The sequence below is a fragment of the Pseudomonas sp. 8 R 14 genome, assembly GCF_900005955.1.
Taxonomy (GTDB): Bacteria; Pseudomonadota; Gammaproteobacteria; order Pseudomonadales; family Pseudomonadaceae; genus Aquipseudomonas; species Aquipseudomonas marginalis.
The window spans coordinates 1-55,276 of record NZ_CVTH01000034.1; the positions used below are offsets into that span (position 1 = coordinate 1).

The 55,276-nt window shown below is 60.1% G+C and carries 55 protein-coding genes; 27 read left to right on the plus strand and 28 right to left on the minus strand.

Annotated elements, in window-relative coordinates:
- From BFQ01_RS04850 to BFQ01_RS04860, 3 genes are all read right to left on the minus strand, one after another.
- Positions 1-2,074: RHS repeat domain-containing protein (locus BFQ01_RS04850; protein ID WP_176718735.1), on the minus strand; the 2,074-nt coding region annotated here is incomplete at its 3' end.
- A 198-nt stretch (positions 2,075-2,272) separates the two neighbouring features.
- Entirely contained in the window at positions 2,273-3,754 is a 1,482-nt protein-coding gene (locus BFQ01_RS04855) for a methyl-accepting chemotaxis protein (RefSeq protein ID WP_065924420.1), read from the minus strand.
- A gap of 96 nt (positions 3,755-3,850) precedes the next feature.
- Entirely contained in the window at positions 3,851-4,657 is an 807-nt protein-coding gene (locus BFQ01_RS04860; RefSeq protein WP_065924421.1) for a TatD family hydrolase, read from the minus strand.
- Positions 4,658-4,893: 236 nt separating this feature from the next.
- On the opposite strand from BFQ01_RS04860, the gene BFQ01_RS04865 reads away from it, so the two are divergent.
- The 3 genes from BFQ01_RS04865 (at position 4,894) to BFQ01_RS04875 (ending at position 7,424) form a co-directional block, all read left to right on the plus strand.
- Entirely contained in the window at positions 4,894-6,312 is a 1,419-nt protein-coding gene (locus BFQ01_RS04865; RefSeq protein ID WP_065924422.1) for a transglycosylase SLT domain-containing protein, read from the plus strand.
- 104 nt (positions 6,313-6,416) lie between these two features.
- Positions 6,417-6,851 carry a DoxX family protein gene (locus tag BFQ01_RS04870; protein WP_027606966.1) on the plus strand — a complete coding sequence of 145 codons (435 nt, stop codon included), beginning with the start codon at positions 6,417-6,419 and terminating at the stop codon, positions 6,849-6,851.
- A gap of 264 nt (positions 6,852-7,115) precedes the next feature.
- Positions 7,116-7,424: a hypothetical protein gene (locus BFQ01_RS04875; protein WP_065924423.1), complete on the plus strand. Its 309-nt coding sequence runs from the start codon at positions 7,116-7,118 to the stop codon at positions 7,422-7,424.
- Between the two features lie 2 nt (positions 7,425-7,426).
- On the opposite strand, the gene BFQ01_RS04880 is transcribed toward BFQ01_RS04875, so the two are convergent.
- The 3 genes from BFQ01_RS04880 to BFQ01_RS04890 are packed head-to-tail and all read right to left on the minus strand — an operon-like array spanning position 7,427 to position 10,836.
- Entirely contained in the window at positions 7,427-9,172 is a 1,746-nt protein-coding gene (locus BFQ01_RS04880; protein ID WP_065924424.1) for a Gldg family protein, read from the minus strand.
- A gap of 15 nt (positions 9,173-9,187) precedes the next feature.
- On the minus strand, positions 9,188-9,913 hold the full coding sequence (locus BFQ01_RS04885) for an ABC transporter permease (RefSeq protein WP_065924425.1): 726 nt from the start codon (positions 9,911-9,913) through the stop codon (positions 9,188-9,190).
- Positions 9,910-10,836 carry an ABC transporter ATP-binding protein gene (locus tag BFQ01_RS04890; protein ID WP_065924426.1) on the minus strand — a complete coding sequence of 309 codons (927 nt, stop codon included), beginning with the start codon at positions 10,834-10,836 and terminating at the stop codon, positions 9,910-9,912. Before BFQ01_RS04890 ends, BFQ01_RS04885 begins: the two co-directional genes overlap by 4 nt.
- Positions 10,837-11,046: 210 nt before the next feature.
- Here BFQ01_RS04890 and BFQ01_RS04895 point away from each other — a divergent pair, with 210 nt between their 5' ends.
- Together BFQ01_RS04895 and greB are read left to right on the plus strand one after the other, a co-directional pair.
- Positions 11,047-12,030, plus strand: a complete 984-nt coding sequence (locus BFQ01_RS04895) for a hypothetical protein (RefSeq protein ID WP_027606971.1) — start codon at positions 11,047-11,049, stop codon at positions 12,028-12,030.
- A 113-nt stretch (positions 12,031-12,143) separates the two neighbouring features.
- Positions 12,144-12,617, plus strand: a complete 474-nt coding sequence (gene greB, locus BFQ01_RS04900; RefSeq protein ID WP_027606972.1) for a transcription elongation factor GreB — start codon at positions 12,144-12,146, stop codon at positions 12,615-12,617.
- A gap of 45 nt (positions 12,618-12,662) precedes the next feature.
- Here the strand turns inward: greB and BFQ01_RS04905 are convergent, their stop codons facing one another.
- A complete protein-coding gene (locus tag BFQ01_RS04905; RefSeq protein WP_065924427.1) occupies positions 12,663-15,173 on the minus strand; it encodes an ABC transporter permease in 2,511 nt (836 codons plus the stop codon).
- Positions 15,173-15,856 carry an ABC transporter ATP-binding protein gene (locus tag BFQ01_RS04910; RefSeq protein WP_005786391.1) on the minus strand — a complete coding sequence of 228 codons (684 nt, stop codon included), beginning with the start codon at positions 15,854-15,856 and terminating at the stop codon, positions 15,173-15,175. Before BFQ01_RS04910 ends, BFQ01_RS04905 begins: the two co-directional genes overlap by 1 nt.
- A 10-nt stretch (positions 15,857-15,866) precedes the next feature.
- Between BFQ01_RS04910 and BFQ01_RS04915 the strand changes: the two genes are divergently transcribed.
- The 3 genes from BFQ01_RS04915 to BFQ01_RS04925 all read left to right on the plus strand — a co-directional run bounded on the left by BFQ01_RS04915 (position 15,867) and on the right by BFQ01_RS04925 (position 17,866).
- Entirely contained in the window at positions 15,867-16,472 is a 606-nt protein-coding gene (locus BFQ01_RS04915; RefSeq protein WP_027606974.1) for an arylesterase, read from the plus strand.
- Positions 16,473-16,530: 58 nt separating this feature from the next.
- Positions 16,531-16,824, plus strand: a complete 294-nt coding sequence (locus tag BFQ01_RS04920) for a hypothetical protein (protein ID WP_003172705.1) — start codon at positions 16,531-16,533, stop codon at positions 16,822-16,824.
- 73 nt (positions 16,825-16,897) lie between these two features.
- The gene (locus tag BFQ01_RS04925; protein ID WP_065924428.1) at positions 16,898-17,866 is read left to right on the plus strand and encodes a L,D-transpeptidase family protein; all 969 of its coding nucleotides are present in this window, start codon (positions 16,898-16,900) and stop codon (positions 17,864-17,866) included.
- Between the two features lie 137 nt (positions 17,867-18,003).
- Here BFQ01_RS04925 and oprI read toward each other — a convergent pair whose 3' ends face one another.
- On the minus strand, positions 18,004-18,255 hold the full coding sequence (gene oprI, locus BFQ01_RS04930) for an outer membrane lipoprotei OprI (protein WP_003172710.1): 252 nt from the start codon (positions 18,253-18,255) through the stop codon (positions 18,004-18,006).
- Between the two features lie 611 nt (positions 18,256-18,866).
- On the opposite strand from oprI, the gene BFQ01_RS04935 reads away from it, so the two are divergent.
- On the plus strand, positions 18,867-19,148 hold the full coding sequence (locus BFQ01_RS04935; protein ID WP_027606976.1) for a GNAT family N-acetyltransferase: 282 nt from the start codon (positions 18,867-18,869) through the stop codon (positions 19,146-19,148).
- 77 nt (positions 19,149-19,225) lie between these two features.
- On the opposite strand, the gene BFQ01_RS04940 is transcribed toward BFQ01_RS04935, so the two are convergent.
- A complete protein-coding gene (locus tag BFQ01_RS04940) occupies positions 19,226-20,302 on the minus strand; it encodes a 3-deoxy-7-phosphoheptulonate synthase (protein ID WP_027606977.1) in 1,077 nt (358 codons plus the stop codon).
- Between the two features lie 130 nt (positions 20,303-20,432).
- Positions 20,433-20,867 (minus strand): PilZ domain-containing protein, encoded by a 435-nt coding sequence (locus tag BFQ01_RS04945; protein WP_065924429.1) that lies wholly within the window; start codon positions 20,865-20,867, stop codon positions 20,433-20,435.
- Here BFQ01_RS04945 and BFQ01_RS04950 point away from each other — a divergent pair.
- From BFQ01_RS04950 to cysB, 5 genes are all read left to right on the plus strand, one after another.
- The gene (locus BFQ01_RS04950) at positions 20,866-21,252 is read left to right on the plus strand and encodes a thioredoxin family protein (RefSeq protein WP_027606979.1); all 387 of its coding nucleotides are present in this window, start codon (positions 20,866-20,868) and stop codon (positions 21,250-21,252) included. The two genes, BFQ01_RS04945 and BFQ01_RS04950, sit on opposite strands and share 2 nt — an antisense overlap.
- Complete coding sequence (locus BFQ01_RS04955; RefSeq protein WP_065924430.1) at positions 21,249-22,202, plus strand: putative 2-dehydropantoate 2-reductase; 954 nt, start codon at positions 21,249-21,251, stop codon at positions 22,200-22,202. Before BFQ01_RS04950 ends, BFQ01_RS04955 begins: the two co-directional genes overlap by 4 nt.
- Positions 22,203-22,217: 15 nt before the next feature.
- Entirely contained in the window at positions 22,218-23,135 is a 918-nt protein-coding gene (locus tag BFQ01_RS04960) for a 5'-nucleotidase (RefSeq protein WP_027606981.1), read from the plus strand.
- A 53-nt stretch (positions 23,136-23,188) separates the two neighbouring features.
- Positions 23,189-23,689 carry a universal stress protein gene (locus tag BFQ01_RS04965; RefSeq protein ID WP_065924431.1) on the plus strand — a complete coding sequence of 167 codons (501 nt, stop codon included), beginning with the start codon at positions 23,189-23,191 and terminating at the stop codon, positions 23,687-23,689.
- Positions 23,690-23,793: 104 nt separating this feature from the next.
- Positions 23,794-24,768 (plus strand): HTH-type transcriptional regulator CysB, encoded by a 975-nt coding sequence (gene cysB, locus BFQ01_RS04970; protein WP_003189876.1) that lies wholly within the window; start codon positions 23,794-23,796, stop codon positions 24,766-24,768.
- A 5-nt stretch (positions 24,769-24,773) separates the two neighbouring features.
- On the opposite strand, the gene BFQ01_RS04975 is transcribed toward cysB, so the two are convergent.
- Both BFQ01_RS04975 and BFQ01_RS04980 read right to left on the minus strand, forming a co-directional pair.
- Positions 24,774-25,256, minus strand: a complete 483-nt coding sequence (locus tag BFQ01_RS04975) for a GreA/GreB family elongation factor (RefSeq protein WP_065924547.1) — start codon at positions 25,254-25,256, stop codon at positions 24,774-24,776.
- 5 nt (positions 25,257-25,261) lie between these two features.
- A complete protein-coding gene (locus BFQ01_RS04980) occupies positions 25,262-25,633 on the minus strand; it encodes a hypothetical protein (protein ID WP_065924432.1) in 372 nt (123 codons plus the stop codon).
- Positions 25,634-25,801: 168 nt separating this feature from the next.
- Here BFQ01_RS04980 and earP point away from each other — a divergent pair, with 168 nt between their 5' ends.
- Both earP and BFQ01_RS04990 read left to right on the plus strand, forming a co-directional pair.
- Positions 25,802-26,935 carry an elongation factor P maturation arginine rhamnosyltransferase EarP gene (gene earP, locus BFQ01_RS04985; protein WP_065924433.1) on the plus strand — a complete coding sequence of 378 codons (1,134 nt, stop codon included), beginning with the start codon at positions 25,802-25,804 and terminating at the stop codon, positions 26,933-26,935.
- A 48-nt stretch (positions 26,936-26,983) separates the two neighbouring features.
- Positions 26,984-27,556 carry an elongation factor P gene (locus BFQ01_RS04990; protein WP_003172723.1) on the plus strand — a complete coding sequence of 191 codons (573 nt, stop codon included), beginning with the start codon at positions 26,984-26,986 and terminating at the stop codon, positions 27,554-27,556.
- Between the two features lie 65 nt (positions 27,557-27,621).
- On the opposite strand, the gene BFQ01_RS04995 is transcribed toward BFQ01_RS04990, so the two are convergent.
- The 4 genes from BFQ01_RS04995 to BFQ01_RS05010 form a co-directional block, all read right to left on the minus strand.
- Positions 27,622-28,638: an alpha/beta hydrolase gene (locus BFQ01_RS04995; protein ID WP_065924434.1), complete on the minus strand. Its 1,017-nt coding sequence runs from the start codon at positions 28,636-28,638 to the stop codon at positions 27,622-27,624.
- 27 nt (positions 28,639-28,665) lie between these two features.
- Positions 28,666-29,085, minus strand: coding sequence for an organic hydroperoxide resistance protein (locus BFQ01_RS05000; protein WP_027606987.1), 420 nt, complete (start codon positions 29,083-29,085; stop codon positions 28,666-28,668).
- Positions 29,086-29,321: 236 nt separating this feature from the next.
- Entirely contained in the window at positions 29,322-29,774 is a 453-nt protein-coding gene (locus tag BFQ01_RS05005; RefSeq protein WP_065924435.1) for a MarR family winged helix-turn-helix transcriptional regulator, read from the minus strand.
- Between the two features lie 79 nt (positions 29,775-29,853).
- On the minus strand, positions 29,854-30,804 hold the full coding sequence (locus BFQ01_RS05010; RefSeq protein WP_065924436.1) for a LysR family transcriptional regulator: 951 nt from the start codon (positions 30,802-30,804) through the stop codon (positions 29,854-29,856).
- 108 nt (positions 30,805-30,912) lie between these two features.
- Here BFQ01_RS05010 and BFQ01_RS05015 point away from each other — a divergent pair, with 108 nt between their 5' ends.
- Positions 30,913-31,662 (plus strand): sulfite exporter TauE/SafE family protein, encoded by a 750-nt coding sequence (locus tag BFQ01_RS05015; RefSeq protein WP_065924437.1) that lies wholly within the window; start codon positions 30,913-30,915, stop codon positions 31,660-31,662.
- Here BFQ01_RS05015 and BFQ01_RS05020 read toward each other — a convergent pair.
- Positions 31,652-32,533 carry a LysR family transcriptional regulator gene (locus BFQ01_RS05020; protein WP_065924438.1) on the minus strand — a complete coding sequence of 294 codons (882 nt, stop codon included), beginning with the start codon at positions 32,531-32,533 and terminating at the stop codon, positions 31,652-31,654. The genes BFQ01_RS05015 and BFQ01_RS05020 overlap by 11 nt on opposite strands.
- Positions 32,534-32,603: 70 nt before the next feature.
- Between BFQ01_RS05020 and BFQ01_RS05025 the strand changes: the two genes are divergently transcribed.
- Both BFQ01_RS05025 and BFQ01_RS05030 read left to right on the plus strand, forming a co-directional pair.
- A complete protein-coding gene (locus BFQ01_RS05025; RefSeq protein ID WP_065924439.1) occupies positions 32,604-32,810 on the plus strand; it encodes a DUF1127 domain-containing protein in 207 nt (68 codons plus the stop codon).
- Between the two features lie 45 nt (positions 32,811-32,855).
- Complete coding sequence (locus BFQ01_RS05030; protein ID WP_065924440.1) at positions 32,856-34,076, plus strand: winged helix-turn-helix domain-containing protein; 1,221 nt, start codon at positions 32,856-32,858, stop codon at positions 34,074-34,076.
- Here BFQ01_RS05030 and BFQ01_RS05035 read toward each other — a convergent pair.
- Complete coding sequence (locus BFQ01_RS05035) at positions 34,066-35,412, minus strand: class II 3-deoxy-7-phosphoheptulonate synthase (RefSeq protein ID WP_027606994.1); 1,347 nt, start codon at positions 35,410-35,412, stop codon at positions 34,066-34,068. The two genes, BFQ01_RS05030 and BFQ01_RS05035, sit on opposite strands and share 11 nt — an antisense overlap.
- Positions 35,413-35,536: 124 nt before the next feature.
- Between BFQ01_RS05035 and BFQ01_RS05040 the strand changes: the two genes are divergently transcribed.
- The gene (locus tag BFQ01_RS05040) at positions 35,537-36,292 is read left to right on the plus strand and encodes a spermidine synthase (protein WP_065924441.1); all 756 of its coding nucleotides are present in this window, start codon (positions 35,537-35,539) and stop codon (positions 36,290-36,292) included.
- A 1-nt stretch (position 36,293) separates the two neighbouring features.
- Here the strand turns inward: BFQ01_RS05040 and BFQ01_RS05045 are convergent, their stop codons facing one another.
- Entirely contained in the window at positions 36,294-37,085 is a 792-nt protein-coding gene (locus tag BFQ01_RS05045) for a crotonase/enoyl-CoA hydratase family protein (protein ID WP_065924442.1), read from the minus strand.
- A 422-nt stretch (positions 37,086-37,507) separates the two neighbouring features.
- Here BFQ01_RS05045 and BFQ01_RS05050 point away from each other — a divergent pair, with 422 nt between their 5' ends.
- Positions 37,508-39,181, plus strand: coding sequence for a DEAD/DEAH box helicase (locus BFQ01_RS05050; RefSeq protein WP_027606997.1), 1,674 nt, complete (start codon positions 37,508-37,510; stop codon positions 39,179-39,181).
- Positions 39,182-39,250: 69 nt separating this feature from the next.
- Here BFQ01_RS05050 and BFQ01_RS05055 read toward each other — a convergent pair whose 3' ends face one another.
- Positions 39,251-40,018 carry a DODA-type extradiol aromatic ring-opening family dioxygenase gene (locus BFQ01_RS05055; RefSeq protein WP_065924443.1) on the minus strand — a complete coding sequence of 256 codons (768 nt, stop codon included), beginning with the start codon at positions 40,016-40,018 and terminating at the stop codon, positions 39,251-39,253.
- Positions 40,019-40,123: 105 nt separating this feature from the next.
- On the opposite strand from BFQ01_RS05055, the gene BFQ01_RS05060 reads away from it, so the two are divergent.
- Positions 40,124-40,780: a thiopurine S-methyltransferase gene (locus tag BFQ01_RS05060; RefSeq protein WP_065924444.1), complete on the plus strand. Its 657-nt coding sequence runs from the start codon at positions 40,124-40,126 to the stop codon at positions 40,778-40,780.
- A 53-nt stretch (positions 40,781-40,833) separates the two neighbouring features.
- On the opposite strand, the gene htpX is transcribed toward BFQ01_RS05060, so the two are convergent.
- Together htpX and BFQ01_RS05070 are read right to left on the minus strand one after the other, a co-directional pair.
- Positions 40,834-41,721 (minus strand): protease HtpX, encoded by an 888-nt coding sequence (gene htpX / locus BFQ01_RS05065; RefSeq protein WP_027607000.1) that lies wholly within the window; start codon positions 41,719-41,721, stop codon positions 40,834-40,836.
- A 303-nt stretch (positions 41,722-42,024) separates the two neighbouring features.
- Positions 42,025-43,236 (minus strand): pyridoxal phosphate-dependent aminotransferase, encoded by a 1,212-nt coding sequence (locus BFQ01_RS05070; protein ID WP_065924445.1) that lies wholly within the window; start codon positions 43,234-43,236, stop codon positions 42,025-42,027.
- Between the two features lie 202 nt (positions 43,237-43,438).
- Here BFQ01_RS05070 and msrB point away from each other — a divergent pair, with 202 nt between their 5' ends.
- The 3 genes from msrB to BFQ01_RS05085 all read left to right on the plus strand — a co-directional run bounded on the left by msrB (position 43,439) and on the right by BFQ01_RS05085 (position 45,023).
- Positions 43,439-43,831, plus strand: coding sequence for a peptide-methionine (R)-S-oxide reductase MsrB (msrB, locus tag BFQ01_RS05075; protein ID WP_065924446.1), 393 nt, complete (start codon positions 43,439-43,441; stop codon positions 43,829-43,831).
- A gap of 218 nt (positions 43,832-44,049) precedes the next feature.
- Positions 44,050-44,535: a glutathione peroxidase gene (locus BFQ01_RS05080; RefSeq protein WP_027607003.1), complete on the plus strand. Its 486-nt coding sequence runs from the start codon at positions 44,050-44,052 to the stop codon at positions 44,533-44,535.
- Positions 44,532-45,023 carry a MarR family winged helix-turn-helix transcriptional regulator gene (locus BFQ01_RS05085; protein ID WP_065924447.1) on the plus strand — a complete coding sequence of 164 codons (492 nt, stop codon included), beginning with the start codon at positions 44,532-44,534 and terminating at the stop codon, positions 45,021-45,023. Before BFQ01_RS05080 ends, BFQ01_RS05085 begins: the two co-directional genes overlap by 4 nt.
- Here BFQ01_RS05085 and BFQ01_RS05090 read toward each other — a convergent pair.
- Positions 44,977-47,286 (minus strand): hybrid sensor histidine kinase/response regulator, encoded by a 2,310-nt coding sequence (locus BFQ01_RS05090; RefSeq protein ID WP_065924448.1) that lies wholly within the window; start codon positions 47,284-47,286, stop codon positions 44,977-44,979. The two genes, BFQ01_RS05085 and BFQ01_RS05090, sit on opposite strands and share 47 nt — an antisense overlap.
- Before the next feature lie 162 nt (positions 47,287-47,448).
- Here BFQ01_RS05090 and BFQ01_RS05095 point away from each other — a divergent pair, with 162 nt between their 5' ends.
- Together BFQ01_RS05095 and BFQ01_RS05100 are read left to right on the plus strand one after the other, a co-directional pair.
- Positions 47,449-48,339, plus strand: coding sequence for an ATP-binding protein (locus BFQ01_RS05095; protein ID WP_027607006.1), 891 nt, complete (start codon positions 47,449-47,451; stop codon positions 48,337-48,339).
- A complete protein-coding gene (locus BFQ01_RS05100) occupies positions 48,336-48,818 on the plus strand; it encodes a GAF domain-containing protein (RefSeq protein ID WP_065924449.1) in 483 nt (160 codons plus the stop codon). The genes BFQ01_RS05095 and BFQ01_RS05100 overlap by 4 nt, the downstream gene beginning before the upstream one ends.
- A 26-nt stretch (positions 48,819-48,844) precedes the next feature.
- Here BFQ01_RS05100 and BFQ01_RS05105 read toward each other — a convergent pair whose 3' ends face one another.
- The 4 genes from BFQ01_RS05105 to BFQ01_RS05120 all read right to left on the minus strand — a co-directional run bounded on the left by BFQ01_RS05105 (position 48,845) and on the right by BFQ01_RS05120 (position 55,264).
- Entirely contained in the window at positions 48,845-52,480 is a 3,636-nt protein-coding gene (locus BFQ01_RS05105) for a transporter substrate-binding domain-containing protein (protein WP_074844672.1), read from the minus strand.
- Positions 52,481-52,488: 8 nt separating this feature from the next.
- Positions 52,489-53,109, minus strand: a complete 621-nt coding sequence (locus BFQ01_RS05110) for a response regulator transcription factor (protein WP_065924451.1) — start codon at positions 53,107-53,109, stop codon at positions 52,489-52,491.
- Positions 53,110-53,365: 256 nt separating this feature from the next.
- Positions 53,366-53,761 carry a response regulator gene (locus tag BFQ01_RS05115; RefSeq protein ID WP_065924452.1) on the minus strand — a complete coding sequence of 132 codons (396 nt, stop codon included), beginning with the start codon at positions 53,759-53,761 and terminating at the stop codon, positions 53,366-53,368.
- Positions 53,762-53,932: 171 nt separating this feature from the next.
- Positions 53,933-55,264, minus strand: a complete 1,332-nt coding sequence (locus BFQ01_RS05120; RefSeq protein ID WP_065924453.1) for a deoxyguanosinetriphosphate triphosphohydrolase — start codon at positions 55,262-55,264, stop codon at positions 53,933-53,935.
- Positions 55,265-55,276: the final 12 nt, after the last annotated feature.

Sequence of the window (55,276 nt, forward strand, 5' to 3'; positions counted from 1 at the left end):
CATCGGCGTTGTGCAGCGTGACACGGCCGTCGTTCCCCCAGGCATACCGCGTATCCATCTGGGAAAAACTGGCCCAATGCCGAACACATCGCGCAGCCTTGCCCGCCCGTTCCCATTCCCAAAAGAAACTCGCCCCACCGGCCAGTCCACGCTCAAGAATCACGTGCTGATCGTCGTAGCGATAAACCTCGCTTTCACCTACCGCATTGGTCGCCGAGACCAGTCGGCCAGCGTCGTCATAGGCGTAGGAAACGACGGTCTGCTCAGTAATCCAGACATACGGACCACGGTCTTCGGCCCGCTGCACCTGGTAGTCCACCGCGACGATGCGGCCCGACGCATAGCTCAGGAACAGCGCACCCCCCGCACCGTTATCCAGCCGCTCAATCCGCCCCAGAAAATCCCGAGCAATCCGCAACCGGTTGTCGTACGCATCACTGATCGAGACCAGCACACCGTCGCGAAAGTGATAAAACCGCGACGCCTGGGACAGCACCAGTTCGTCCGGCGATGCGCCCAAATAGATCGCTGCTTCGGCCAAGCTGTTGGTGATTGCAGGCCGAGCAACGGTCGGCATCGGAAACGAAGTACTGCGATTCTCATGGTCCGTCCACACCACCGAATCGCCTGAAACAGAAAGCCGATGCGCCAGCGAATGACTCCAGCCAAACCCCAACCCGACATCCACTTCCACCGCACTGGTGCGATATAACCGTGTCCACTCGAACGGCAAGATTCCATCCAACGTGCCGTCGGTGAGGGTGAGCAATTCCTCCCCGGTAACCATCGACACCGGGCAGCCGTTGGTGACGGTCTTATCCGAAGATGCCGTCGCATCCCCGTTCGGATTCTTCCCTGAAACCGGAACATCATCGACAGGCTCCTGCCTGACCAACACCGTCTGCTGAGTCTTCCCGCGAACCGCCGGCACCGGGTTCGAAACCACATGCTCCCCCGCCTTCAACGGCGCAACCGGTACAGTCTTGATCGCTGTCGCGGGGCCACCGAGCAGCAAAGGCTTCACCGCCTCGACATGCGCGTCCAACGTCGGCCCCACCAACTGATCAGCCAGCCTCTCCAGCCACTTGTGCGCTCGTCCGGATTTGATATGTCCCAGCACCTGAGCGCCCAGGCGAATCTGCACGCCCATGCCACGGGTCGCCCAGATCAGAAATAGATTGATCAGTACCTCACCGGTGATCTCGCCCAGCACTTCATACATCTCGGGCGGCGGTAGCAGGCGTAGCCAACTGACCATGGCCGACAGGTAGATAAACAGCAGCGGCTCATCGCTGAGCACCAACAGCCCCTTTGCGATGGCGTCGTTGCCCAGCCTCAGCAGTTCATCGAGTTCAGTCTGGGGGATGTAGGCCAACAACTTCTGGCTGTTGGCCTTGAGGTCCGCCAGCAAGTCATACAGCTGCGTAACGTTGTCCCACAGGTTGTAGAGCGCCTTGGCCATCCCGCTTGAAAACGCCAAACCTTGCATCGCGCTACGTTCGGGCGGCGTGGCGTTGGCGAAGTCGTTCCATTGGGGCTGGAAGGTCTTGGTCCATTCGTCACGCAGGCGACTTTCCAACCCCGCGATCACCGATTGATAAGACGCATACAGCGCCTTGACGTGATCCCTGGAAACGTTGGGGTAGAAACTGATTCGGTACGGCTGGTTGCGATCACACTCGGTGATTTCGAGGATGCCGCTGGGACCGATGGTCCGATGGAGTGGTGCGCCGAGCGGGCTGCCGTCCTGGGCAATGGCTTGCAGCATCACCGGCGTATTGCCGATCGGTACAAACCGAGTGCTTTCGAACATATGCACCAGGGTCAGCGATCCCTGGGCATCGCACCTGGCGACGGTGTTACTGGGGGTTTTGGAGGAAGCCGGCGCCACCAGCGCCACCTCTTCCCCAACTTTGAACACCTGATCCACTTCCAGTGCCGAAGCGCTCAAGAACCCCTCGGCCCACTCATCAAAGGTATTCAGGCAACCGCGAAAGTCACGAAAGACGCGCTCAACGTCCGGCGCCTTGGCATCCATGGGGGCCAGGACAAAGCTGGCAATGACGGGAATCAAGAGGCAGCCCCGACAACCAGGGCATTAACGGGTAGGTGCATCGGCGGTCCCTCGCACTGAATGATCAGGCGAGAGACTTTGGAGAGGTTCGTCAGGTAAAGAAGTCGGCGCTATTCGCCAGGACGGCTAGGAGGGTTCGCCAAGACTTCGGGTAAACGCAGAGTCGATCGTAGGAGTCGGATTACAGGTGGAGAAGCCCTACAGCTTCAGTTGCCCAATCGCCTTTCTCAACTCACCAGCCAACGTTGCCAGCTCATTGCTGGTGGTCGCCGAATCCACAGTCTGTTGCACGGTGTTCTCGGTCACATCACGAATGCTCACCACTGCGCGGTTCATCTCTTCGGCCACGTGGCTTTGCTGTTCGGCGGCGACGGCGATCTGGGTGTTGCTTTCACGCATTTGCGCCACGGCGGTGGTGATTTCGGCGAGCGCTGTGCCGGCTTCCAGGGCTTGTTGTACGCAGTCGTCGGCCTTGAACGAGCTTTCCTGCATGAAGTCCACCGCGTCGCGGGTGCCGGCCTGCAGAGCCGAGACCATGCGGGTGATTTCGTCGGTGGAGCTTTGCACGCGCTTGGCCAGGTTGCGCACTTCGTCGGCGACCACGGCAAACCCACGGCCCATTTCCCCGGCGCGAGCCGCTTCGATGGCGGCGTTGAGGGCGAGCAGGTTGGTCTGTTCGGCGATGCTGTGGATCACACTGACCACGCTGTTGATTTTCTGGCTGTCCTCGGCCAGTTTCTGGATCATTTCGGCGGTCTGTTGCACGCCGGAAGACAGGCCGGCGATTGAGTGCTGTACGCGGGTGACCACGTCCTGACCGCTGCCAGCGAGGGTGTCGGCGGCCTGGGACAAGTCGCGGGTGGCACCGGCATGTTGAGCGATATGGTAGACGGTGGCGGTCATTTCGTTGATGGCGGTGGCGGCCTGGTCGGTCTCGCTTTGCTGGCCAAGCATGCCGTGTTGTACCTCGTTCATGCTGCTGGCCAATCGAGCGGCACCCTCGTCCAGAAGCTTGGCGGTGCGCGCCACGGTGCTGACCACGCGCTGATAACCGGCTTGCATGGCATTGAAGGCGCTGGCCATCTGGCCGACTTCATCCTTGCAGGCCAACGGCACGCGGGCCGACAGGTCGCCGGTTTTCTCCACGTGCAGCATCACGTCCTTGAGGGTGTTGAGTTGGCTGAGCAGGAAGCGGATCAGCAATTGCGAGGCGCAGAGCATCGCCAGCATCAGGATCAGCACCGCCACGGCATAGTTGGCGAAGCGTTCACTGAATACCTGGCTCAGGCTGGGGGCGTGGGCGAGCACGGCGATGTATTGCCCATCAGGGCGGGCGATCACTTCGGCGCCCATCAGCGTGTTTTCGCCGAACAGCGGCATGGGGTTGAGTTCGACCCAACCCGTGTTGCTGCTCAGGGCTGACAGATCCTGATCGGCCAGCTGTGGGACTTGGCCGCGGGCAAACGTCAGCCAGTGCTCGCTATTGGGCAGGGCCTTGTCGGCCGGCCAGGCACCGAGCAATTGCGCCTGGGCCTGTGCCGAAGCCTGGGACGCATGGCTGCGCGATTGCTGTTCGAGATGCACGGCGTACAGCACCAGGAGCAGGGTCGTGATAAAGGCGACCGCGTTGACGGCCCAGAATTTGTATTTCAGCGAGATATTGCTAAGCCAGGCACCCATGGAAGGTTTTCTCTGATAGCGGAAACAGCATTGGCAAGGTGCCATTATTGTGCCGCTACTCAGCAAAGCGGTTTTGACATGGGTCAATGCACCGCATCAATCCACGGCAGGCAGCCCAAAAAACGCGCGGGCACAGGCGGTGCTGTGCTGAGCCAGGTCCTCGGCCGTTTCGTTGCGATGCAGGGCGACTTCGCGCAGCACTTCCGGTAGGTAGGCGGGTTCGTTACGGCCGTTTTTCGGCTTTGGACGCAGGGTGCGCGGCAGCAGGTAGGGCGCATCGCTCTCCAGCATCAGACGACCACGGGGAATTTCCCTGACCAACGGATGCAGGTGCGTCCCACGGCGTTCATCACAGATCCAGCCGGTAATGCCAATGTGCAAATCGAGATCGAGGTAGCTGAACAGCGCCGGTTGTTCGCCGGTGAAGCAATGCACCACGGCGGCGCTCAGGTGGTCGCGGTAGTCCTTGAGGATCTCCAGCAGGCGCTGGTTGGCGTCGCGCTCGTGGAGAAACACCGGCAGTTTGAGCTCAACCGCCAGAGCCAAGTGCTCTTCGAGGACTTTTTCCTGTTGCGGGCGCGGAGAGAAATCCCGATTGAAATCCAGCCCGCATTCGCCCACCGCACGTACGCGGCTTTCGCTGAGTAAACCGCGCAGGCGCCTGGTGCTATCGCCGTTCCAATCGCTGGCGGAGTGGGGGTGGATGCCGGCCGTGCTGAACAGGCGTTGGCCGCTGTCATCGAGGTTGACGCACAGTTCCAAGGCCTGTTCGCTGCCGTCGACGCTGGTGCCGGTGAGCACCAATTGTTGCACCCCGGTGGCATAGGCGCGGTCGAGAACGGCCTGGTGCTTCTCGTCGAAACTGGGGTTGGTCAGGTTGACGCCGATATCAATGAGTTGCATGGTGCTATCTCCGCCTGCGGCCGGAAAGCATATCAGAGCTGTAGATTTATAAGAAAAACGAAGAACTACAACGAGTTATAGCTGTCTTTGAACGTCGCAAGTGACATCGTGGTTGGCTGCACGCCTTGCACTGTGCCACCGTTGCGCGTCTTGCCAGCGCTTAAAGCGCTCTGTATCTGACCCCCAACGCCTCGTTTTTCGCGAGGGTGTTGGCCAGTATTCTTTCCGGAGAGCGGATGATCCGACCCTCGGCGTTGCTTATGTTGTGCCTGACGCTGCTGCTGCCCGCGGCGGCGCTCGCACGTCTGGACGGGCCGCTGGAAGTGACCAGGCCCGGCAAGGTGCGCGATCTGGCGGAGATTCGCTCGAGTCGCACCCTGCGTGTATTGGTCAACCAGAGCCGTAACAGTTCCGGCGAGGTCCAGGGCCAGGCCATCGGTGTCGAATACCATCGCCTGCGTGCGTTCGAGCAATACCTCAATGGCCACGCCCGTGATGGCCAGGAAATCAACCTCAAGATCATTCCCAAGGCCAAGGACCAACTGCTCGGCGCACTCGCCCGTGGCGAAGGTGACCTGGTGGCCCCCGGTGAATTGCTGGATGTGAAGGCCGCACACAAGATCAGCACCAGCGATCCGATCGCCAGCGGTGTGCCGTTATGGCTGGTGGGGGTGAAGGGTGAGCGGCGGTTTACCAAGCTGGAGCAGCTATCCGGGCGCACCCTGGCGCTGACCACCGGCAGCGCGGCGGCGGATGCCATCAGCCAGGTCAACCAGAAACTGGCCTTGCACAAACAGCCGCCGGTCAAGGTGGAATGGGTGGACCCGACCCTGGCGGTGGAGGATGTGCTGGAGATGGTCCAGGCGGGTATTTTTCACCTGACTATTGTCGAGAAGCCGATTGCTGAGCGCTGGTCGAAGATCCTGCCCAAGTTGCGCTTCGACAAGCAGGTGGCAATCAGCGAACCGGGCGATGAGTACTGGTTTGTGCGCCAGGACGCCTCGATGCTGCGGGCCAGTATTGATCGATTTCTCAAGACCTATCGCACGCCGTCCGACCAGGATGTGGCATTCCAACGCATCTATCGGCGCCTCTACCAGGTGCGCAACCCACTGGCCCGTGTCGACCGCCAGCGCTTGGAAAAACTGCGCCCGGTATTGCAAAAGCACGCCCGTGAGCAAGGCATGGACTGGCTGAACCTCGCGGCGCTGGCGTTCAAGGAGTCGGCTTTTGACCCGGGTGCGCGCAACAGCGGCGGCCCTACGGGCCTGATGCAGATCACCCCTTCGGCAGCGCAGCGGGTGGGCGTCAACAACATCGAAAGTCTCGACAGCAATGTGCAGGCCGGCGCGCGTTACCTGGCGTTGATCCGTCGTAAATTCTTCGCCAGCCCCAAGCTCAACGAGCGCGAGCGCATGGCCTTCGTATTGGCTGCATACAACATGGGGCCGGAGCGGGTGCAGGGCATGCGCACCGAGGCCAGGCGCCGGGGCCTGAATCCAAACCAATGGTTCTTCCAGGTGGAACGCATCGCCATGGAGCAGGTGGGGATGGGGGGCGTCAGCTATGTTAATAGCGTCAACAAGTACTACTTGGCGTTTGATCGGGAGCGAGAGTCCCTGGAACCGCCGGCGCCGAAAATCGCCTCGAAATAATCTATTTTTTCGATGTTAATCAGGCATTTTTTCGGCTTTTATCATTACTTAAACTGATTAATATAGCGGCCAACCAACCCCTACTTCGAAAAGGATCCACCCCCATGAGCCCAATGATCAAAAGCGTACTGTCCACTCGTGCCGGCTACGGCCTGACCATCCTGCGCATCGTCGTCGGCATCATCTTTGCCGCCCATGGTTCGCAAAAACTCTTCGGTTGGTTTGGCGGCTATGGCCTGGCGGGCACCGCCCAGTGGATGGAAAGCATTGGCCTGGCGCCGGGTACCCTGATGGCGCTGCTGTCGGGCGGAACCGAGTTCTTTGCCGGCCTGGCACTGATCATCGGTTTGCTGGTACGCCCGGCGGCATTGGGCCTGACCATTCTGTCGCTGGTGGCGATCTTCTCGGTGCATATCCATAACGGCTTGTTCATGGCCAACAACGGTTATGAGTTCGCACTGGCCCTGCTGGGCGGCTCCCTGGCGGTGCTGCTGGAAGGTGCTGGCAAACTGTCTGCCGACCGCGCCATCGCCAACTGACACCGGCACAAAACTCTGAAAAGGCCCACCACTGTGTGGGCCTTTTCGTTGCTCGGGATTCTTGACACCGCCCCACCGGCTTCTCTAGGATGCTGCCCATGCGCCGATTTAAACAGCTAATTGCGGGGCGCCACTGGGTCTCATCAATAGGGCCCGACAGAAGCCTGTTCTCCCCTGGGGAGGCAACTTCGAAATACCGCTAAAGCGCTGGTTCGGTGTTGCCTCTCACCTGCCCGCAGACTTTTGAGGCAGAGACACGACACGATGAATGCACTACGCCCCCTGATACGCCTGGCCCCGATCACCGCGGACCTCACCCAACGCAATCCAAAAATCCTCCTGGGCGGCAAGCATCAGCCTACGCTCTTACGTTATCTGGACGGGTGGCCACGTCGCAGCGGGCGGCCATCGGCATTCTTGATTCAGTTTGTGGAAGATGGCGATTCTCTTGCCCGGTTTGCGAATAACAGCTTCGATCTTGCGGTTATCCAGGCCCCCAGCGCGAGCGACGCGCAGGAAGTCATCCGACAATTGACCCGCATTGCCCGGCAGGGGCTGATTGCCAGGCGTTGAACTCAGTAGAGCGCGACGCCCGCCTGTAGTCGACGCCGTCGATTGCACAGGAAAACCACCCAGGCAACCAGGCATAACATCAGGGGTATCGCCAGTGCCACGAGCATTTTTATGGCGAACTCCAGGCGACGTACTTGCGCGTATGCCTCGGCTTTCAAGGCATGTAATTCCATTGGCAAGCGCAGTCGCTCTTTGTTGAGTGCAACCAATTGGGTGGTGGTGTCCACGGTCTGGGAGCCGAGCTGCACCTCCGTTGGGCGCAGCATTTGCCATTCATATTCTGTCCGTAGCAGGCGTTGTTCCAATTCAGTCGCCTTCTGCGTGTAGGCGTGTACGGCGCTGTCGCGCATCCGTTCCAGCCTGTTTGGCGATCTTTGCGCCGACGCGTGCGGGCGAATATTGGTCAGTACATCACCGGCGGACAAGTTATCCAGCGTATTCAAGATAAACAATGTGTTGCTGTCGGGCGCTGGGCTATTGACTTGATCCGTGAGCAAATCAGTGTCGGCGACTACCACCACATGGATCTGCGCCGCTTTTTGCACAGCTGCCGGCTGTCCTTCCACGCCATCGAGGAATGCTGAATAGGCAGGCCCCTCTATACGGGCTGCAATCACATGGCGTTGTGTTTGGCTGGAGGCCTCATCGGCCGTTGAATCAAGCTCGGTTGCTGAGGCAAGCCGGTCGGTTTCCTGCAACTCGGATTGCAGGGAGCTTTGCAGGAGAGGGGTCAGGGTCGTGCGGCCTTTCTGGCGGCGAAACAGCACGCCGCTGCTTGATACCGTCACGTTATTCAATTTCCAGGTGCTCGGATCGCCTGTGTTCATTGCCTGCCGGGGCAGGATCAACCTGCCCGGATGCTGCACTGTGAACTTCCCTTTCACTGGTGTGTGCGACGCCGCGTAGCGGTGATCGAGCAGAAACTTGTTCGCCGGCATCTGTATTCCCCAAGCGGCAAGCAAATCAGTCAGTCGGGTATTGGCGGATGGGGTGTTCGAGCTTTGCTCGCTAAACGGGTCGATAAATGCCATCAATTTACCGCCCTTTAAGACAAATTGTTCAACCGCATATAACGATTGCTCAGGCAGCGCCTGTGGATGCACGACCATGAGCGTCTTGACCTGTTCCGGCACGCGCTCGGTGGTTGCTCCCAGATTGACCAGATTGAAATGTCGCTGCAGTGCCTTCAACAATCGGTCCGCGGATTCTCCCATCGCCAGCCCTGACAGCAGTCCGATAGCGGGGCGCTCCGGATGCTGCAACTTGTAGATCAAATGACTGATTTCATATTCGAGCAATGGCTCACGATCCAGGCTGAATGATTCGATGCGTTGCGCTCCATAGCCGGCTCGGGTGCCGATCAGGCCCATGAATCCCGCATTGTCGTCGAGGCCAAACAATCTGGCTTTGTAGGCGTCCTCTGAAAAAGGTATGGGATCAATAAGGTGCAGGTTGATCATGCCTTTTGCTGCTTTTTCGTACTCCATCAACCGGTCTTCGATGCGCTTGCCATAGCGTTTCAAGGTGTAGCTTCGTCCAGGGCTGTCATGGGCATTGAAATAATACAAATCCACAGGGTTTTCCAATGACGCGAGTAACTGTCGTACTTGAGGCGATAGGGTATGCGTTTTTCCTTGTGAGAAGTCCCATCGGATATTTGGAATTTTTCCTACCCAAACTAAGTTAAACGCCAGGAATAGTAACAGGATAACAGTGAGTGTCATGCCGGTGCGCAGAGTAGGTCGCATGGAGGGCTTTCCTTCTCAGCTGTGTCTATAGTTGAGAGTGACGGTCGTCGCTGCGAGAAAGGCCAAGATCATGCTGATGAAGTAAAGCATGTCACGAAGCGTGAACTTTCCATTGTCGATAGCGCTGTACCTCGAAAAAGGGCTGAGGGAGACCAGACTGTCCACCGCCCAGGTGGGGGCTTGATGTTCAAGTGCATCGAGTAAATAAGAGAATGCGCTGACGATAAGCATAAAGCCCACAGTCAGTATGAAAAGGGCAGTGCGTTGCCGCACCAGTGTGAAAATAAAACAGCCGACGGCTAGATAACTGCCCGCCAGCAGCCAGCTCGATATAAATTGCGAGGCAATAACGCTGTTGTCCGCCACTCCCAGGTAGTTGGCAATGATCACGAGAGGGAAGGTCAATATCAGGGCTGTGGCCGCCACGACCCAGGCTGCTAGAAATTTGCCGATAACCCATTCAAACGTGGTGATGGGTAATGTTTTCATCAGGTCGAGAAAACCGGCATTGGACTCGTCCGACCAGAGTTGTGCCGCCAGTACTGGAATCAGCAATAAATAGAGCCAGGGGTGTAGCTGGAAGAAAACCTGCAAGTGACTGCTGTCCTGTTCTGGCCAGGCGCTCATTTGCAACCCCAATGCCACGGACAGTACTGAAAAAATGGCAATGCTCAGATAGGTGCCGGGTGTACCGGCATAGTGGACGAGTTGACGCTTGAATATGACGGGCAGCAGTTTCAAAGGGGGGTCTCTCGGCTCAGATAATGAACTACGTCGCTGAGGCGACCAGGCTCCAGGCTCAGTGAGTTGATTTTCCAGCGACGATTGGCAATGAGCGTATTGATATGGGGGTAGATGGTGTGCCCCGGCATGGCCAGGACGGTCACCGTGCCGGGTGCATGCCGATGTTCTTCGATGCCTGCCACCCCCGGCAGTACGGCGAGAGCCAGCAGGTCCAAGGGGGCATCTGCGGCGAGGGTGACCGCCTGGAAATGGCGAGAGTCGCGTTGCAGATCTGGCATGGGGGTATCGGCCACCAGGCGATCACCTGCGATAACCAGGGCGCGCGTACAGAGTTCGGATAATTCATCGCAGTGTCGGGAAGCGACGATCACGGTCATTTCTTGCGTCAATGACTGGATGAGGCTCCTGAATTTGTATTTCTGATCAGGTGCCAGCCCCTCGGTCGGTTCATCCAGTAATAGCAAGGCAGGGGTGTGCAGGATGGCCTGGGCAATGGTGACTTTGCGCTTCAAACCGATGGAGAGAGCCTCGAGGGGAGCGTTGAGCACCGGCAACAACTCCAGTTGCGTAGCGGCATAGTCCACCTGTGCGCGTTTTTCGGTGCCGCGCAGTCCGCGAATGGCCGCGATGTAGTCAAGGAATTCTTTAACCGACATCGTAGGATGACTGACGCATCTGTGAAGTTGGTAGCCGATAAGTTTTTTTGCTCTTAATGGATGGGCTTTAGTATTGAAGCCTTGGATTTTTATATGCCCGCTGGAAGGCGTGGTCGAGCCCGATATTACGTCGAGAAGGGCCGTTTTAACTGTAGGATTTTCTCCGAATAGTCCCAGGCATTCCTGTTTGTTTGCGCTGAATGAAAAATCGCTGATTATTTTCTTATTGTTTAAATGTTTTGTCAGGTTGATGATTTCGATCATTTAGCGTGGTGTGGTCGTGGAGGGAGAGTTTGAAAAGGGTACGAGCAATATCTGTTTTTGGGAACGCCGCTCAGCATTAATAGGAAAAGTCCTACGTGCGCGCTAGGCACGTCGCTGAAACAATTGTTTTGTGTTTTTAACCTTTAATTATTGAGTGATGGTCTGAAGGTTATAGAGACTTTTCGAATTTTGTAATGAGGCCCGATCACCATGATGCTTCTACGTACCCTTGTTCTTGAACGCGATGGTCAAGATGCTCCGGTTAACGGTGCATTGCTCTGTGGGTTTGCTGTAGGCCAGATTGCCTCCAACTTTCTTGTTTATAGCTTGGATGAAGAGGTTGAGCCGGCGAGTTCCAGGGTGTATGTCGCCGCCTTGCGCAAAAAACTTGATCGGTATTTTCTGGGGGGAGTGGAGTCCAAGGAGGACCTGCATGTGGCAATGCATGTTTTCAAGCAAATTCTCACCTCGGCGGCGGCAGGCACTAAAGCGGGTGTTACCGAAACTCAGGTGCCTTATCATTTTATCGATTTAAAAGGCTGCAAGCTGCCGCCTGCGAGGCCCGAAGAGCATCATTCGGTGATCATCAAGAAGGCCCTGGTGATGAAAGTGATCTCCCTGGGAATGTCTGCGCCGGTGCTGCCGGCAATCGAAAGTGCTTCATTAATTGTGCCTTCCATTCGTTTCTCATCGAAAATGAGTTCATCTGTCAGGGGGGCGAATCCACCCGAGCCTACTCCGCTTCCCGTACCTGAACCTGTCGTAGAAGAGCCCCGGCAGATGTTGGTCGACGCGCCTGTGGCCATTGTCCAGGATGTACCTGTTGTCCTGAATGAGCCAAGCGCCCCGGCGCAGCCGAAGCTTTCGGCGCCCGCGGACGACGACCACTTGTTTGAAGTAGGCAGTACGCTGACCAACCTGGCTCGTGTTGCTCAGGAGCTGGCCCAACAGAAACTCGCTGCGTCGGAGAGGGAAACCGCGCTTGATCAATGGCAGGCCCGCTTGCAGCAGGAGCAAACCCAGTTGGATGAAAGGGTCCGGGATCTGGAGCAGCGCACCGCTCAACTGCATGACCAGTCCCTGGCAGTCAGTCAGCGGACCGAAGCCCTGAAGGTGATGACCTCGCAAGTCTCGAGTTTACGCCAGAGCTTGCGGGGCGTGCTGCTTGAACTGGATCAGACGTTGGATAGCTAGACAGGCCTGGCTACTTTCCTGGGTTCATTTATCATCAGCGCCAGCGAACCGACGCCTGGATGTGATTTCCTGCCTTATCGGTACCTATGGACATTGCCTGGGGATGCATGCGTTTGAGTACCAAGCTGATAACCAAAGAAGGTCATGAAGCGCTGAAGAAAGAGTTGGATTACCTGTGGCGCGAAAAGCGCCCGGATACCACGCGCAAGGTGACATGGGCTGCTTCCCTGGGGGATCGCAGCGAGAACGCCGACTACCAGTACAACAAGAAGCTGCTGCGCGAAATCGACCGGCGGGTGCGTTACTTGCGCAAGCGCCTGGAAGACATGCGTGTGGTGGAGTACATGCCCGAGCAGGAAGGGAAGGTGTTTTTCGGCGCCTGGGTCGAGATTGAAAACGAACAGGGCGAGACCAAGCGTTTTCGTATCGTCGGCTATGACGAGATTTATGATCGGATGGACTATATTTCCATCGATTCACCAATGGCCCGTGCGCTGCTGCGCAAGGAAGTCGACGATGAGGCCATTGTGCAGACCCCGGGAGGTGAGGTGTGCTGGTGGATCACCGCTATCGAGTACGTGAAGTAAGCGACATTGACCCGCCCCCCGTGAGGCAGGCGGGTCATGGACCGCTCAGCCCTCGCGCAAAACCGTCAGCGGGCTGGCATTCAGCGCACGGCGCGTGCCGAACACCCCGGCACCGCCGATCAATGCGGCGCCGATCACAGGCAGCAGCAACAGCCAGGGGTGCGGTTGCCAGGCCAGGTCGAAGGCATAGCGGTACAGCACCCACGTCACCAACTCGGTACCCAGTGCCGCCAGCAAGCCGCTGACTGCGCCCAGCAAGCCAAACTCGATGCGCCGCGCCTTGACCAGCAGCTTGCGCTCCGCGCCCAGTGCCCGGAGCAGTGCACCTTGGCGAATACGCTCATCCAAGGTGGCTTGCAGGCCGGAGAACAGCACCGCCATCCCAGCGGCCAGCACAAACAACAACACGTACTCCACCGCCAGTGTCACTTGGGCGAGGATGCTGCGCAGTTGCTCCAGCAGCGCCTCGACCTGCAGGATGGTCACCGCCGGGAAGGCGCGGGACAGATCAACGATCTGCTGATCATGCCCTGGCGCGAGGTAGAAGCTGGTCAGGTAGGTGGCCGGCAGGTCCGTCAAGGTTCCCGGTTGGAAAATCATGAAGAAGTTCGGCTGGAAGTTATCCCAGTTGATGGTTCGCAGGCTGGCAACCCGCGCCTCACGGTTTTCCCCGGCGATGGTGAACACCAGGTGATCGTTCAACTTGAGCTTGAGGCTCTGCGCGACCTTGGCTTCTACCGAGACTCCGGGCATTCCATCGGGGGGTTGTTGCGACCACCATGAGCCTTCGGTCAGGGTATTGCCCGGCGGCAGGTCGGCGGCCCAGGTCAGGCTCAAGTCGCGTTGTACGGCGCGGTCACCGCTGGAGTCCTTGCTGACTATTTCCTGTACCGGCTCGCCATTGATACTGATCAACCGACCTGGCACGACCGGGTACAGCGGCGCGGATTGCGCCTGCACTTCCAGCAGGCGGGCACCAAAGGCGTCCTTATCGGCCGGCAGGATATTCAGGGCGAAATAGTTGGGGGCGTCCTTGGGCAGCTGGTTTTGCCAGGTGTCCAGCAATTCGCCACGCAGCAGGGCGATCAAGCCCATGGACAACAGGATCAGGCCGAACGCCAGGGACTGGCCCGCCGCCGCCAGCGGGTGGCGCAGCAATTGGCCCAGGCCCAGGCGCCACGGCAGGGACGCCCGGGCCAACAGGCGTCGCAGGCTCTGCAACAGCAGCAGAAGCAAGCCCCCCAGAACCAGCGCGGCGACCACGCCGCCGCCCAGCAGGGCGAAGGTCAGCACCAGGTCGAGGCTCAGGCGCCACATGATCAGGCCCAGGGCGAACAACGCGGCGCCGTAGACCATCCAGGTGCTGGACGGGATAGGCAGCAGGTCGCGCCTCAGCACTCGCAGCGGCGGTACGCGACCGAGGGCGGCCAACGGTGGCAGCGCGAATCCCGCGAGAGCAACCAGCCCGGTGCCGATCCCGGCAATGGCCGGCAACAGTCCACCAGGCGGAACATCCGCCGGCAACAGGTCGTGCAGGAAATAGAACAGGCCAAACTGTGCCAGCCAACCGAGCAGGGCGCCGGCCAGGCTCGCCAGCAACCCCAGTACGCTCAATTGCAGGCTGAACAGCAACATGGCCTCGAGTCGCGATAACCCAAGGCAACGTAGCAACGCACTGGCGTCGAAACGGCGGGTGGCAAAGCGGTTGGCCGACAGGGCCACGGCGACGCCGGCCAACAGCACGGCCACCAGGCTGGCCATGTTCAGGTAGCGCTCGGCTTTGCCCAGGGCGCCGCCGATCTGCTGGTTGCCGTCCCGTGAATCCTGAAGACGCTGGTTGGCAGCGAGCCCCGGCTTGATCAGGTCACGATAGGTTTGCAGCGCGGTGCTGGCCTGCGGGCCACGCCACAACTCGCGGTAGCTGACGCGACTGCCTGGCTGGACTACGCCGGTGGCGTCCAGGTCCGCCAGGTTGATCATCACCCTGGGCGTCAGGCTATAGAAGTTGCCGGCGCGATCCGGCTCGTAGGTCAGTACGCGTGCCAGGCGCAAGGTCTTCATACCCACATCGATAGTGTCGCCGACGTTCAGGTCCAGTGCCGTCAGCAGCCGCGACTCGACCCAGGCTTCACCGGGTTTCGGCCCGCCGCCCGGGGTTTCGTCCCCAAAGGGGGCTGCTGCGCTCTTGAGTTGACCGCGTAGCGGATACTGCTCGTTGACCGCCTTGATGCTGGAGAGCTGGATACCATTATCGGTGGCAATGACGCTGGAAAACTCAACCACACGGGCGTGATCCAGGCCCAGTTCGGTCCCGGATCTGATTTGTTCGGGGCGGGCCGGTGAGCTGCCTTCGAGTACCAGGTCGGCGCCGAGGAACTCCGTGGCGCGCAACAGCATGGCGCCGTTGAGGCGGGCGCCGAAATAACCGATGGCGGTGCTGGCGGCCACGGCCACCAACAGGGCGAAGAACAACACACGCAATTCGCCGGCGCGGGCATCACGCAGTAATTGGCGCAGGGCAAGGCTGAACAGGCGCAACAGCGGCAAACGTGCCATCAAGGCTCCAGGGGGGCGACCATCAGGCCGGCTTCAAGGCGGATCAGGCGTCGGCAACGATGAGCCAGGCGCTCGTCATGGGTAACCAGCACCAGGGTCGTGCCGCTTTCTTTATTGAGCTCGAACAGCAGGTCGCTGATGCGCTCGCCGGTGTGGCTGTCGAGGTTGCCGGTGGGCTCATCGGCAAACAGCACGTCCGGTTCGGCGGCAAAGGCGCGGGCAATCGCTACCCGTTGCTGTTCGCCCCCGGAAAGCTGGCGTGGGGAGTGGGTCAGGCGCTGGCCGAGGCCCACGCGCTCCAGCAGGTGTCTGGCGCGTTCGCGGGCGTCCTTGCGGCCATCCAGCTCCAGCGGCAGCATGACGTTCTCCAGCGCATTGAGGCTGTCGAGCAGTTGGAACGACTGGAACACAAAGCCCACGTGTTCGGCACGGATGCGCGCGCGCTGGTCTTCGTCGAGGGTGCTGAGCGCCTGGCCGGCGAGGGTGACTTCACCGCTGCTGGGCAGGTCGAGGCCGGCGAGCAGACCGAGGAGGGTGGATTTACCGGAACCGGAGCTGCCGACGATAGCCAGGCTATCGCCCTTGTTCAGTTCCAGGCTCAGTTCGTGCAGGATAGTCAGTTCACCTTCCGCGCTGGGAACCACTTTGCTGAGGTTCCGCGCGGTGAGAATGCTTGCGCCCATGGAGAATCCGATGCGAATGTGGTTTTTGAGTGCTGGCCTGGCCTTGATGTGCATGGCCCAGAACGCAGCGGCGGGTACAGTCCTGATCGTTGGCGATAGTATCAGTGCCGGTTTCGGCCTGGATACCAGCAAAGGGTGGGTCGCATTGCTGCAGCAACGGCTCAAGAAGGAAGGTTTCGACGATAAAGTGGTCAATGCCTCCATCAGCGGCGACACCAGTGCCGGAGGCCTCGCGCGCCTGCCGGCGGCGCTCGCAGCGCATAAGCCGGACGTGGTGGTGATCGAATTGGGTGGTAACGACGGCTTGCGCGGGCAGCCGCCGGCGCAATTGCAACAAAATCTTGCGTCGATGATCGAGCAGTCCCAGGCCAGCGGTGCGAAGGTACTGTTGCTGGGCATGCAGATTCCGCCCAATTACGGGAAGCGCTATGTCGATGCATTCGCCAAGGTATTCAATGACGTCGCAACGGCTAAAAAGGTGCCGTTGGTGCCATTTTTCCTGGAGGGTATCGGTGGCAACCCGGCGTTGATGCAGGCTGATGGACTGCACCCGGCTGTCGGCGCCCAGGGCAAATTGCTGGAAAATGTCTGGCCGACGCTAAAACCGCTGCTATGACGCTTTTCTACCGGCAGGCTTTCGGCTAAGGTGGCGCCCCCCCGATCTGGAGCCCCCGATGTCGCGTCCTGCCTGGTCCCTGTTTAACTACCAACTGATCGAGCCGGACGAGCAGCTGGATCTGTTCGCCTGCCAGGAAGTGCGGGTGCATCTGGTGACGCGTCAATTGGAACTGGGCGGCTCCATCGATCGCACCCTGTGCGGTACGTTATTGCCGGCGCAGCCGCGTTGGTCCCTGGTCGACCGTTCGATTTTCCAGGACCAGCGCCTGTGCCCTTTGTGCCGGGCGATCCTGGAGTCGCAGAAGCGTGGCACGCCGCCAATCTGGCCCGAGTTGCGTTTCGAGTTGTAGGGGGCAGCTAGAAGTCCGCTTCACGTATACAATCGATTTTTACCTACCCGTCGTTCTGCGAAGGATTTTCCGGATGTTGTCGCGCCTTTCCGTCGTCACCTGCTGCCTGTCTCTTGCTGCCTTGTGTGCGGCCGGTCCTGCCGCCGCCTTGCAGTTGCCCCTGCCGCCACCCGGCGAAGACATCGTCGGGCAGGTCCAGGTGATCAAGGCCAAGTACGAAGACACCTTTGCCGACCTGGGTACCACCTACGACCTGGGCTATTCGGAAATGGTCGCGGCCAATCCGGGCGTCGATGCCTGGTTGCCGGGGGCGGGGACCGAGATCGTCCTGCCGACACGCTTCATCCTGCCGCCGGGCCCCCGTGAGGGCATCGTGATCAACCTGGCGGAATACCGGCTCTACTACTTCCCCAAGGGGCAGGATGTGGTCTACACCTTCCCGCTTGGGATTGGCCGTGAAGGCTGGGGCTCGCCCATTGCGCACACCAGCATCATCGCCAAGACGCCGAATCCGACCTGGACGCCGCCGGCCTCGATCAAGGCCGAGCACGCCGCCAACGGCGACCCGTTGCCCAATGTGGTGCCGGCCGGCCCGGACAATCCCCTGGGGCCGTTCAAGTTCACCCTGGGGACGCCGGGTTACCTCATCCACGGTTCCAACATGAAGTTCGGCATCGGTACCCGTACCAGCCACGGTTGCTTCCGCATGTTCAACAACAACGTACTGGAAATGGCCGGCATGGTCCCGGTGGGGACGTCGGTGCGCATCATCAACGATGCCTACAAGTTCGGCAGCAGCGGCGGCAAGGTCTATCTCGAGGCGCATACGCCCTTGAACGACGATGGCACGCCGTCGGTGGTCGATAAGCACACAGCGGTGATCAATGCCTTGCTCAAGCGTGAAGACCTGGCCAATAACCTGCGGGTGAACTGGGATCAGGTGCGTGATGTCGTCGCGGCCGAAGATGGCCTGCCCACCGAGATCGGTGTGCCAGGTGGTGCACCGATAGCTTCCAGCGCGCCGATCGACCTGCAGCAATAAGCGTCCGGTCCGCTGCTGAGCCCGCCACGGCCTTGCGCTGCGGCGGGCTTTTTATTGCGCGGGGTTCTGGGCTGAATCGCAGGCAATAAAAAGCCGATCCAAGAATGGATCGGCTTGATAACAATCCCGAGGGATTATTACTTGCGGCTAGCTTTCTCAAGCATACGCAGAGCGCGCTCGTTAGCTTCGTCAGCAGTCTGTTGTGCTTTTTGGGCAGCAGCCAGAGCTTCATCAGCTTTACGGTAGGCTTCGTCTGCACGGGCCTGGGAGCGAGCTGCTGCGTCTTCAGTTGCAGTCAGACGAGCTTCGGTTTCTTTGGAGACGCTGCTGCAACCGGTAGCCAGAACTGCGGCCAGAGCCAGAGCAGAGAATTTCAGAACGTTGTTCATCGTGTTCCCCTTCAAGGACTTTCTATTAAATGGCTACTTTCTCAGAGTGAGCTAATAGCCGGCGTACATACTACCCATTACTTGTAGTAAGTAAACTGACGTAGCGCAAGAAGCAAAAAAAATTCTTGTGCCGAATCTATTTTGGCTAATCTTTTGGACATTCGTATAAAAACCGTACAGTTTTTTGCAGTCTGATGGAGATTGGATCCAGGCTGAGAAGGCCGGCCCGCATGTGTTAAGCCTTGTAAATAGATGAAATTTTATATATCGAGGCTGACACTTTCGTTTGGCTGGCCTTTACCACGCCCCGCATCTTTTGTGCATGTAGAGGTGACTTTAAGAGCGTCTGTTCGTCTCAAGGTTCAACTGCCGGCAATGTTCAGGCCTTCGATCACCGGTTGATCGAGGCCCTTTCTATATCCGCCAGCGGCAGGGATGACGGGCGCGCCTTGAGCAATTACAGGATTGGTGCCTACTATTCCCTACGTGCTGGTTGTGAGCGCTCAAGGTTTTCTCGTTGTCGAAACCGGCACGGGGTGGCGTAGATGTTCCTTCGCCGGAAAAACATCGGTAAGGTAGGGGTCAGAATCCAAGACCCGCGAGGAGTAGTGATGAGCGAGGCGTTGTCCATCCACCATGACCAGGCTGGTCATCAGTTCGAGACCAATGTGGACGGTCATCGTGCCTATCTGACCTATATGGACCTCGGGAAGCAGACCCTGGACATCTATCGGACCTTCGTGCCCAACGCACTGCGCGGCCGTGGCATTGCAGCTGCGTTGACCGAGGAAGCGTTGAAGTTTGCCGAAGAGCAAGGCTACACGGTGATCCCGTCATGCTCCTATGTCGAACGCTACATGGAGCGCCACCAGCGCCATGCCGCGAAGCTATAACGCACAACATAAAACGCAGCATGAAAAACGCCGGGCTCAGCCCGGCGTTTTTGTGTGCGCATCTTTCAAATACAGGTTCAGCTGCGTTTGCGTTTCGGCAATACGTCCTTGAGCTTGGCGTGCATGCTGCGCAGGGTGTTCTCGGTGGCGGACCAGTCGATGCAGGCATCGGTGATCGACACGCCGTACTGCAAGTCGGCCAGGTCCTTTGGAATCGCCTGGCAGCCCCAGTTCAGGTGGCTCTCGACCATCAGGCCGATAATCGACTGGTTGCCTTCGAGGATCTGGTTGGCGACGTTTTCCATCACCAGCGGCTGCAGCGCCGGGTCCTTGTTGGAGTTGGCGTGGCTGCAGTCGACCATGATGTTCGGCTTGATCCTGGCCTTGTTCAGCGCCTGCTCGCAGAGCGCAACGCTGACCGAGTCATAGTTGGGCTTGCCATTGCCGCCGCGCAACACCACGTGACCGTAGGCATTGCCCTTGGTGGTGACGATGGAGACGCCGCCTTCCTGGTTGATACCCAGGAAACGGTGAGGACTGGAGACCGATTGCAGCGCGTTGATCGCCACGGTCAGGCCGCCGTCGGTGCCGTTCTTGAAGCCTACGGCCGAAGACAGGCCGGATGCCATTTCGCGGTGGGTCTGCGACTCGGTGGTGCGCGCGCCGATGGCCGACCAGCTGATCAGGTCCTGCAGGTACTGCGGGGAGATCGGGTCGAGGGCTTCGGTGGCGGTGGGCAGGCCCATTTCGGCCAGGTCCAGCAGCAATTTACGACCGATGTGCAAACCGTCCTGGATCTTGAACGAGTCGTCCAGGTACGGGTCGTTGATCAAGCCTTTCCAGCCCACGGTGGTACGCGGCTTCTCGAAATACACGCGCATCACCAGGTACAAGGTGTCGGACACTTCTGCCGCCAGCACTTTGAGGCGCTCGGCGTATTCGTGGGCAGCCTTGAGGTCGTGGATCGAGCAAGGCCCGATCACGACGAAGAGGCGGTGGTCGGTGCCATCGAGAATGTCACGGATGACTTCGCGGCCTTTGGTGACGGTCTGCAGGGCAGCGTCGCTCAGAGGGATTTCGCGCTTGAGCTGATCGGGTGTGATCAGGGTCTCGTTGGATTCGACGTTTAGGTCATTGATCGGTAAATCAGCCATCGTGTTACTCGCCAGGGTCACGGGTGCCGGCCGCCAGCCATCCCCGTGCGGCGGGCACAGCATGATTTGAATGCAGGGGGGAGGAACCTTAGCGCGTAACACGGGCCCGCGACAATGGGCAAAGCCCGCTTTAATCCAGCGCTGGCCGCACAAACGTCTCATGGGCGAACTCGCCGGCATGGCGCGCCACCCACTCACGGGCCAGGGCTTCGAGTTGCTGCGGGGTCGGCTCGGCATCTTCGTGCTGGCGGCAGTAGCGCTCTATCCGGCATGCTTGCTCACCCATTCGCGCACCGAACAACGCATGTTCATCGGTAAACGAAATGCCCACGCGGTAGCCGTTTTCCACCTTGCGACACCACGCCACATACCCCGGATATCGGGCCGTGGCGCCCAGGGAGGGAATGTGCAGGTCAACGGCCGTGCCCTGGCGCCATGCGCGGGGCCAATTGCAGGCAACGCCGCCCAGGCCGATAGTGTGCAGGCGTTGGCGGGGGATGGCGGGAGAGGGGCGTTGGATTAACTCGACAGCGACATCATCAGGGTGAGGTAAAAAACGACCCATGTACACGGACTCCGAGCACCGTCCAGTTGACGGCGGTGGCAGCAGTATAGTGAAGGAACTGGAATTGACCGACCTGGATATTGACCAGCAATTGCTGGGATTGCCAGGTATTTCGCTGGTGGTGTTCACCAGCGTGGGGTGTTCCAGTTGCCGTTGGGCACGCCAGCAGTTGCCGGGCTGGCGTTTGCCGGTGGACCGCGTGTGCTGGGTGGATGCCGGGCACAATGGCGGTGCGGTCGAACGCTACCAGATCTTTCATTTGCCGGCGTTGTTCGTGGTGTGCGAGGGTCAGTTCCTCGGGCAAATACAGACACGTCTTACGCTTTCTGACCTGACCGAAACCATTGACCAAGCACTTAGCCGCACTCCGGAGGAACTGCCATGACAGTACAGTCGCCACGTATCGGTATTATCGGCACCGGCGCCATCGGTGGCTTCTATGGCGTGATGCTGGCACGCGCGGGCTTCGACGTGCACTTCCTGCTGCGCAGCGAATACGCGGCGGTCAGCGAGCACGGCCTGCGCGTCAATAGCAGTGTGCATGGCAACCTGCAACTGCGCCCGGTGCAGGCCTACGCCCATGCCGCGGACATGCCGCCGTGCGATTGGTTGCTGGTGGGCACCAAGTCCACCGGCAATGTCGAGCTGGCCCCGACCCTCGCCCAGGTCGCGGCGCCGGACGCCAAGGTGGTGTTGCTGCAAAACGGCCTGGATGTCGAAGACAGTCTGCGTGAACACCTGCCGCCATCCCTGCATCTACTGGGCGGGCTGTGCTACATCGGCGTACACCGCTCCGCGCCTGGCGTCGTCGAGCATCAGGCGTTGGGCCGGGTCAACCTGGGCTACCACAGCGGCACGGCCGCCAACGATGAGGCCCGCCAGAAGGCTATTGTCGAAGCCGGTGCCGCGTTGTTTCATAAGGCCGGCATCGAGTCCCAGGCCATGGCCAATGTGCATCAGGCCCGCTGGCACAAGCTGGTGTGGAACGTGCCTTACAATGGCCTCTCCGTACTGTTGGGAACGGGTACCACGGCAATGATGGCGGACGAATCCAGCCGCGAGCTGATCCAGGCGCTGATGGCCGAAGTGGTGCAGGGCGCCCATGCCTGCGGCCATGAAATCCCCGCCAGTTACGCCGAGCAGATGTTCGCCATGACGGAAACCATGGACGATTACCTGCCCAGCATGTACCACGACCATATACACAAACGCCCGCTGGAACTGGCGGCGATCTATGGGCGACCGCTTGCTGCCGCCAAGGCCGCGGGTTGCGAATTGCCACGAATGCAGGCGCTGTACCAGGCCTTGAGCTTTATTGATCGGCATAGCCGCTGATTCGGGGGACGTACCATGGCAAAGGGATTGGGCGACAAACTGGTGCTGGCGATTTCCTCGCGGGCACTGTTCGACCTGAGCGACAGCCACAAGGTCTACCTGGCCCAAGGGGTGGAGGCCTACCGTAAATACCAGATCGAACACGAGGAAGAGATCCTCGAGCCCGGTGACGCCTTTCCGCTGGTCAAGAAGCTGCTGAGCCTCAATGCCAGCCTGGGCCGTGCTCGGGTCGAGGTGGTACTGGTATCGCGCAACAGTGCCGACACCGGCTTGCGCGTGTTCAACTCCATCCAGCATTACGGCCTGGATATTTCCCGCGCAGCCTTTGTCGGTGGGCGTAGTCCTTATCCCTATTTGGCGGCGTTTGGCTGTCACCTGTTTCTTTCCACCCATGCTGAAGATGTACGCAGTGCCCTCGATGCCGGCTTTGCCGCCGCGACGATTCTGTCGGGCGGTCCGCGCCGGGCGTCCAGCGAAGAGCTGCGGATTGCCTTTGACGGTGACGCGGTGCTGTTCTCCGATGAATCGGAGCGCGTGTACCAGGCCGGCGGGCTGGAGGCGTTCCAGGCCAGCGAGCGCGAGTCGGCACGCCAGCCTTTGCACGGTGGCCCCTTCAAGGGTTTCCTGGCGGCACTCAACTTGTTGCAGCGTGAGTTTCCAGACGAGGCCTGCCCGATCCGCACAGCCTTGGTCACCGCCCGTTCGGCGCCTTCCCACGAGCGGGTGATCCGGACCTTGCGTGAGTGGGACATCCGCCTGGATGAGTCACTGTTTCTCGGCGGCCTGGAAAAGTCCGCATTCCTGGAGGCGTTTGCCGCGGATGTGTTTTTCGATGACCAGGCCGGTCACTGCGAGAAAGCCAGGGAGGTGGTGGCCACCGGGCATGTGCCCCATGGCATCAGTAACGAGGTGAGGATTCAGGCCGAGACTTAGGGGCGCTGCTAAGCTCATTCAATCTCCTCCATCCTGGCCGTCCGGGAGGTTTTATGATTCGTTCGATGCTGTACGCCACGGACCTTGGTCTGTACGCGCCGTATGTGATGCAACATGCACTGGCGCTGGCGCGGACGTTCAAGGCTGACCTGGATGTGATTCATGTGGTCGAGCCCATCGGGTTGTTCGCCGAATCGGTGTTGCAGAGCTACCTTGATGAGAAGGCCTTGAGTGAATGGCAGAGCCAGGGGCTGAGCACTGTCATGGCGACCATCGAGCAGCGGGTGCTGGACAGTTTTCGCGAAGAGTTGGGGGACGGGGGGCAAGACCTGGAACTGATTCGCTCGGTACGGGTGATCCAGGGCGACCCGTGCGAAGTGATACTCGAGCAGTTGCGCAAACTGTCCGTAGACCTGTTGGTCGTCGGCAGCCACAGCCATGCCACGGCGGCCGCCACACCGCTTGGGCGTACCGCCGCACGGGTGCTGCAGTTGTCTAGCGTGCCGGTTTACCTGGTGCCTGCGTTACAGCGTCGACGCAGTGATGACGTGTGATGGGTAAAAAACGATAAAAAGTTCTAGATTTATCCGTCAAACCTTTAATATAGTTATATACCGTCGCTGATACCCGTGGCGTCTATCTGCTTTGAGGGACACATATGAAGCTTCAACAACTGCGCTACATCTGGGAAGTGGCGCACCACGACCTCAACGTTTCCGCTACCGCTCAAAGCCTTTACACCTCCCAACCCGGTATCAGCAAGCAGATCCGCCTGCTCGAAGACGAGCTGGGCGTCGAAGTGTTCGCGCGCAGCGGCAAGCACCTCACCCGTGTCACCCCGGCCGGTGAACGCATCATCACTACCGCCGGCGAGATCCTGCGCAAAGTCGAGAGCATCAAGCAGATCGCCCAGGAATTCTCCAACGAGAAGAAAGGCACCTTGTCGATTGCCACGACCCACACCCAGGCGCGTTACGCATTGCCGCCGGTGATCCGCGATTTCATCAAGCAATACCCGGACGTGGCGCTGCACATGCATCAAGGCTCGCCGATGCAGATCGCCGAGATGGCCGCCGATGGCACCGTCGACTTTGCCATCGCCACCGAAGCCCTGGAGCTGTTCGGTGACCTGGTGATGATGCCGTGCTACCGCTGGAACCGTTGCGTCGTCGTGCCCCAGGGCCACCCATTGGCCAAGTTGCCGAAGCTGACCCTGGAAGCCCTGGCCGAATACCCGATCGTCACCTACGTCTTCGGTTTCACCGGCCGCTCCAAGCTCGACGAAGCCTTCAGCCATCGTGGCCTCACGCCGAAAGTGGTGTTCACCGCCGCCGACGCCGACGTCATCAAGACCTATGTGCGCCTGGGCCTGGGCGTGGGCATCGTCGCCAAGATGGCCGTCGATACCAACCTCGATAAAGACCTGGTGGTGCTGGATGCCAGCGAGCTGTTTGAGTCCAGTGTGACCAAGATCGGCTTCCGCCGTGGCACCTTCCTGCGGGGCTTCATGTGCGACTTTATCGAGAAGTTCGCCCCGCACCTGACCCGCGAAGTCATGGCCAAGGCGATCCAGTGCCACAACAAGCAGGAACTGGAAGAGCTGTTCGACGGCGTGGAATTGCCCGTCCATTAAGGGGGTTATTTGGCCTCGGTAACCGTAAAGTGTTGCCGGGCGCCTGCCACCAGAATCTCCACCTCATCACCTTCGTACTTGCCCAGCAGGCTTTTGCCCAAGGGTGAACGCGGGGTGATGACGGTCACCGGTTGCCCGACCACGTCCACCTTCAAACCCGCCGCATCCGGTGCCAGGAACAGCCACTGCTGGCGGCCGTTCTCGTCTTCCAGGCCCAGCAATGTGCCGACTTCTATGCCACGTTGATCATCGTACGCACGCAGTGGCAGGTTCTGGCACAGCGCCAGCGCCTGCTTGATTTCCTCGACGCGCCTGGCTTGCCCGGCTGCCAGGTAAGACGCCTCCAGCCCGAGGGTGTCGTATTTGTTTTCGGCGATATTTTCTTCGTGGGTCGCGGTTTCGTAGGCGGTCTGCGCGGCGCGCTGGGCGATGTCGAGGTCGACCGTGAGTTTTTCCAGGATCAGCTGGTGAACGGCGTGTTTATTCATGGTCATCAATCGCAGAATTGCAGGACATTGGCCCGGGTCTTTTCATTCGGTGCGTTCTGGTCCTGCTGCAGCCAGAACTGGCATTTTGGGTTGGACAGGTTGCGTGCGTTATTGCGGGCCTGGTCCAGGGCCTGCTGTTGTTCCTGCTTCTGCAGGTTCTGTTGGTACTGCTCGAACATACGGTTCGGCGGCTCCGGCGCAACCGCTGCAGGTTTGCCCAGTTGCTGAACGGCCTGGGCTACAGGCGCCAGGCTCTGCGGGAACAGATAGCGCGACGCCAGCCAACTGGTCAGCACAATGGCGATAAATCCCAGCCACAGCCCCAAGGCAATGGCGAGCGTGAGCTTGGGCAGCGACATAGGCGCGCTAGAGGACATGATGAGCTCCTTGAAGGACAACGTAGGTACCGTCTTATCCACCCCCACGCAAATCCGGGGGTGTTGATGGCGATTGTCGCACAGCCACTGTGCAGAATAATCGCGATCAAGCCTTCTGCATTGGCGCATTTATGCGGACAATCGAGCCTTTGAGCGTTGGAGCGCGGAATGAAAGCCCGCTGGGATATTTTTTGCAGCGTCGTCGATAACTATGGCGACATCGGCGTGACCTGGCGCCTGGCCCGGCAATTGGTGGCGGAGCAGGGCTGCGAGGTGCGCTTGTGGGTCGACGACCTGCGCGCCTTCGAGCGTATGTGTCCGGAGATTGATGTGCGCCTGGACCAGCAATGGCAAGAGGGTGTCGATGTGCGCCATTGGCCGGCCGTGTGGTCGAGCGCACCGGCAGCCGATGTGGTGATCGCCGCCTTCGCCTGCCAGTTGCCGCCTGACTACATGGAAGCCATGGCCGCGCGTGAACGCACGCCGTTGTGGATGAACCTGGATTACCTCAGTGCCGAAGACTGGGTAGTGGGGTGCCATCGGTTGCCGTCGGTGAAGTTCAAGGGTGTGCAGAAGTACTTCTTTTTTCCGGGTTTCCGACCCGGCACCGGGGGGCTGTTACGCGAGGCAGGGTTGCTGGAGCAGCGTCAGGCGTTTCAGCAGGATGCCGCTGCGCAGCGGCAATTCCTGCAAGCCTTGGGTGTGTTTCCGGCAGCTGGTGCGCGGCTGATCTCGTTGTTCGCCTACGAAAACGCCGGGCTGGCCAGTTGGCTGGATGCACTTTCGACCGACGGGCACACCACTCATCTCTTGGTGCCGGAAGGGCGCATCCTCGGTGATGTACAGCATTGGCTCGGTGTCGAAGGCCTGGCGGTGGGGGACGTCCATCAACGCAACGCCCTGACCGTGCAGGTGCTGCCGTTTGTGCGCCAGGAGCAATATGACCGCCTGCTGTGGTGTTGCGACTTCAACGCCGTGCGCGGCGAAGACTCGTTCGTGCGCGCCCAATGGGCCGGGCGGCCGCTGCTGTGGCACATCTATCGCCAGGACGAAGACATCCACCTGGACAAGCTCGACGCCTTCCTGGACCTGTACACCGCCGCGCTGTCACCGGCCGCAAAGGCTGCCCTGGTCGAGCTCTGGCAAGCCTGGAACACTGATGGCGATATGGCACAAGCGTGGAAAATGCTGCTGGCGCACTGGCCTGAGTTAAGCCAGCACGCGCAGACGTGGTGTCTGGAACAAGGCTTGCAGGCCGATCTTGCGACGGCGCTGGTACAGTTTTATGAAAGTTGGATATGATACGCGACCTTGATTTTTGTAATCCCATCCAAATTTCGGATATACGCAATGAAAACTGGTAAAGAACTGAAACCCGGTACAGTGATCCGTCTCGAAAACGACCCTTGGCTGGTTCAGAAAGCTGAGTTCACCAAGTCTGGTCGTAACAGCGCAATCATGAAGACCAAGCTGAAGAACCTGCTGACCGGTTACAAGACCGAGATCGTCTACAGCGCCGATGACAAACTGGACGACGTGATCCTCGACCGCAAGGAAGCGACCCTGTCCTTCATCAGCGGCGACACCTACACGTTCATGGACACCACCGACTACACCATGTACGAGCTGAACGCTGAAGATATCGAAGCTGTTCTGCCGTTCATCGAAGAAGGCATGGAAGACGTCTGCGAAGCTATTTTCTTCGAAGAGCGCCTGGTTTCCGTAGAGCTGCCGACCACTATCGTGCGTAAGGTTGCCTACACCGAAGGTTCCGCTCGCGGTGACACTTCGGGCAAAGTAATGAAGCCTGCCAAGCTGAGCAACGGTACCGAACTGCAAGTAGCCGATTTCATCGAAATCGACGACCTGATCGAGATCGACACCCGCGAAGGTGGTTCGTACAAAGGTCGCGCCAAGAAGTAATTCTGGCCCCGCCGATACGAAAAAAGCCCGACCTAGCGTCGGGCTTTTTCGTGGGCGCTGCTTTTTTACTTCAGGTGTTGCTTGAGCTCGTCGGATGCCTGCAGCAAGGCCGAACGCACCGCTGGTACCTGGCTGACCACATTGAGCAAGCCGTAGTCGTGGATCATGCCGTTGTAGCGCACGGCCGTCACTGGAACCCCGGCCTGGTCCAGCTTGCGCGCATAGGCTTCGCCTTCGTCACGCAACACGTCGGCACCGGCGGTCTGAATCAGCGCGGGCGGCAAGCCCTTGAGCTGATCCGCGGTCGCCCGCAGCGGCGAGGCGTAGATCTCGGCGCGCTGATTGGCGTCGGTGGTGTAGTTGTCCCAGAACCACTTCATCATGTTCCTGGTGAGGAAGTGCCCTTCGGCGTACTGGTTGTAGGACGCCGTCTCGAAATTGGCATCGGTCACCGGCCATAACAGCAGTTGGAACTTGATCGCAGGTGTGCCCTTGTCCTTGGCCATCAGGCTGACGACGGCTGCCATATTGCCGCCGACACTATTACCCGCGACCGCTAGGCGTTTGCCGTCGACGTTGATGTCCTTGCCATGCTCGGCGACCCACTTGGTTGCGCCGTAGGCTTGGTTGATCGCCACCGGATAGCGGGCTTCCGGTGAAGGCGTGTAGTTGACGAAGACCGCCACGGCCCCCGAACCCACCACCAGATCGCGCACCAGGCGCTCGTGAGTCGGGTAGTCCCCCAGCACCCAGCCGCCGCCGTGGAAGAACATGAACACCGGCAATGTGCCCTTGACCCCGGCTGGCCGCACGATGGTCAGGTCCAGCGGCTGGCCATCGACCTGAATGGTCTTCTGGCTCACGTCCGCCTTGGGCAGGGTCAACTTCACACCGGCCTGGGCACCCGTCAGTACGGCACGGGCTTGTGTGGGTGTCAGTTGTTCCATCGGTTTGCCAGTGCCGGCGTTCAACACATCCAGGAAGGCCTGGGTACTGTGTTCAACGTCGCCATTGGCGGCAAACGCGTAAGTGACGGACAGGGCGAGCAGGCTGCCGGTCAGCACGTTGGCAAATGTGTTCATGTTCTTCTCCAGTGACAGCGGCAGTGGTTAGACGGTTACGTGCAGGCGCACATCGACGTTGCCACGGGTGGCGTTGGAGTACGGGCAGACTTGGTGCGCAGCGTCGACCAGGCTTTGCGCATCGTCCTCGGCCAGGCCTGGCAGGCTGACGTGCAGGTCGATATCCAGGCCGAAACCGCCAGGGATCTGGCCGATGCCGACGTGGGCAGTGATCGAGGCATCATCCGGGATTTTGCGTTTGGTCTGGCTGGCGACGAATTTCAGGGCGCCGATAAAGCAGGCCGAGTAACCGGCGGCAAACAGTTGTTCCGGGTTGGTGGCCTGGCCGCCGGCGCCGCCCAATTCCTTGGGGGTGGAGAGTTTGACGTCGAGGATATTGTCGCTGGAAACAGCGCGACCATCACGGCCGCCGGTGGCGGTGGCTACTGCGGTATAGAGCGTTTGCATGGTGTCGTCCTCTTGGTTTTTAGCGCTAAAGTTTTGCGCGCTAAGTAGTTGGTGAGGTAAATGTATAGCGCTAATGTTTAGTGCGCAAGATAAATGTATAAATATTTTTCAGTCGCTGCAAACCAATGTGGGAGGGGGCTCGCTCCCGATAGCGGTGTTTCAGTCAAAAGATTCGTCGACTGATAAACCGTCATCGGGAGCAAGCCTCCTCCCACAGGTTGAGTGTTTTGCCGTGTTCAGATCGCGTTCTGCAGGTTGCCCCGCAACGCAAGCAAGTCAGCCTGCAGCTTGCGCAATTGGTCCAGCTCCAAACCGCTGGCGCCGAGAATGCAGTGTGGAATACCCATGGCCTTTTCCTGCAAGGCGCGCCCGGCGCCGGTCAGTTCCACCACCACCACGCGCTCATCTTCACGGCTGCGGGTGCGGCTGAGCAGGCCTTCGGCTTCCAGGCGCTTGAGCAGTGGTGTCAGGGAGCCCGGGTCGGTCAGCAGGCGGCTGCTGATTTCTCCGACGGTCAAACCATCTTCTTCCCACAGCACCATCATGGCCAGATACTGCGGGTAGGTCAGGCCGAGGGCTTGCAGCAGCGGTTTGTAGACCTTGGTCATCAGCAGCGACGTGGAGTGCAGGGCGAAACACAGTTGGTTGTCCAGCAACAGGGATTCGCACGGGGCGGGATTTTTGCTCATGGTGGTGCCTCAAAAAAGCGTGTCTGCCTGGAATCTAGCGGGCAAATCTTTAATGCGCCAGATAATTTTGTGCGGGTGGTCAGACCAGTCCGCTTTGCAGGGCCAGATCCCAAGGCGGCACGGGGCTGAATCGGGACTTGAGGTATTCCAGCAGCAACCGGCTGCGCGCATTGGGCTGCTGTTCCAGGCGCAGTGCATAGATCCCGGTGGTCTCCGGGTTGGGCAGGCCGTCTTGGCAAAACAGCGGCAGTAACTCGCCGCGCACCAGGTACTCACTGGCCAGCCAGGTGGGGAGGTGGGCGATCCCCAGCCCGGCGAGGGCGCCCGATAACAACGCTTCAGCGTTGTTGGCGCTCATGCGGATGCGCCGCGGGCGATGCGTTGCACGTCGCCCGTCCAACTCGAAGCGCCACGCGAACATCGGCGCCAGGCCGTCCCAGTCCAGGCCGTCATGCTCGCTCAATTCGCGAGGGTGGGCCGGGGTGCCACGGCTTTTCAGGTAGGCCGGACTGGCGCAGGCGATGCGCACGATACTGGCCAGGGGCGTGGCGATCAGCCGTGTATCGACGATATGCCCGGCGCGCAGCACCAGGTCGACCTTGCCCAGATGCGCGCCCTGCATATCGACAAAGCTGTCGATCAGATGCAGGTGCACATCCAGCCCCGGGTACACATTCAGAAAGTCGGCGATCACGGGTGCCAGATGCCGTCGACCAAACGCTGCCGGTGCGTCCACGCGGATCAAGCCTTCGGGGGCATGGCTCAAGGAGACCGCTTCCGCCCGCGCCAGTTGCAGCTCGCTGACAATCCGTCGTGCCCGCTCGGCGAAGGCCAGGCCCGCCGGGGTCGGCACCACCGCGTGAGTGCTGCGCTGGAACAGGCGGCTGCCCACGGAGCTTTCCAGGCTGTCGATGCGCCGCGCCACCGCCGAAGGGGTCAGCGGATGGCGACGGGCTGCGGCAGAAAAGCTGCCGGTTTCCAGTACATCGAGAAACAGGCTCAGTTGATCGGTCAGCGTGTTGGGATTCATCGATGCGCGCTTATGCGAGATTGGCACAGCCATTGTGCGTTGCTGTGCGTTTCCGCGCCAGGGTCGACTGCGTAGCATGCAGGGCCTGGGAATGTGGAGTAGCGAGCGGTGTTGGATTTAGCGGTTTACCTGGTATTGGGCGTGGCCCTCGGCACGGTCGGTGGCCTGTTTGGTATTGGCGGTGGGCTGATTGCGATCCCGGTCCTCGGCGTATGGTTCGGCCTGGACCAACAACTTGCCCAAGGCACGGCGCTGGTGATGGTGGTGCCCAACGTGATGCTCGCCCTGTGGCGTTACCACCAGCGCAATCGCATCGAACTGCGCCACGCCCTGCCGTTGGGCATCATGGGCTTCAGCTTTGCCTGGCTCGGCTCGATCTGGGCCGTGGGGCTGGACGCAGGCGCCATGCGCATCGGCTTTATCGTGTTCCTGCTGACGCTTTCGGCTTACAACCTGCTGCGCATGTTCACGCGAAATGCACCGCCGACGGCACACATGCGTTATGCCTGGCCCTGGCTTGGCGTGTTGGGCGCGGCGTCCGGTTCCATGGGCGGTTTGTTTGGGGTGGGCGGCGCGGTGGTGGCCACGCCGGTACTGACCAGTGTGTTCGGCACCACCCAGGTGGTCGCCCAGGGCTTGTCCCTGGCCTTGGCCCTGCCCAGTACCGGGGTGACCCTGGTCACCTATGCCTGGCACCACGAAGTGGACTGGCTGATCGGCATCCCACTGGCCGTCGGTGGCCTGCTCAGTATCAGTTGGGGCGTGAAAGTCGCCCACGCCCTGCCGGAAAGGCTGTTGCGCGGCCTGTTCTGCGGCTTCCTGATGCTGTGTGCGGTAATGCTGACCTTTAAAGTCTGAAGCCTTCGAGAATGTACTCGGCCAGGCAATCGGTGATCGGTGAGGCCATCAGGGGGTTACGCAGCAAACGCAGGTTCATTGACGGCAAGGGCGGTAACCCTTCCTCGCTGCCGAGTATGCGCAGGTCTGCAGTCACCAGGCTTTCCATGCTGACCATGGCCGCCAAGCCCGCGCTGACGACTGCCTGGATCGCCGCCCCATTGGTGCTGTGATAGGCAAGGCGATAACTGCGCTCGACCGAATCCAGTGCCCCAAGGGCCCACTGGGTATAAAGGCAGTCAGCACCGGAAATCGCCAGGGGCAGGGCGTCGTGCTCGTCTACGCAAAAGCACGGTGCTGCGGCCCATACCATGCGTTCGGAACGCAACAGCTCCCCGACATCATTCCCGGGCTCTCGGCTGATCACGGTCAGGGCCAGGTCCCGGCGCTGCATCAGCACGGTGGACGCCTCGCAGTGCATCTCAATCTGGATCAGCGGGTATGCCTTGGAAAACCGCTGGAGAATCCCCGGCAGGAAGCGCATCACGTAGTCATCCGGTGTACCGATGCGTACCAGCCCCACCATATGCGGCTCGCGCAGGGTGTTGAAGACTTCGCTGTGCAATTTCAAGATACGCCGCGCATAGCCCAGCAGCACTTGGCCCTCGGGGGTAAGCCGCACTTGCCGGCCATCGCGCTCGAACAGTTTGCGCTGCAGCACGTCTTCTTCCAGGCGCTTCATCTGCATGCTCACCGCCGATTGGGTGCGGTTGACCCGTTCACCGGCGCGGGTGAAACCGCCTTGGTCGGCGATGGCGACGAAAGTGCGCAGTACCTCAGTGTCGATGCTCGGGTAGCCGGACAATTGATCAATCTCCGAGATGTATTGCATAAGAAACATTCGTTGGATTGATCTTAAGGCCAGGCACACACTCGCGTCATCCCCATTGGAGGGCGAGAAGATGAAAGGTCAAAGAGGCTTTGTGTTGATGGCAAAACGTCCGTTTTCCGGGCTGTTTCACAGGATTGCCCGTTGGCAGGCGCTGCATGGGGAGCGTCAGGTCCTGGCCAGCTTGAGCGATGATGCGCTCAAGGACATCGGGCTCAATCGCGGCGACGTTGAGCAGGATCGCCATCTGCATTTCTGGCAAGACCCGCTGCGAAAATGACGCCGGATGCAGTAGGGTGGTTGGCGAGCCCACATGGAGAACCTCATGGCCGCCGACCTGTCTTTTTCCCTCAAGCAAGCTCGGCGCATGGCGCTGGCGGCCCAGGGATTTTCCGGGCGCCAGGCGCCCGTACTGATAAAAGCTGCTCACATCAACCGCGTGATCGAGCGCTTGGGCGTGTTGCAGATTGACTCGGTCAATGCGCTGGTGCGCTCTCATTACTTGCCGCTGTTTTCCCGCTTGGGCGGTTACTCGCCGTTGATGCTTGAACAGGCGGCCTGGAGCCAGGGCCGGCGGCGTTCGCTGTTTGAGTACTGGGGGCACGAGGCCTCGTTGCTGCCGATGGCGCTATATCCCTTGATGCGTTGGCGTATGGAGCGAGCGCAGCAGGGGCTGGGCATCTATTCGCAGATGGCGCGCTTCGGTCGTGAGCAACAGGCCACGATCCAGCGCGTTTTGCAGACTGTCGAACAGCAGGGCGCGCTGGGCGCGGGCAGTTTGTCGACCCGCGAAGAGCGAGCCGGTCCCTGGTGGGACTGGAGCGATGAAAAGCATGCGCTTGAATGGCTGTTCGCCGCCGGCCTGGTTACCGTTGCCGGCAGGCGTGGCTTCGAGCGGCTCTATGACTTGCCCGAGCGCGTCATCCCTGGCGATATCCTCCAGCAGGCGCCGTTGACCGAGGCCGAGGCCCAGCGTGGCCTGTTGCTGCACAGCGCCACCGCCTTAGGTGTAGGCACCGAAAAAGACCTGCGCGACTACTTCCGTCTTGACCCCGCCGACAGTCGCAGTCGCCTGGCGGAATTGGTCGAGGACGGGCAATTGCAGGTGTGCCAGGTGCAAGGCTGGAAGCAGGCAGCCTACTGCCTGCCCGAGCCCAAAATGCCACGCAAGGTGTCGGCCAGCGCACTGCTGTCGCCCTTCGACTCGCTGGTCTGGGAGCGCAGCCGCACCGAGCGCCTGTTCGATTTCCGCTACCGCCTGGAGATCTACACCCCGCAACACAAGCGGGTGTACGGCTACTACGTGCTGCCGTTTTTGCACAACGAGCGGATCGCTGCACGTATCGACCTGCGGGCCGAACGCGCCAACGGGCGCCTGGCCGTGCATGGGGTGCACGAAGAGGAGTCGGGGCTGGATGATGAGGGGATGCAGGCGCTGGCCCTGAACCTGCGGCAAATGGCCGACTGGCTGGGGCTGGAACATATCCAGCTCAATTGCCAGCGGCCGAGTGCCGACCGGTTGCGGGCTGCGATGATCAGCGTTTGACCTGCTTCAATGTCTCGGCAATCAGGAATGCCAACTCCAGCGACTGATCAGCGTTCATCCGCGGGTCGCAATGGGTGTGATAGCGGTCCGACAAGCCATCTTCGGTGATCGGCCGTGCGCCGCCGATGCACTCGGTGACGTTCTGCCCGGTCATTTCGATATGAATCCCGCCGGCATAGGTGCCCTCGGCCTGGTGCACCTGGAAGAACTCCTTGACCTCGCCGAGGATCTGCGCAAAGTCGCGGGTCTTGTAGCCGCTGCTGGCCTTGATGGTGTTGCCGTGCATCGGGTCGGAGCTCCACAGCACCTGCTTGCCTTCGCGCTGCACCGCGCGAATCAGCTTGGGCAGGTGGTCGCCGACTTTGCCTGCACCCATGCGCGCGATCAGGTTGAGGCGGCCGGGGTCGTTGTCGGGGTTGAGGATGTCGATCAGGCGGATCAGGTCGTCCGGGTTCATGCTCGGGCCGACCTTCACGCCGATCGGGTTGTTCACCCCGCGCAGGAATTCGACATGGGCGCCATCCAACTGACGGGTGCGGTCGCCGATCCACAGCATGTGGGCCGAGCAGTCGTAGTAGTCGTTGGTCAGGCTGTCGCGGCGCACGAAGGCTTGTTCGTAGTTGAGCAGCAGCGCTTCATGGGCGGTGAAGAAGCTGGTTTCGCGCAACTGCGGCGAGCTGTCCATGCCGCAGGCGCGCATGAAGGCCAGGGTTTCGTCGATGCGGTCGGCCAACTGGCTGTATTTTTCCGCCAGGGCGGAGTTGGCGATAAAGTCCAGGTTCCACTTGTGCACCTGGTGCAGGTCGGCAAAACCGCCCTGGGCAAAGGCGCGCAGCAGGTTGAGGGTGGCGGTGGACTGGTGGTAGGACTGCAGCAGGCGGTCCGGGTCCGGCACGCGGCTTTTTTCGTCGAAACCAATGCCGTTGACGATGTCGCCACGGTAGGCGGGCAGGGTGATGCCGTCGAGGGTCTCATCGTTGGCCGAGCGCGGCTTGGCGAACTGGCCGGCCATGCGCCCGACTTTCACCACCGGGCAGCCGGCGGCGAAGGTCATCACGATGGCCATCTGCAGCAGCACCTTGAAGGTGTCGCGGATTTTTGCGGCGGAGAACTCGGCAAAGCTCTCGGCGCAGTCGCCACCTTGCAGCAGGAACGCGCGACCCTGGGTCACCTCGGCAAACTGACGGCGCAACTCGCGGGCTTCCCCGGCAAACACCAGCGGCGGATAGCTGGCCAGGCTCTGCTCCACTTGCAACAAGTGCGCAGCGTCCGGGTACTGGGGTTGTTGCTGGATTGGCAGGGCGCGCCAGCTGTCGGGGCTCCAGGGTTGGCTCATCATGAACTCGATTGGGTGGTTGACGGTCGGGCGCCAATGTTATCAGCAATTAGTGCGTGACCTGTTGCCGCCGGTTGGCCGACAATCGCGCCTTTGCCGTGGGGTAGACCCTTTAGGAGTAGTAATGAGCGAGGAGCGTGTCGAGCGCCTGCTGGCCGAAGTCCATGATGATTTCGGCATGATTCGTATACTCGAGGTGGCCGATTACCGGTTTCTCGAGTTTGGCGACGCCATCGAGCAAAGCTGCGTGTTCACCGCTGACCCGAGCTGGCTGGAATACGACTACACCCGCGCGATGCTGATCGGCGCGTTGTGCCATGAGCAGCCGGAGAGCGCACTGTTCCTCGGCCTGGGAGCTGGCACCTTGACCCAGGCGTGCCTCAAGTTCCTGCCGCTGGAGGATGTCGAAGCCATCGAGCTGCGCCCCGATGTGCCGCGCCTGGCCATCGAATACCTGGGGCTGGATGATGATCCGCGCCTGTATATCCGCATCGGCGACGCCTTGGAATTGTTGGAGAGCGCTGAATCGGCGGACCTGATTTTCGTCGACCTCTACACGGATGTCGGTCCCGGCGTCGGACACCTGGCCTGGACCTTCCTGGAAAACTGCCAGAAGAAACTCAACCCCGGCGGTTGGCTGGTGATCAACCAGTGGGCGACCGATGATGGCAAACCTTTGGGCGCGGCGTTGCTGCGTGGTTTGTACCACCGGCATTATTGGGAACTGCCGGTGAAGGAGGGCAATGTGATCCTGTTGGTGCCTTCGGAGCTGGACCAGGCGCTGGATCTGGATGCGCTTTCTACTCGGGCTGAGTTGTTGGCGCCGCGTCTGGGTTATTCGTTGCAGCCGTTGATCAAGGCGATTCGTCCGGCTACATAAGCTAGATGCCCTTGAACACCCCCGGCCGCTTCTCGACCATCGCCCGCACGCCTTCCTTGGCATCCTCGCTGTTCAGCAATTTATCCACCATCGGCGGCAGCGCGGCGGCGGCAACGGTTTCGCCTTCCATGTGTGCCAGGCGGGCCGACATCAAGGTGGCCTGGACGCCAAGCGGGGCCTGGCGCGCGATGCGGCTGGCGAGTTCGATGGCGCGGGGCAGCAGGTCTTCACTGGCCATGACTTCCTGCACCAGGCCCAGGCGCAGGGCTTCATGGGCGTCGAATTCATCGCCGGTGAGCAGCCAGCGCATGGCGTTGCCCCAGCCGGCGATCTGATGAAAGCGCAATGTCGCGCCTCCAAACGGAAAAATCCCACGTTGCACTTCCATCTGCGCAAAGCGGGTATTGCTCGCGCACAGGTTGATATCCGCCGCGAGCATCAACTCGATACCGATGGTCAGGCAATAGCCCTGGGCCGCGACGATCACCGGTTTGCTGACCCTGGGGCCGGCGAAAACGCCCCAGGGATCGCAACCGCCCAGGGGCGGTTGCCAGCCTCCAGCCATCACAGCGCTGACATTGGCCAGGTCCAGGCCCGCGGTGAAGTGGTCGCCGTGGGCAAATACTACGGCCACCCGTGCTTCGTCATTTCGATCAAATTCGCCATAAGCCAGGCTCAGTTCATTGAGCAAGTCCAGGTCAAAGGCGTTGCGCTTGGCGACCCGATCCAGGCCCAACAGCAGGACATGGCCCTGGAGTTCACGGCTGACGCGGCTGCTGCTGGCTTGATTCATCGGGTGTTCCCTCGGGCGCAATGAAGGGTTTCAGACCAAAGGGTCTCGATGCAAGGTGAACCGTTTAAGCGTTATGACCAGCAGGGCCGGGCCTTTGAAAAATAGACCCTGCCGCGCTTATCTGCAAAGACTGTGATGCAGCGCGGTTTATCGGCGCCTGGCGATAAAAAAAGCTCCCTTTTTCAGGTATTTCCGGTATAGTGCGCGCCGGCCTTTAACCGGGCCGCGTTTAGGTAGCGCAATTCCCCGAAGTCAGCTTCGGCTGCACGTCCGCACAGCGGACTCTCCCTTGACGAATCTTTTTCATTCATTCGTTTTCGCAAATCCCCGCCGACAAAGCAGCCAGGGCGACTCTTGAGTCTCAACACGGCATGCGCAGCTTTGGAGCATGGGTCTTTGCGGATGCACTTAGAGGCAGACCCATGACCCAGGAAACCGGCGGCTTCGCCGCTTTTAATCTTAACCCGAACATTCTCGCTGCCGTCATCGCGACCGGCTACGAAGAACCTTCGGCGATTCAGCAGCAATCGATCCCGATCATCATGGCCGGCCAGGACATGATTGGCCAGGCGCAAACCGGTACCGGTAAAACCGCCGCGTTCGCCCTGCCTATCCTACACTGCATCGATCCTGCCAAGCGCGAACCGCAAGCCCTGATCCTGGCGCCAACGCGTGAGTTGGCGCTGCAAGTAGCAACCGCTTTCGAAACCTACGCCAAGCAAATGCCAGGCGTTACCGTTGTTGCCGTCTATGGCGGCGCGCCGATGGGCCCGCAACTGAAAGCCATCCGTAATGGCGCTCAGATTGTTGTTGCCACCCCGGGCCGTCTGTGCGACCACCTGCGTCGCGACGAGAAAGTCCTGTCGACCGTGAACCACCTGGTTCTGGACGAAGCTGACGAAATGTTGAAGCTGGGCTTCATGGATGACCTGGAAGTCATCTTCAAGGCACTGCCTCCGACCCGTCAGACCGTCCTGTTCTCGGCTACCCTGCCACAGTCGATCCGTGCCATTGCCGAACGCCATCTGCGCGATCCGCAACACGTGAAGATCCAGACCAAGACTCAGACCGTTACCGCGATCGAACAGGCTCACCTGTTGGTTCACGCTGACCAGAAGACCTCGGCTGTATTGAGCCTGCTGGAAGTCGAAGACTTCGACGCCCTGATCATGTTCGTGCGTACCAAGCAAGCGACCCTGGACCTGGCCAGTGCCCTGGAAGCCAAAGGCTACAAAGCCGCTGCGCTGAACGGTGACATCGCCCAGAACCAACGTGAGCGCGTGATCGACTCCCTCAAGGATGGCCGCCTGGACATCGTTGTGGCGACCGACGTAGCGGCTCGTGGTCTCGACGTGCCGCGTATCACCCACGTGTTCAACGTTGACATGCCTTACGATCCGGAATCCTACGTTCACCGTATCGGCCGTACCGGCCGTGCCGGTCGCGAAGGTCGTGCACTGCTGCTGGTGACGCCACGTGAGCGCCGCATGCTGCAAGTGATCGAGCGTGTAACCGGTCAGAAAGTCGCCGAAGTCCGCCTGCCGGATGCCCAGGCTGTTCTCGATGCCCGCATCAAGAAACTGACCAACAGCCTGTCGCCGCTGGTGGCTGACGCTGAATCGACCCACGGCGACCTGCTGGACCGCCTGACCGCCGATATCGGTTGCACCCCGCGTGCCCTGGCTGCAGCCCTGCTGCGCAAGGCTACCAACGGTCAGGCCCTGACCCTGGCGGCCATCGAGAAAGAGCGCCCACTGGTGCCGAACAACGCGCCACGCGGTGATCGTCCAGAGCGTACCGGCGACCGTCCGGACCGTGGTGATCGTGAGCGTCGCGCTCCGGTTCCATTGGCTGAAGGCCGTGCTCGTTGCCGTACCGCGCTGGGCGCACGTGATGGTATCGCTGCCAAGAACCTGCTGGGCGCTATCCTCAACGAGGGTGGCCTGGCACGTGAAGCCATCGGTCGCATCCAGGTCCGTGACAGCTTCTCCCTGGTGGAGCTGCCGGAAGACGGTCTGGAAAAACTGCTGACCAAGCTGAAAGACACCCGCGTTGCCGGCAAGCAATTGAAGCTGCGTCGCTACCGCGAAGATTGATCCGCCCTTGGGCTGATTGATCGCACATAAAAAATCCCCGACTGGTTCGGGGATTTTTTTTGTCCGCTGTTAACCGAAGCGGTAGATGTCCATACCCAGCGCGCCCATGGTGAACCCCTGGTGTGCAACGCTGAAGTCACCCCCGGCGCCGCGCGCAAAGTACAGCGGCAACAAATGTTCATCGCTGGGATGATTGCGCACGGCGTGGGGCGCCTGGCGACGGTAATCATGCAAGGCCGCCTCGTCGTTGGCGGCGAGTGTCTCCACCATCCAGTCACGGAAGTCGCGTGCCCAAGGCTCGATACTCTCAGGTCCGGCCTGCCAGTTCAGCTCGCCCAGGTTATGGGTGATGCTGCCGGAGCCGATCAACAGGACGCCCTGTTCGCGCAAGCTGGCCAAGGCATGCCCGACGCGGGTTTGCAGGGCAGGGCCCATGTGACTGGGCAAGGAGACTTGCACCACTGGAATATCCGCTGCCGGGTACATCAGCGAGAGCGGCACCCAGGTGCCATGGTCAAAAGGGCGGCGCTCATCGATCCGCGCATTCAAGCCGTCGGCATGAAGCAGTTCGACAATTTCGTTGGCCAATTGCAAGTCGCCCGGTGCCGGGTACTGCACGGCGAACAGCTCCCGGGGGAAACCGCCGAAGTCGTGCCAGGTCTCGGGCGCAGCACTGCCGCTGACCAGCAGTTCCTGACTTTCCCAATGTGCCGACACCACCACAATTGCCTTCGGCCGCGGCAGTTCAGCGGCCAGGCGCTGCAGGGCGGGGCCGCTGGCGCCGGGTTGCAGGGCAAGCATGGGCGATCCGTGGGAGATAAACAGGCTGGGCAACATAAGGAAGGTCCTGAGGTTTAACATGGGCCCATCTTCAATCAGATCATTGATCTAAATCTAATATAAGTTTTAGCGCTTTTTGATCGAATTTTCGGAGGTGATTCCATGGAGCCCAAATTCTGGCAGGAGCGCTGGGCGCGCAATCAGATTGGCTTTCACCTGCCCGAGGTCAATCCTTACCTGCTGCGGTATTGGCCTGCGCTGGGCCTTGCCCAGGGCGCCAAGGTGCTGGTGCCGCTGTGTGGTAAAAGCCTGGACCTGATGTGGCTGGCCAGCAACGGCTATCACGTATTCGGCGTTGAACTGTCGGAGCAGGCGGTAGAAGCCTTTTTCAGCGAGCAGAACCTGACGCCGCGCATCACTCGGCACGGCGTGTTCAAGGTGTACCAGGCTGATTTGATCGAAATATGGTGCGGCGATTTCTTTGCCTTGGACGCCGGGGCACTGGCTGACTGCACTGCGCTCTACGACCGTGCCGCACTGATCGCCCTGCCGCCGCTGATGCGCGCGCAGTACGCCGAGCAGTTGAACAGCCTGTTGCGGCCAGGCTGCCAGGGAATACTGATCACCCTGGACTACGACCAGACGCAAAAAGCCGGCCCGCCCTTTGCGGTGCCGGATGATGAGGTGAAGGTGCTGCTGGGTTTGCAGTGGAGCCTGGAGGTGCTCGAAGCCCAGGATATCCTGGGTGAGAGCTGGAAGTTCGTGCAGGACGGTGTCACGTGTCTTGAAGAGCGCGTTTATCGGCTCACCAAGGGGTAAAACCCGCGCGCAAAAAAGGGGCGATCCAATCGCCCCTTTTGCATTACCGGGTATCAGCCCCGACGACGCAGCGCGTCGATACGCTCTTCCAGCGGCGGGTGGCTCATGAACATGCGAGCCAGGCCCTGCTTGACACCACCGTTGATGCCAAAGGCGGTCAGGCTGTCGGGCATATGCACCGGCAGGCCCTGTTCGGAGCGCAGGCGCTGCAGCGCACTGATCATTGCACTGGTGCCAGCCAGGCGCGCGCCGGCTTCGTCTGCACGGAACTCTCGTTTGCGCGAGAACCACATCACAATCGCGCTGGCCAGGAAGCCCAGTACCACTTCGGCAAAGATGGTCGCTACGAAGTAGGCGATTCCGCGGCCGCCTTCGTTCTTGAAGATCACCTTGTCGACAAAGTTGCCGATGATCCGCGCAAAGAACATCACGAAGGTGTTCACCACGCCCTGCACCAGCGCAAGGGTAATCATGTCGCCGTTGGCTACGTGGCCGATCTCGTGCGCGAGGACCGCCTTCACCTCATCGGGTGAAAAGCGCTCGAGCAGCCCTTGGCTGACCGCCACGAGGGCGTCGTTCTTGTTCCAGCCCGTCGCAAAGGCGTTGGCCTCGTAAGCAGGGAAAATCCCGACCTCGGGCATTTTTATACCTGCTTCTTGAGACAACTGCTCCACGGTCTGCATCAGCCATTGTTCATGGCGGGTGCGTGGTTGAGTGATGATCTGGGTGCTGGTGCTCATCTTCGCCATCCACTTGGAGATGAACAGCGAGAACAGCGAACCGGCAAAACCAAAGACCGCACAGAAAATCAGCAGCTGATTGAGGTTCAGATCAACCCCGTTGGCCGCCATGAACCCGTTGAAGCCGAAAAGGCTCAGGGTGATGCTGGCAATCAGCACGACCGCCAGGTTGGTGGCCAAGAACAGCAGGATGCGCATCATGGTTGTAGAGTTCTCCTCATGCTTAATATGTCGCGTACTGCGGGGTATATAAGGTGCGGCTTGGGGTGATTCAACCGAGCGACTATTTCAAACTGTGTCCTACAGCCTGAATGTAGAGCCTTGAAGGGATTTTCCGATGACGAATGTTATCCGTGAAAAGCTATTTTTTGCCTTGCGGCCCCGTAACCACAGGGGCTTGTGGATGTAGAAACGCAAATGCAGTACGGGGAAAGTGCACAGCCAGAGAAGTGTTGCCAGATAATCGCTGTACGACCGAATGCCGGTCGTACAGCGCCACGTCGGTTACTGGCGATAGGACTTGAGGAAATTGCCGATACGGCCAATGGCCATGTCCAGGTCATCCACGCGGGGCAGGGTCACCACTCGGAAGTGATCCGGCCACGGCCAGTTGAACGCCGTGCCCTGGACCACCAGCAGCTTTTCCGAGAGCAGCAGGTCGAGCACGAATTTCTCGTCGTTGAGGATCGGGCAGACCTTCGGGTCGATCCTCGGGAAGGCGTACAGCGCGCCCATGGGCTTGACGCAGCTCACGCCCGGGATTGCATTGAGCAGCTCCCAGGTACGGTTGCGCTGTTCCAGCAGGCGGCCCTGGGGCAGGATCAGGTCATTGATGCTCTGGTAGCCGCCGAGGGCGGTCTGGATTGCGTGCTGGCTCGGCACGTTGGCGCACAGGCGCATGTTGGCCAGCATGTCGATGCCTTCGATGTAGCTCTGGGCATTGTGCTTGGGCCCGGAAATCGCGATCCAGCCGGAGCGGAAGCCCGCCACGCGGTAGGACTTGGAGAGGCCGTTGAAGGTCAGGCACAGCAGGTCCGGCGCCAGGGAACCGGTGCAGATATGCACCGCATCGTCGTAGAGGATCTTGTCGTAGATCTCGTCGGAGAACACCACCAGGTTGTGCTGGCGTGCCAGCTCGAGCATGCCCAGCAGCACTTCCCTGGAGTACACCGCACCGGTGGGGTTGTTCGGGTTGATGATCACCAGGGCCTTGGTGTTCGGCGTGATCTTGGCCTTGATGTCGGCCAGGTCCGGGAACCAGTCGGCGCCCTCGTCGCACAGGTAATGCACCGGGTGGCCGCCGGCCAGGGTCACGGCGGCGGTCCACAGTGGGTAGTCCGGTGCTGGCACCAGCACTTCGTCGCCGTTGTTGAGCAGGGCCTGCATGGACATCACGATCAGCTCGGACACACCATTACCCAGGTAGATGTCTTCGATGCCGACGCCTTCGACCTGCTTCTGCTGGTAGTACTGCATCACGGCCTTGCGCGCGCTGAACAGGCCCTTGGAGTCGCTGTAGCCCTGGGCGGTGGGCAGGTTGCGGATCACATCCTGGAGGATTTCATCCGGCGCTTCGAAACCAAAGGGCGCCGGGTTGCCGATGTTCAGCTTGAGGATGCGATGGCCTTCCTCTTCCAGGCGCTTGGCGTGCTTGAGCACCGGGCCGCGAATGTCGTAGCAGACGTTGGCGAGCTTGTTCGATTTGCTGACCTGCATGGCGATGTGATCCTGAAAATGAACGATCCAGACGGTGTGGGCACTACCGTACTGTGAATGCTGCAAGGCCCGCACCCATAAATACGTTTGAATGCCGGTAGCGCGGGTGCCAGACTGGCGTTTTGAAGAGGCGCAATCATACGTGCCGCCTGATCCGTGGAAAAGATACAGATCAGGCTTTTTCAGTTGCCGAGGTGTACCGATGGAAAAGTTGCAGAAAACCGTTGAAGAATGGAAGGCAATGCTCGATCCGGAGCAGTACAACGTGTGCCGTCTCAAGGGCACCGAGCGTCCTTTCAGCGGCAAGTACAATGAGACCCGGACCGATGGCGTGTATCACTGTATCTGCTGCAATGCGCCACTGTTCGATTCGACCACCAAGTTTGACTCCGGCTGCGGCTGGCCGAGTTTCTACGCGCCGATCGCCGACAGTGCAATGATCGAGATCCGTGACGTCAGCCACGGCATGATCCGCACCGAAGTCACCTGCGCCAAATGCGATGCGCATCTGGGCCATGTGTTCCCGGACGGTCCGCCGCCGACGGGGCTGCGGTATTGCATCAACTCGGTGTGCCTGGAGCTTGTACCCCGTTAACTAGACTGACGGCGGGCGCCTGTAGGAGCGAGCTTGCTCGCGAAAGTCGTCAACGATTACACGGGCATTCTGGTTCAGCCCGGTGTCCTTGAGTTTTTCGCGAGCAAGCTCGCTCCTACAGAGTGTTGATGAGGTGTCATCAGTGTGGTCAATTAAATTGCACGCAATTGAATTGCCTACTATGTTTCATCCTCTTTCTTCCTTATCGAGGCACTGCCATGAGCAACAACCTGCTGAGCATCCCTTGCACCACCATCAAGGGTGAGCAAAAGACCTTGGCTGATTTCGCCGGCAAGGCCGTCCTCGTGGTCAACACCGCCAGCAAATGCGGCTTCACCCCACAGTACAAGGGCCTGGAGCAACTCTGGCAGCAGTACAAGGACCAGGGCCTGGTGGTGCTGGGTTTTCCTTGCAACCAGTTCGGCAAGCAGGAGCCCGGTGACGAAGGGGCGATTTCCGAATTCTGCGAGCTGAACTTCGGTGTCAGCTTCCCGTTGTTCAAGAAGATCGACGTCAATGGCAGCGATGCCCATCCACTGTTCGTGCAACTGAAAAAACAGGCGCCGGGCCTGCTGGGGTCCAAGGGCATCAAGTGGAACTTCACCAAGTTCCTCATCGGCCGCGACGGCCAGGTGGTCAAGCGCTTCGGTCCTGCCACCAAGCCGCAGGACTTGACCCAAGAGATCGAAGCCTTGCTCAAATGACCGACTTGCCCAGTGTGTCCCTGGCCCTGGACAACCAGCTGTGTTTCAAGCTCTACGCTGCGTCACGTGCTGTCACCCGTGCCTATAAGCCGATGCTCGACCAGTTGGGTCTGACCTACCCGCAATATGTGGTGATGCTGGTGTTGTGGGAGTGGCACGCCACGCCTGCGCTGCAGCCGACGGTCAAGGCCCTGGGGGAGCGCCTGATGCTCGACTCAGGCACGCTGACGCCGCTGCTCAAGCGCCTTGAACAGCTTGAGTTAGTAAAGCGTCGGCGCAGTGCCAGGGATGAGCGTGAAGTGCACTTGAGCCTGACCGAGGCCGGTGTGCAACTGCGGGACCAGGCCCATGGCCTGAAGACCCGCCTGTTGTGTGATCGCGGCATCGACCTGAATCAAGCCGATGCCTTGCGCGATGGTCTCGACCAGTTGCTTGTGCAACTTAAAGACTTGTCGTCCCAGGCACCCACAAGTCCAGCAGGGCATTGAGTTCTTCGCGGCGGAACGGCTTGGCCAGGTAATCATTCATCCCCGCCGCACGGCAGCGCTCGCGCTCTTCGGACAGGGCATTGGCGGTCAACGCGACAATCGGCAGGTCCGGCCAGCGTCCGCTGCGCCGAATCTGCCGGCTGGCCTCATAGCCATCCATCACCGGCATGTTGCAGTCCATCAGCACCATATCGAAGCGCTGTTCTTCAAGAAACTTGAGCGCTTCGCCACCGTGGGCGGCCACGATCACTTCGCAGCCCAGTTTGCTGAGCATGCCCTTGGCCACCAGTTGGTTGACCGGGTTGTCCTCCACCAGCAGGATGCGCGCCCGATGTGCGAGCGGTGCGGCATCCACTTGGACGGGGTCAAGCACCAGGTGCGCGTCGGTGCGTAAGTTGCGTTGCAGGATCTGGTACAGCGCGTTGCGGCTCAAGGGGCGTGCCTGTTGGTGCAACGGCGCCAGTGCCGCCACTTCTTCGCTGGGCATGAAGTTGCCATAGGCGGTCACCAGCAGGATGGGCGCGGTAATGCCCGGCCGTATGCGGAACAGGCATTCCGGGCAGTCGGTAATCAGCAGGTCGGGGGTTTGCCCGCTCAAATCGTCATCCATGGTGAAACAACGCAGGGACAGTCCCCAGCAGGGCAGCAGGGTCGTGAGCAACTCTGTCAGGCCGCTGCCGGCGTTGGTGATGGCGATGACCTCGCCTTTGAGAGGCGCTGGCTGCACTGCGGGCAAATGGGCGGGCAGTGGCAGGTCTGCGCAGAACTGGCTGCCAAAGCCCACTTCCGAGCTGATACTCAAGCGCCCCTTCATCGCTTCGCACAGGTTGTGCGTCAGTGCCAGGCCCAGGCCCGTCCCGCCATACTGGCGAGTGATGCCGGCGCCGGCCTGGGTGAACGGTTGGAAGATTTTCACCTGCGCTTCCTGCGCAATACCGATGCCGGTATCGCAGACTTCAATGCGTACGCCGCCGTCGTGGGTACCCAGGCGCACATCAACCCGACCAAAGCGGGTGAACTTCAAGGCGTTGGAGAGCAAGTTGCTGACAATCTGCCGCACACGGGTCGGGTCACCGAGCACCTGGGCCGGGAACTGCGGGTCGATCAGGCAGCTCAGCTCCACGCTCGGTGCGGCGTTCTGCGATAACAGGTTGGCGGTGTCTTCCACCAGGGCGCCGAGGTCGAAGGGGATGCGCTCCAGCTCCAACTGGCCGGCGTCGAACTTGGACAGGTCGAGAATATCGTTGAGCAGTTCCACCAGCACTTTGCCGGAGTCATGGGCGATAGACAGTTGCTGGCGTTGTTCGGCGTTCAACGGGCTGTCCAGCGACAGTGCGATCATGCCCAGCAGGCCGTTGAGCGGGGTGCGGATTTCGTGGCTCATGTTCGCCAGGAAGGCCGCCCGGGCCTGTGCCATGCCCAATGCATGCATCTTGGCGGCTTCCAGCTCATCGTTGGACTGGGTCAGCCGCTGGTTGCTGGCCTTGAGTTCAAGGGTGCGCGCGGACACGATATGTTCCAGTTGCCCCAGGTATTCGGTCAGCCGATCCTCGGCGTGGCGGCGCTGCTGGATTTCGGTTTCCATGTTTTCGAATTGCTGGTTGGCGACGTCCACCAGCACGCCGATTTCATCGTGCTCATGCCCTGGCGGGCAGTCCAGGCGTGCCTGCTTGCGGGTACTCAGCTCACGAATAATGCGCACCAGCGGTTGGGTCAGCATGACGTAGAACAGGCCCAGCAGAATCCCGGTCAGCAGCAGGCTACGCGCGAACCCGTTGAGCAGGGTGATCTCGGCGCGGCGCAGGAACCGGCTGCCAAAGGCGTAGGTGTCGACGTCCAGGCGCAGTACGCCAAGTGACTCGTTGGGCATGTGGCTCAGGAACAGTTGGTCTTCGAACTGGCGGTTGGCGCCAAACATGAAGTCACTGATAGGCCGGTAGGTGCTTTCCTTGCGTGGCCGGTCGACATCGGCCAGCACCACGCCGTTGTTGTCGATCAACTGCGCGCGAATGATGGCGGGGGAGTGCAGCAGGCCCAGGGTCAGTTCCTGGGCCAGTTCGGCATCGATGTTGTAGGCGATACGTGACGCGGGGTTATGGCTGATTTCGATCAGCGAACGTATTTCGCGGTTGATGGATGCGTCTTCGCTGGCATAATCAATGCCGATTTGGATCAGGCTGAGCAAGGTTCCCAAGACGAAACCGACCAGCACCGTCAATCTGGCTTGTTTATAAGACAAGCGGTGGGCGAACTTGATATCCATTGAGTGTTGAACCACTTCACGTTTCCCTTCGCCCGGCAAGCATAGCTGAACATCCACACGCCCAGGCCTGCCCGGCATGAAACGTTTTTACGCAGCCCCAAGCGGTCTGTCGCAGGGTTGCCAATACGCCATCTTTTGCAAGAACTTGCCAGAGGAATAATCGTGGATTCTCGATTGAGTGCCTTTCTGGAGCGAGCCGATGCCGTGCTCGCCCGCCTGGAACCCTTGTTGCCCGCGCCGCGCCAAACCATCGACTGGAACCAGTGCCTGGCCGCCCGCTGGCAGCGTGAGGGCCGCAGTGGCTTCCTGTTGCCGCTGGACGTGAGCCTGGACATGCGCTTGTCCGACCTGATCGGCGTGGACAAGCAACGTGAAACCCTGGCGCGCAACACCCAGCAGTTCCTGGATGGCCTGCCTGCCAACCATGCGTTGCTGTGGGGGTCGCGGGGCACCGGTAAATCGTCCATGGTGCGCGCTTTGCTCGCTCAACACGCCAAGGCCGGTCTGCGCCTGATCGAAATCGAGCGTGACCACTTGGCCGACCTGCCGCGGGTGGTCGAGCAACTGCTCAAGTTGCCGCAACGTTTCATCCTGTTCTGCGACGACTTGTCGTTCGAAGCCGGCGAAGGCGACTATCGGGTGCTCAAGAGCGTGCTGGATGGCTCCCTGGAACAGGCCCCTGAAAACGTGCTGCTGTATGCCACGTCCAACCGCCGCCACCTGGTGCCGGAAAACCAGAGCGACAACGATAACTGGAAGCGCGTGGACGGTGAGTTGCACCCGAGCGAGGCGGTGGAAGACAAGATTGCCTTGTCCGACCGCTTTGGCTTGTGGCTGTCGTTCTACCCGTTCACCCAGGAACATTTCCTGGACGTGGTCGAGCACTGGATCGGCGAGCTGGCGAACAAGGCGGGTTTGCAGTGGCAGCGTGATGAGGACCTCGACATTCTCGCCGTGCGCTGGGCCACCGGGCGCGGCAACCGCAACGGTCGTTGCGCGTATCAATTCGCCCGTTACTGGGTGGGTCTCAAATTGCTGGAGCGTCAACCATGATCGATTTACAACAGGCCGGCACCGGCCTCGGTGGCTATGCCTTGCTGAGTGCCCAGCTGGAGTCGCTGCTGGCCGATGAGCGTGATTTCATCGCCAACAGCGCCCAGTTTTCGGCTTTCCTGTTCAGCCAGCTGGATGACCTGAACTGGGCGGGCTTTTACCTCAACCGCAATGAAGAGCTGGTGCTTGGCCCGTTCCAGGGGCAGATCGCCTGTGTGCGTATTCCGTTCGGCCGTGGGGTGTGCGGCGCGGCCGCGGCCTCGCGGCAAACCCAGCGAGTAGACGATGTGCACGCGTTCCCCGGGCATATCGCCTGTGACAGCGCGTCCAACAGCGAACTGGTGGTGCCACTGGTCAAGGACGGCACATTGATTGGTGTCCTTGACCTCGATAGCCCGTCGTTGGCCCGCTTTACCCCCCAGGATCAGGCCGGTATCGAACAGCTGGCGGCGATTTTCCTGCGTTTGACCGACTGCTGATCGAAATAGGGGCGCAGCCCCGCCCCTTATCGGCCATCCAGTTCGTCAAGCCGCACTTGCAGCATCCTCTCCAACTCCAGCATCAGCTTCTCCAGGGATTTCACCCCCGCTTCGATCAGGGGCCGATCATCGCCCCGGGCACAGGCCTGTTCGACGGCTTCGCATTGCGAGGCCAGCGCAGAGGCTTGAACGATGCGCGCGGCCCCCTTGATCTTGTGAGCCTGTTCGATGATTTCTTCGGGCAAGGCCTGCGCAGCGATCAGTGCAACCAACTCCTGGCGATCCTGGCGACTGCTGCTCAGCAACTCCTCCAGCAAGAGACGGCTCATGTGCGGATCGCCACCGGTGAGGGCCTCGAAGTTGCCGATGTCCAGGGTCATGCCGCTGGGTTGAGGACTGATTTTCGCCAGTTGCAGCTCCAGCGCCGTAAGGTTGATGGGTTTGAACAGGCAGTCATTCATGCCCGCCTGCGCACAGCGTTGTTTCTCTTCGGGCTGGGCATTGGCGGTAAAACCCAGTACCACGCAAGGCGTCAGTTGTTCGCGCTCCTCGTATTCGCGGATCGAACGACTCAGTTCGTAGCCATTCATGATCGGCATGTTGCAATCGGCGATCACCAGGTCAAAGTGCTCCTGGCGCCAGGCCTGGAAGCCGGAGGCGCCGTTCCGGGCGGCGGTGTACTGATGGCCCAGGTAGCCGAGCTGCTGGCACATCAACAGGCGATTCGCCGGATGATCGTCCACCACCAGCACGTTGAGCACCGGCACGTTCGAGGTCTCGGCGGGCTTGGGTTCTTCGGCCACCTGCAGCGCCTGCAGGCGATTCATCTTCAGGCTCACATGCACCTGGGTGCCCACCATGGGCACGCTGCTCAGGCTCAGTTGCCCGCCCATCATCGCGCACAGGCTGCGACAGATCACCAGCCCGAGGCCCGCACCGCTCCTGGCCAGCTGTCCTGAGTTGTCCGCCTGGGCAAAGGGTTCGAACAGGCGCATCTGGTCGTCCCGGCTGATACCGATGCCGGTGTCCTCCACCACCAGTTTCATCTCGACCTGCTGCGGCAGTTCGGTGGCCGATACTTCCACCTTGATCTTTACCTGGCCACGTTCGGTGAACTTGATGGCGTTGCTGATCAGGTTGGACAGCACCTGCTTGAAGCGCAGCGGGTCGATCAGCACTTCGGTGTGTTCCAGATCAGGCGTGAACTCCAGCAACAGGCTAAGGGTCTTCTGGCGTGCCAGGCCGTCGAAGACACGCACCACCGACTCGATCACCTCCCTCAGGTTGACGCGTTCCGGTGCCAGGCTGAGGCGACCGGATTCAATCCGCGCGATGTCCAGGATGTCGCCGATAAGCTCCAGCAGATCCTTGGCCGAGTTGTAGGCGACTTCGATGGCCGGGCGGTCGAGGTGGCCCTGGTCCGCCCGCTTGAGGGTCAGCTCGAGCATGCCGATCACCGCGTTCATCGGTGTGCGGATTTCGTGGCTCATGGTGGCGAGGAACGTGCTCTTGGCCCGATTGGCTTCGTCGGCTCGCTCCTTGGCGGTGCGGAGTTCGTCGAACAACTGGCGTCGCTCACTGATATCGATCCAGCCACCGATGATGCCCTGGACTTCACCGACGGAGTCGCGGTACGGCAGGATCCAGTGGTAGATCGTCAGTTTTTTTCCGCGAATATGCAGGGTGCGGTCCAGGATCAACGGGTTGCCCTCGGCCACCACGCGCTGATAGTCGGCATGGTATTGCGCCGCCTCGACTGCGAGGGCTGTGCTGATCTGGACCGCGCTTTTACCTATCACGTCCTCGCGCTTGACGTCGAACGCCTGCAGGTAACTGTCGTTGCAGGTCTGCAGCAGCCCCTTGTTGTCACGCACGTAGATCGGGTGTGGGGTTTCATTGACCAGGGCGCGCATGAACTCGAACTGATCATTGAGGGCGCGCTCGGCCATTTTGCGGTGCTTGATCTGGCGGCGCATGTACGCGTTCCAGCTCAGGGAAATCAGCAGCAGCAGGCCGGTCCCGATGACGATGCGCGCAATCAGTTGGTGATAGTCGCGCCAGTAACTGTCCGAGGCCGCGGTATAACCGCGCCAACGACTGTTGATCACGCCGAGTTCGTCCGGGGCGATGCTGAGCAACGCCTTGTCGAGAATCGAGCTGAGTTCGGTGGCGCTGCGGGATGTCGCCAGCCCGAAGGTGGCCGGCATCGTGCCAATGCTGAAGCTGATTTGGATCTTGTCCTGGAGTATCTGCGAGGACAGGAAGTAATTGGCGACCACCAGGGTATTCACCGCGCCCTCTACATGGCCTTGTACCAGCAGTTCGGCTGACTTGAACGTGTCGCCGGTATCTACCAGCTGAATCTTTGGGAAGTGCTCACGCAGGAATTTTTTCAGCGGACTGCCCTGCGTGATCGCCAGGCGCTTGCCCTCCATTTCCTCCAGGCCCGTAGGGGCCTGGCCGTCCTTGCGTGTCAGCATCACGTAGGAGTTTTCCAGGTAGGGACGACTGAAGTTCAGTTGGGCTTCTCGCTCGACGCTGGGGATGATTGCGCCGACGATGTCCGCTTTGCCGCTCTCTACATGCTCGATCATGGTGTTCACATCACGCCCGCGCTGGATCTCGAAGCGCAGCCCGGTGCGCAGGCGAATCAGTTCCAGCAGGTCGGCGGTAATGCCGCGAAAATTGCCATCGGCGTCGAAGAAGGTCAGCGGCGCAAAGGTAGGGTTCACGATCACTTTGACGACCGGGTTCTCCCTCAGCCAACGTTCTTCGCGAAGGGTCAGTTGCAGCTTTTGGTCGGTCAGGAGGATGTCGCTGCCGGCACTCCAGCGTTTGGCAATGGTTTCCCGTTCGGCAGCGGGCACGGCCCTCAGGACGGCGTCGACGATGCTCAACAGCGTCTGCTGTTCCTGGGGCATGGCAAAGCTGAATCCATAGGCTTCATGTTTGCCGAAGTTCGCCATGCGAATGTTTTTCAGGTAACCCTTGTTGATCATGTAGTGGGTGGAAATGGTATCGCCGAGAAAGACGTCTGCCTGGTCGAAGGCCACTGCATTCAAGGCGTTTTGATAAGAAGGGTAGGCACGGATGATTGCCTTGGGGTAGAGCCTTTCCACTTCGTGCAGTGGCAGATAGTGATAGACCAGTGCCAGGCGCATGCCGGCCAGCCCATCAGCCAGGCTGCGGGTTTCGCCTTCGCGGGTCACCAGCACTGGCCGGTCCACGGCGTACGGCTCCGACAGGGTCAGGTTGGGATTTGCCGCTTCAAAGCTGTTGGAGGAACCCAGTAAATCGATTTCACCCGCTTCGAGGGCATGAATGGCGGCCTCTCGGGAGGGGTAGCGCAACACTTTTACCGGCACGTCCAGCGCCATTGCCAGCAAGCCGGCGTAGTCGGCGGTGAGTCCCTCATAGTCACGCCCGCTGGAGGTGAGGTCAAAAGGCGGGTAGTCAGGAAACGCCGCGCCCAGTACCAGTTCGCGTTTGTTCTGGAGCCATTGGCGCTGGGCCTTGTTCAGGTAGGGTTCCAGCTGCACGGAGCTCGCACGACTCAAAAGGTTGAAATGCTCCGGGCTCGCTGGAGGGGTGGCAGGCACGGCGGTGCTGAAGCACAAACCGGCACTCAATATAATCAAATAGTCCTTTATACGCCTGGGCATCCTGTTTCTCACACTAGCGCGTTCCGTTTTGCCATCTCGATAAGTTCTACCAAGGACTTGGCTTGAAGTTTCTGCATCAGCCTCTTTTTATAAGTGCTTACTGTTTTGTTGCTCAAGAACATACCTTTTGCTATTTCCTTGTTGGTGCGACCTTGTGCGAAAAGTTGCAATACCATCAACTCCCGATCGTTAACCGCCTTGAACAGTTCAAGTTCCTTGCAGGCCTCATCGTTGGTGTTCAAGGCTTGGCTGGGGAAGTAGTTATAACCGGACAGTACAGCGCGGATGGCGCTCATCAGCTCGCTCAGGTCACCTTCCTTGCACACGTAGCCATCGGCTCCCGAACGCATGCAACGCGTGGCAAACAGGGTGGGGGATTGAGCCGTCAGCACCAGGGTTTTCATCGACGCGTTCATGGCGTTGAATCGGCAAAGCACTTCCAGCCCGTCGAGTTTTGGAATGCTGATGTCGAGGATGATCAGGTCCGGCATGCATTCGCGGACCATTTGGATGGCGTCGCATCCGTTATCCGTTTCGCCGACTACTTTGAAATTTTCTTCGTGCTCCAACAACATTCGTATGGCAAGTCTTATAACCGGATGGTCGTCAATAATAAAAACTGTATTCATGATCATATTCCATGCAAGTACAAATAAAGCGGGCACATTAGCTCAGAAGCCGATGGATAAGCATGAACTTGGGGGGTGGCAGGTATAAAACAGGAAAGTTCCTACATTAAAAAAGGTAAAAGCCTACCTGTCTCTAAGGAGCTGTAACGCAAGAGGCCAAGGTTCCGCAGGGGCATGGGCCGAAGGAACATGGCAAGGACTTAACGGTGGTTATGCGCGATTTTTCCGACCGGTCGATCTGTTTAAAGTCCTACATTTATAACGTGAGTAATGTATGGGTCAAACGTGCAAGCTCATCTTTATTCAACGGCTTTGGCAAGTAACCGAGCAATGGCAGGCCACGTTTGAGGGCTTGGGTTTGCAACGCTGAAAGTTCTGCCTCGGGAAGTCCGCTGAGCAAGATGGCGGCCTTGATAAAGCATTGGCGACTGGCGATTTCAATCAACTCAAGACCGGGCAGGTCGGGCAGGCACTGGTCACAGAGGATGATGTCGAAGGGAGCCTCGGCCTGGGTCATCAAACGGATTGCCTGCTCGGCGTTTTCGGCCGGGGCCAGGTGCTCGAAGCCGAAGCTTCTCAGCAGGCATTGGGTGGCGAGGAGCTGAAAGGGATGGTCCTCCACCAACAGGATCCGAAAGGGGTAGTGGGGCATAGAAGGCACACGGTGAGTCAAGCGTCGATAGGGGGCACGTAGGAACTGTTCGCCAGACCTGCCCGGAGCGTGCGCGATTATTCTTCGGGCGCTTGTGCGAATTCGATCAGGCCGCTCTGTTCCCATCGTAGGCAGATTCTGTTCAGTGAACAGGCGGCGTGATCAGCCAGGTTATTGAGGGCTGGAGCGCCCGGTCATCTCCCGTGCCATCTCGGTGGCGTAGCTGTCGGTCATGCCGGCGATGAAGTCGATCATCCGCAGGAACGACCTGTGCAGCGGCCATGCAGGGTCCGGCGCGTTGTTGCCCAACAGGTCGAGAATGCGCCGGTTCTTGAACGACGGCGTGCGTCCGCCGTGCTGCTCCAGGGCCGCGCCGCAGAAGGCGTTCAACAGGATTTCCAGGGTGGTGTAGGCGCCGATCTCGTGGAGGGTCTTGCGCTTGTCCTGGAAGATTTTCTTGCGCGCCATGTCCTTGGCATCCAGCACGCAGCGTTTGGCGGGGCCGTGCATGTGCTCCACCAGGTCGCCGGGCAGGGTGCCGGCAAGCAAGGCCTCCTGTTGTTCGACGAAGGCGCGCGCCGCGGCGTTGGTCAAGTGCTCGATGGCCTTGCCGCGCAGGATCGCCAGCTTGCGTCGGCGTGAGTCCTGGGCGCCCAGTTGCCGGTAGGTCTGCGGCAGGTCGTCGCCCACCAGGTCGAGCAGCAGTGACTCGACTTCGGTGTACTCCAGCAGGTCCATTTCCAGGCCGTCCTCCAGGTCGATCAAGGCGTAGCAGATGTCGTCTGCCGCCTCCATCAGATAGACCAGTGGGTGGCGAGCCCAGCGTTGTTCCTCGAGTTGCGGCAGGCCGAGCTTGCTGGCGATCTGTTCGAGGATCGGCAGTTCGCTCTGGTAGCAGCCGAACTTGTGTTTCTTGTAACCCAGGGAATCGGCGTGGCGGGCGGTCCAGGGGTACTTGAGGTACGTGCCCAAGGTCGCGTAGGTCAGGCGCGTGCCGCCGTCGAACTGGTGGTATTCCAGTTGGGTCAGTACCCGGAAGCCTTGGGCATTGCCTTCGAAGTTGAGGAAGTCATTGCGCTCGGCGCTGCTCATGTCGTCCAGCCAGCCGCGCCCCGCTGCCTGTTGGAACCAGTGGCGGATGGCGTCTTCGCCTGAATGCCCGAACGGCGGGTTGCCGATGTCATGGGCCAGGCAGGCCGATTGCACCACCATGCCCAGGTCGCTCGGGTCACACCAGTCGGGCAGGGCGCTGCGCAGGGTTTCGCCCACGCGCATGCCGAGGGAGCGGCCTACGCAACTGACTTCCAGGGAGTGGGTCAGGCGTGTGTGGATATGGTCGTTGCTGGACACCGGGTGCACTTGGGTCTTGCGGCCCAGGCGGCGAAACGCGCCGGAGAAGATAATGCGGTCATGGTCTTTGTGAAACGGGCTGCGGCCTAGTTCTTCCGGGCTGTGCAGGGGTTTTCCAAGGCGTTCGCGGGTAAGCAGGGTGGGCCAATCCAAGGCGGGTACTCT

Coding starts and splice junctions, on each gene's coding strand:
- BFQ01_RS05070 (WP_065924445.1), bottom strand. CDS start 43,236: ATGCAGGTCAGCAAATCGAACAAGCTCGCCAACGTCTGCTACGACATT.
- BFQ01_RS04965 (WP_065924431.1), top strand. CDS start 23,189: ATGATTCGTTCGATGCTGTACGCCACGGACCTTGGTCTGTACGCGCCG.
- cysB (WP_003189876.1), top strand. CDS start 23,794: ATGAAGCTTCAACAACTGCGCTACATCTGGGAAGTGGCGCACCACGAC.
- BFQ01_RS04860 (WP_065924421.1), bottom strand. CDS start 4,657: ATGCAACTCATTGATATCGGCGTCAACCTGACCAACCCCAGTTTCGAC.
- BFQ01_RS05055 (WP_065924443.1), bottom strand. CDS start 40,018: ATGTTGCCCAGCCTGTTTATCTCCCACGGATCGCCCATGCTTGCCCTG.
- BFQ01_RS04990 (WP_003172723.1), top strand. CDS start 26,984: ATGAAAACTGGTAAAGAACTGAAACCCGGTACAGTGATCCGTCTCGAA.
- BFQ01_RS04935 (WP_027606976.1), top strand. CDS start 18,867: ATGAGCGAGGCGTTGTCCATCCACCATGACCAGGCTGGTCATCAGTTC.
- BFQ01_RS05080 (WP_027607003.1), top strand. CDS start 44,050: ATGAGCAACAACCTGCTGAGCATCCCTTGCACCACCATCAAGGGTGAG.
- BFQ01_RS04890 (WP_065924426.1), bottom strand. CDS start 10,836: ATGATCGAAATCATCAACCTGACAAAACATTTAAACAATAAGAAAATA.
- BFQ01_RS05030 (WP_065924440.1), top strand. CDS start 32,856: ATGGCCGCCGACCTGTCTTTTTCCCTCAAGCAAGCTCGGCGCATGGCG.
- BFQ01_RS04875 (WP_065924423.1), top strand. CDS start 7,116: ATGAATGCACTACGCCCCCTGATACGCCTGGCCCCGATCACCGCGGAC.
- BFQ01_RS04905 (WP_065924427.1), bottom strand. CDS start 15,173: ATGGCACGTTTGCCGCTGTTGCGCCTGTTCAGCCTTGCCCTGCGCCAA.
- BFQ01_RS05000 (WP_027606987.1), bottom strand. CDS start 29,085: ATGCAAACGCTCTATACCGCAGTAGCCACCGCCACCGGCGGCCGTGAT.
- BFQ01_RS04910 (WP_005786391.1), bottom strand. CDS start 15,856: ATGGGCGCAAGCATTCTCACCGCGCGGAACCTCAGCAAAGTGGTTCCC.
- BFQ01_RS04855 (WP_065924420.1), bottom strand. CDS start 3,754: ATGGGTGCCTGGCTTAGCAATATCTCGCTGAAATACAAATTCTGGGCC.
- BFQ01_RS04995 (WP_065924434.1), bottom strand. CDS start 28,638: ATGAACACATTTGCCAACGTGCTGACCGGCAGCCTGCTCGCCCTGTCC.
- BFQ01_RS04975 (WP_065924547.1), bottom strand. CDS start 25,256: ATGAATAAACACGCCGTTCACCAGCTGATCCTGGAAAAACTCACGGTC.
- BFQ01_RS05035 (WP_027606994.1), bottom strand. CDS start 35,412: ATGAGCCAACCCTGGAGCCCCGACAGCTGGCGCGCCCTGCCAATCCAG.
- BFQ01_RS05100 (WP_065924449.1), top strand. CDS start 48,336: ATGATCGATTTACAACAGGCCGGCACCGGCCTCGGTGGCTATGCCTTG.
- BFQ01_RS04895 (WP_027606971.1), top strand. CDS start 11,047: ATGATGCTTCTACGTACCCTTGTTCTTGAACGCGATGGTCAAGATGCT.
- BFQ01_RS04950 (WP_027606979.1), top strand. CDS start 20,866: ATGTACACGGACTCCGAGCACCGTCCAGTTGACGGCGGTGGCAGCAGT.
- BFQ01_RS05105 (WP_074844672.1), bottom strand. CDS start 52,480: ATGCCCAGGCGTATAAAGGACTATTTGATTATATTGAGTGCCGGTTTG.
- BFQ01_RS04870 (WP_027606966.1), top strand. CDS start 6,417: ATGAGCCCAATGATCAAAAGCGTACTGTCCACTCGTGCCGGCTACGGC.
- htpX (WP_027607000.1), bottom strand. CDS start 41,721: ATGATGCGCATCCTGCTGTTCTTGGCCACCAACCTGGCGGTCGTGCTG.
- BFQ01_RS05060 (WP_065924444.1), top strand. CDS start 40,124: ATGGAGCCCAAATTCTGGCAGGAGCGCTGGGCGCGCAATCAGATTGGC.
- BFQ01_RS05010 (WP_065924436.1), bottom strand. CDS start 30,804: ATGAATCCCAACACGCTGACCGATCAACTGAGCCTGTTTCTCGATGTA.
- BFQ01_RS05045 (WP_065924442.1), bottom strand. CDS start 37,085: ATGAATCAAGCCAGCAGCAGCCGCGTCAGCCGTGAACTCCAGGGCCAT.
- BFQ01_RS04960 (WP_027606981.1), top strand. CDS start 22,218: ATGGCAAAGGGATTGGGCGACAAACTGGTGCTGGCGATTTCCTCGCGG.
- BFQ01_RS05020 (WP_065924438.1), bottom strand. CDS start 32,533: ATGCAATACATCTCGGAGATTGATCAATTGTCCGGCTACCCGAGCATC.
- BFQ01_RS04925 (WP_065924428.1), top strand. CDS start 16,898: ATGTTGTCGCGCCTTTCCGTCGTCACCTGCTGCCTGTCTCTTGCTGCC.
- BFQ01_RS04980 (WP_065924432.1), bottom strand. CDS start 25,633: ATGTCCTCTAGCGCGCCTATGTCGCTGCCCAAGCTCACGCTCGCCATT.
- BFQ01_RS04945 (WP_065924429.1), bottom strand. CDS start 20,867: ATGGGTCGTTTTTTACCTCACCCTGATGATGTCGCTGTCGAGTTAATC.
- BFQ01_RS05025 (WP_065924439.1), top strand. CDS start 32,604: ATGAAAGGTCAAAGAGGCTTTGTGTTGATGGCAAAACGTCCGTTTTCC.
- BFQ01_RS04920 (WP_003172705.1), top strand. CDS start 16,531: ATGTCGCGTCCTGCCTGGTCCCTGTTTAACTACCAACTGATCGAGCCG.
- BFQ01_RS05040 (WP_065924441.1), top strand. CDS start 35,537: ATGAGCGAGGAGCGTGTCGAGCGCCTGCTGGCCGAAGTCCATGATGAT.
- BFQ01_RS04880 (WP_065924424.1), bottom strand. CDS start 9,172: ATGCGACCTACTCTGCGCACCGGCATGACACTCACTGTTATCCTGTTA.
- BFQ01_RS05090 (WP_065924448.1), bottom strand. CDS start 47,286: ATGGATATCAAGTTCGCCCACCGCTTGTCTTATAAACAAGCCAGATTG.
- BFQ01_RS05005 (WP_065924435.1), bottom strand. CDS start 29,774: ATGAGCAAAAATCCCGCCCCGTGCGAATCCCTGTTGCTGGACAACCAA.
- BFQ01_RS04940 (WP_027606977.1), bottom strand. CDS start 20,302: ATGGCTGATTTACCGATCAATGACCTAAACGTCGAATCCAACGAGACC.
- BFQ01_RS05110 (WP_065924451.1), bottom strand. CDS start 53,109: ATGAATACAGTTTTTATTATTGACGACCATCCGGTTATAAGACTTGCC.
- msrB (WP_065924446.1), top strand. CDS start 43,439: ATGGAAAAGTTGCAGAAAACCGTTGAAGAATGGAAGGCAATGCTCGAT.
- BFQ01_RS05085 (WP_065924447.1), top strand. CDS start 44,532: ATGACCGACTTGCCCAGTGTGTCCCTGGCCCTGGACAACCAGCTGTGT.
- BFQ01_RS04865 (WP_065924422.1), top strand. CDS start 4,894: ATGATCCGACCCTCGGCGTTGCTTATGTTGTGCCTGACGCTGCTGCTG.
- BFQ01_RS05050 (WP_027606997.1), top strand. CDS start 37,508: ATGACCCAGGAAACCGGCGGCTTCGCCGCTTTTAATCTTAACCCGAAC.
- BFQ01_RS05115 (WP_065924452.1), bottom strand. CDS start 53,761: ATGCCCCACTACCCCTTTCGGATCCTGTTGGTGGAGGACCATCCCTTT.
- BFQ01_RS04915 (WP_027606974.1), top strand. CDS start 15,867: ATGCGAATGTGGTTTTTGAGTGCTGGCCTGGCCTTGATGTGCATGGCC.
- BFQ01_RS04955 (WP_065924430.1), top strand. CDS start 21,249: ATGACAGTACAGTCGCCACGTATCGGTATTATCGGCACCGGCGCCATC.
- earP (WP_065924433.1), top strand. CDS start 25,802: ATGAAAGCCCGCTGGGATATTTTTTGCAGCGTCGTCGATAACTATGGC.
- oprI (WP_003172710.1), bottom strand. CDS start 18,255: ATGAACAACGTTCTGAAATTCTCTGCTCTGGCTCTGGCCGCAGTTCTG.